This window comes from Microbacterium sp. 1154 (assembly GCF_031455375.1).
Taxonomy (GTDB): domain Bacteria; phylum Actinomycetota; class Actinomycetes; order Actinomycetales; family Microbacteriaceae; genus Microbacterium.
Window position 1 is genome coordinate 57,672 of record NZ_JAVDSN010000001.1, and the last position, 57,671, is coordinate 115,342.

The 57,671-nt window shown below is 70.8% G+C and carries 48 protein-coding genes (2 of these 48 cut by a window edge); 29 read left to right on the top strand and 19 right to left on the bottom strand.

Annotated features, from left to right (window positions below; genetic code table 11):
* Positions 1-742: the 5' portion of a prephenate dehydratase gene (pheA, locus tag J2X55_RS00235; RefSeq protein ID WP_309821354.1), read on the bottom strand. Its footprint begins 221 nt before the window's first position; 742 of the gene's 963 nt are visible here — the first part of the coding sequence; it begins with the start codon at positions 740-742; its stop codon lies off the left edge, out of view.
* Between the two features lie 101 nt (positions 743-843).
* Between pheA and pgm the strand changes: the two genes are divergently transcribed.
* On the top strand, positions 844-2,490 hold the full coding sequence (gene pgm, locus J2X55_RS00240) for a phosphoglucomutase (alpha-D-glucose-1,6-bisphosphate-dependent) (protein ID WP_115917148.1): 1,647 nt from the start codon (positions 844-846) through the stop codon (positions 2,488-2,490).
* 481 nt (positions 2,491-2,971) lie between these two features.
* On the opposite strand, the gene J2X55_RS00245 is transcribed toward pgm, so the two are convergent.
* The 3 genes from J2X55_RS00245 to J2X55_RS00255 all read right to left on the bottom strand — a co-directional run bounded on the left by J2X55_RS00245 (position 2,972) and on the right by J2X55_RS00255 (position 9,276).
* Positions 2,972-4,018 carry an NAD(P)-dependent alcohol dehydrogenase gene (locus J2X55_RS00245; protein WP_115917146.1) on the bottom strand — a complete coding sequence of 349 codons (1,047 nt, stop codon included), beginning with the start codon at positions 4,016-4,018 and terminating at the stop codon, positions 2,972-2,974.
* Positions 4,019-4,199: 181 nt separating this feature from the next.
* Positions 4,200-8,051, bottom strand: coding sequence for an RICIN domain-containing protein (locus tag J2X55_RS00250; protein ID WP_309821358.1), 3,852 nt, complete (start codon positions 8,049-8,051; stop codon positions 4,200-4,202).
* Positions 8,052-8,229: 178 nt separating this feature from the next.
* Entirely contained in the window at positions 8,230-9,276 is a 1,047-nt protein-coding gene (locus J2X55_RS00255) for a LacI family DNA-binding transcriptional regulator (protein ID WP_309821360.1), read from the bottom strand.
* 110 nt (positions 9,277-9,386) lie between these two features.
* Here J2X55_RS00255 and J2X55_RS00260 point away from each other — a divergent pair, with 110 nt between their 5' ends.
* The 7 genes from J2X55_RS00260 (at position 9,387) to J2X55_RS00290 (ending at position 17,196) form a co-directional block, all read left to right on the top strand.
* Complete coding sequence (locus J2X55_RS00260) at positions 9,387-10,310, top strand: carbohydrate ABC transporter permease (protein WP_115917144.1); 924 nt, start codon at positions 9,387-9,389, stop codon at positions 10,308-10,310.
* Complete coding sequence (locus J2X55_RS00265) at positions 10,307-11,242, top strand: carbohydrate ABC transporter permease (RefSeq protein WP_220338148.1); 936 nt, start codon at positions 10,307-10,309, stop codon at positions 11,240-11,242. The genes J2X55_RS00260 and J2X55_RS00265 overlap by 4 nt, the downstream gene beginning before the upstream one ends.
* A 137-nt stretch (positions 11,243-11,379) precedes the next feature.
* The gene (locus J2X55_RS00270; RefSeq protein WP_309821362.1) at positions 11,380-12,729 is read left to right on the top strand and encodes a sugar ABC transporter substrate-binding protein; all 1,350 of its coding nucleotides are present in this window, start codon (positions 11,380-11,382) and stop codon (positions 12,727-12,729) included.
* Between the two features lie 72 nt (positions 12,730-12,801).
* Positions 12,802-14,322 carry an alpha-N-arabinofuranosidase gene (locus tag J2X55_RS00275; RefSeq protein WP_115917140.1) on the top strand — a complete coding sequence of 507 codons (1,521 nt, stop codon included), beginning with the start codon at positions 12,802-12,804 and terminating at the stop codon, positions 14,320-14,322.
* 13 nt (positions 14,323-14,335) lie between these two features.
* Positions 14,336-16,057 (top strand): beta-galactosidase, encoded by a 1,722-nt coding sequence (locus tag J2X55_RS00280; protein WP_309821365.1) that lies wholly within the window; start codon positions 14,336-14,338, stop codon positions 16,055-16,057.
* Between the two features lie 132 nt (positions 16,058-16,189).
* Complete coding sequence (locus tag J2X55_RS00285; protein ID WP_309821367.1) at positions 16,190-16,759, top strand: pyridoxamine 5'-phosphate oxidase family protein; 570 nt, start codon at positions 16,190-16,192, stop codon at positions 16,757-16,759.
* Positions 16,756-17,196, top strand: coding sequence for a cupin domain-containing protein (locus tag J2X55_RS00290; RefSeq protein WP_115917134.1), 441 nt, complete (start codon positions 16,756-16,758; stop codon positions 17,194-17,196). The genes J2X55_RS00285 and J2X55_RS00290 overlap by 4 nt, the downstream gene beginning before the upstream one ends.
* Positions 17,197-17,264: 68 nt before the next feature.
* Here the strand turns inward: J2X55_RS00290 and J2X55_RS00295 are convergent, their stop codons facing one another.
* Positions 17,265-18,206, bottom strand: a complete 942-nt coding sequence (locus tag J2X55_RS00295) for a LysR family transcriptional regulator (protein ID WP_115917132.1) — start codon at positions 18,204-18,206, stop codon at positions 17,265-17,267.
* Between the two features lie 111 nt (positions 18,207-18,317).
* Between J2X55_RS00295 and J2X55_RS00300 the strand changes: the two genes are divergently transcribed.
* Genes J2X55_RS00300 through J2X55_RS00335 form a run of 8 tightly spaced genes read left to right on the top strand, consistent with a single transcriptional unit; the run spans position 18,318 to position 24,894 of the window.
* Complete coding sequence (locus tag J2X55_RS00300) at positions 18,318-19,034, top strand: SDR family oxidoreductase (protein ID WP_309821370.1); 717 nt, start codon at positions 18,318-18,320, stop codon at positions 19,032-19,034.
* On the top strand, positions 19,031-19,750 hold the full coding sequence (locus J2X55_RS00305) for an SDR family oxidoreductase (protein WP_309821371.1): 720 nt from the start codon (positions 19,031-19,033) through the stop codon (positions 19,748-19,750). The genes J2X55_RS00300 and J2X55_RS00305 overlap by 4 nt, the downstream gene beginning before the upstream one ends.
* 43 nt (positions 19,751-19,793) lie before the next feature.
* Entirely contained in the window at positions 19,794-20,666 is an 873-nt protein-coding gene (locus tag J2X55_RS00310) for a transporter substrate-binding domain-containing protein (protein ID WP_309821373.1), read from the top strand.
* Between the two features lie 54 nt (positions 20,667-20,720).
* Complete coding sequence (locus J2X55_RS00315) at positions 20,721-21,503, top strand: amino acid ABC transporter ATP-binding protein (protein WP_309821375.1); 783 nt, start codon at positions 20,721-20,723, stop codon at positions 21,501-21,503.
* Position 21,504: 1 nt separating this feature from the next.
* Entirely contained in the window at positions 21,505-22,143 is a 639-nt protein-coding gene (locus J2X55_RS00320) for an amino acid ABC transporter permease (protein WP_309821376.1), read from the top strand.
* On the top strand, positions 22,143-22,787 hold the full coding sequence (locus J2X55_RS00325) for an amino acid ABC transporter permease (RefSeq protein ID WP_309821379.1): 645 nt from the start codon (positions 22,143-22,145) through the stop codon (positions 22,785-22,787). Before J2X55_RS00320 ends, J2X55_RS00325 begins: the two co-directional genes overlap by 1 nt.
* Complete coding sequence (locus tag J2X55_RS00330) at positions 22,784-23,602, top strand: aspartate/glutamate racemase family protein (RefSeq protein ID WP_309821381.1); 819 nt, start codon at positions 22,784-22,786, stop codon at positions 23,600-23,602. Before J2X55_RS00325 ends, J2X55_RS00330 begins: the two co-directional genes overlap by 4 nt.
* Complete coding sequence (locus tag J2X55_RS00335; protein ID WP_309821383.1) at positions 23,599-24,894, top strand: NAD(P)/FAD-dependent oxidoreductase; 1,296 nt, start codon at positions 23,599-23,601, stop codon at positions 24,892-24,894. Before J2X55_RS00330 ends, J2X55_RS00335 begins: the two co-directional genes overlap by 4 nt.
* Before the next feature lie 31 nt (positions 24,895-24,925).
* On the opposite strand, the gene J2X55_RS00340 is transcribed toward J2X55_RS00335, so the two are convergent.
* Positions 24,926-25,498, bottom strand: coding sequence for a CGNR zinc finger domain-containing protein (locus J2X55_RS00340; protein ID WP_309821385.1), 573 nt, complete (start codon positions 25,496-25,498; stop codon positions 24,926-24,928).
* A gap of 64 nt (positions 25,499-25,562) precedes the next feature.
* Between J2X55_RS00340 and J2X55_RS00345 the strand changes: the two genes are divergently transcribed.
* Entirely contained in the window at positions 25,563-26,819 is a 1,257-nt protein-coding gene (locus J2X55_RS00345; RefSeq protein ID WP_309821386.1) for an MFS transporter, read from the top strand.
* 14 nt (positions 26,820-26,833) lie between these two features.
* On the opposite strand, the gene J2X55_RS00350 is transcribed toward J2X55_RS00345, so the two are convergent.
* Complete coding sequence (locus J2X55_RS00350) at positions 26,834-28,057, bottom strand: MFS transporter (RefSeq protein WP_309821388.1); 1,224 nt, start codon at positions 28,055-28,057, stop codon at positions 26,834-26,836.
* 115 nt (positions 28,058-28,172) lie between these two features.
* Here J2X55_RS00350 and J2X55_RS00355 point away from each other — a divergent pair, with 115 nt between their 5' ends.
* A complete protein-coding gene (locus J2X55_RS00355) occupies positions 28,173-28,757 on the top strand; it encodes a TetR family transcriptional regulator (protein ID WP_309821390.1) in 585 nt (194 codons plus the stop codon).
* A 107-nt stretch (positions 28,758-28,864) separates the two neighbouring features.
* Here the strand turns inward: J2X55_RS00355 and J2X55_RS00360 are convergent, their stop codons facing one another.
* The 3 genes from J2X55_RS00360 to J2X55_RS00370 are packed head-to-tail and all read right to left on the bottom strand — an operon-like array spanning position 28,865 to position 30,521.
* Positions 28,865-29,248, bottom strand: a complete 384-nt coding sequence (locus tag J2X55_RS00360) for a PIN domain-containing protein (protein WP_309821391.1) — start codon at positions 29,246-29,248, stop codon at positions 28,865-28,867.
* Positions 29,245-29,508: a hypothetical protein gene (locus tag J2X55_RS00365; protein WP_309821393.1), complete on the bottom strand. Its 264-nt coding sequence runs from the start codon at positions 29,506-29,508 to the stop codon at positions 29,245-29,247. The genes J2X55_RS00360 and J2X55_RS00365 overlap by 4 nt, the downstream gene beginning before the upstream one ends.
* A gap of 47 nt (positions 29,509-29,555) precedes the next feature.
* A complete protein-coding gene (locus J2X55_RS00370) occupies positions 29,556-30,521 on the bottom strand; it encodes a LacI family DNA-binding transcriptional regulator (RefSeq protein WP_309821395.1) in 966 nt (321 codons plus the stop codon).
* Between the two features lie 49 nt (positions 30,522-30,570).
* On the opposite strand from J2X55_RS00370, the gene galT reads away from it, so the two are divergent.
* The 3 genes from galT to J2X55_RS00385 all read left to right on the top strand — a co-directional run bounded on the left by galT (position 30,571) and on the right by J2X55_RS00385 (position 34,621).
* Positions 30,571-31,746 (top strand): galactose-1-phosphate uridylyltransferase, encoded by a 1,176-nt coding sequence (gene galT, locus J2X55_RS00375; RefSeq protein ID WP_396653231.1) that lies wholly within the window; start codon positions 30,571-30,573, stop codon positions 31,744-31,746.
* Positions 31,743-32,906: a galactokinase gene (gene galK, locus J2X55_RS00380; RefSeq protein WP_309821399.1), complete on the top strand. Its 1,164-nt coding sequence runs from the start codon at positions 31,743-31,745 to the stop codon at positions 32,904-32,906. Before galT ends, galK begins: the two co-directional genes overlap by 4 nt.
* Before the next feature lie 254 nt (positions 32,907-33,160).
* Positions 33,161-34,621, top strand: a complete 1,461-nt coding sequence (locus J2X55_RS00385) for a carboxylesterase family protein (RefSeq protein WP_309821400.1) — start codon at positions 33,161-33,163, stop codon at positions 34,619-34,621.
* A 449-nt stretch (positions 34,622-35,070) separates the two neighbouring features.
* On the opposite strand, the gene J2X55_RS00390 is transcribed toward J2X55_RS00385, so the two are convergent.
* The 5 genes from J2X55_RS00390 to J2X55_RS00410 all read right to left on the bottom strand — a co-directional run bounded on the left by J2X55_RS00390 (position 35,071) and on the right by J2X55_RS00410 (position 43,899).
* Entirely contained in the window at positions 35,071-36,054 is a 984-nt protein-coding gene (locus J2X55_RS00390) for an LLM class F420-dependent oxidoreductase (protein ID WP_309821402.1), read from the bottom strand.
* A 176-nt stretch (positions 36,055-36,230) separates the two neighbouring features.
* A complete protein-coding gene (locus tag J2X55_RS00395; RefSeq protein ID WP_309821404.1) occupies positions 36,231-37,184 on the bottom strand; it encodes a site-specific DNA-methyltransferase in 954 nt (317 codons plus the stop codon).
* Complete coding sequence (locus tag J2X55_RS00400; RefSeq protein WP_115917092.1) at positions 37,181-38,230, bottom strand: biotin/lipoate A/B protein ligase family protein; 1,050 nt, start codon at positions 38,228-38,230, stop codon at positions 37,181-37,183. The genes J2X55_RS00395 and J2X55_RS00400 overlap by 4 nt, the downstream gene beginning before the upstream one ends.
* A gap of 95 nt (positions 38,231-38,325) precedes the next feature.
* Positions 38,326-40,479, bottom strand: coding sequence for an MMPL family transporter (locus J2X55_RS00405; protein ID WP_309821407.1), 2,154 nt, complete (start codon positions 40,477-40,479; stop codon positions 38,326-38,328).
* Positions 40,480-40,551: 72 nt separating this feature from the next.
* A complete protein-coding gene (locus J2X55_RS00410) occupies positions 40,552-43,899 on the bottom strand; it encodes a family 16 glycoside hydrolase (protein WP_115917555.1) in 3,348 nt (1,115 codons plus the stop codon).
* Positions 43,900-44,361: 462 nt separating this feature from the next.
* On the opposite strand from J2X55_RS00410, the gene J2X55_RS00415 reads away from it, so the two are divergent.
* Genes J2X55_RS00415 through J2X55_RS00425 form a run of 3 tightly spaced genes read left to right on the top strand, consistent with a single transcriptional unit; the run spans position 44,362 to position 46,246 of the window.
* On the top strand, positions 44,362-44,970 hold the full coding sequence (locus J2X55_RS00415; protein ID WP_309821409.1) for a hypothetical protein: 609 nt from the start codon (positions 44,362-44,364) through the stop codon (positions 44,968-44,970).
* Between the two features lie 8 nt (positions 44,971-44,978).
* Positions 44,979-45,989 (top strand): WxL protein peptidoglycan domain-containing protein, encoded by a 1,011-nt coding sequence (locus J2X55_RS00420; protein ID WP_115917551.1) that lies wholly within the window; start codon positions 44,979-44,981, stop codon positions 45,987-45,989.
* Positions 45,986-46,246, top strand: coding sequence for a hypothetical protein (locus J2X55_RS00425; RefSeq protein WP_309821412.1), 261 nt, complete (start codon positions 45,986-45,988; stop codon positions 46,244-46,246). The genes J2X55_RS00420 and J2X55_RS00425 overlap by 4 nt, the downstream gene beginning before the upstream one ends.
* On the opposite strand, the gene J2X55_RS00430 is transcribed toward J2X55_RS00425, so the two are convergent.
* The gene (locus J2X55_RS00430) at positions 46,194-47,171 is read right to left on the bottom strand and encodes a DMT family transporter (protein WP_309821414.1); all 978 of its coding nucleotides are present in this window, start codon (positions 47,169-47,171) and stop codon (positions 46,194-46,196) included. The two genes, J2X55_RS00425 and J2X55_RS00430, sit on opposite strands and share 53 nt — an antisense overlap.
* Positions 47,172-47,242: 71 nt before the next feature.
* Here J2X55_RS00430 and J2X55_RS00435 point away from each other — a divergent pair, with 71 nt between their 5' ends.
* Entirely contained in the window at positions 47,243-48,166 is a 924-nt protein-coding gene (locus J2X55_RS00435) for a LysR family transcriptional regulator (RefSeq protein ID WP_309821416.1), read from the top strand.
* A 46-nt stretch (positions 48,167-48,212) separates the two neighbouring features.
* Here J2X55_RS00435 and J2X55_RS00440 read toward each other — a convergent pair whose 3' ends face one another.
* The gene (locus J2X55_RS00440) at positions 48,213-48,452 is read right to left on the bottom strand and encodes a Sec-independent protein translocase subunit TatA (protein ID WP_115917083.1); all 240 of its coding nucleotides are present in this window, start codon (positions 48,450-48,452) and stop codon (positions 48,213-48,215) included.
* A gap of 415 nt (positions 48,453-48,867) precedes the next feature.
* Here J2X55_RS00440 and J2X55_RS00445 point away from each other — a divergent pair, with 415 nt between their 5' ends.
* From J2X55_RS00445 to J2X55_RS00460, 4 genes are all read left to right on the top strand, one after another.
* Positions 48,868-52,401 carry a PQQ-dependent sugar dehydrogenase gene (locus tag J2X55_RS00445; protein ID WP_309821418.1) on the top strand — a complete coding sequence of 1,178 codons (3,534 nt, stop codon included), beginning with the start codon at positions 48,868-48,870 and terminating at the stop codon, positions 52,399-52,401.
* Positions 52,402-52,535: 134 nt separating this feature from the next.
* Positions 52,536-53,516 (top strand): sugar phosphate isomerase/epimerase, encoded by a 981-nt coding sequence (locus J2X55_RS00450; RefSeq protein ID WP_116239702.1) that lies wholly within the window; start codon positions 52,536-52,538, stop codon positions 53,514-53,516.
* Between the two features lie 17 nt (positions 53,517-53,533).
* A complete protein-coding gene (locus J2X55_RS00455) occupies positions 53,534-54,805 on the top strand; it encodes a hypothetical protein (protein WP_309821421.1) in 1,272 nt (423 codons plus the stop codon).
* Between the two features lie 75 nt (positions 54,806-54,880).
* Positions 54,881-56,080 (top strand): NEW3 domain-containing protein, encoded by a 1,200-nt coding sequence (locus tag J2X55_RS00460; RefSeq protein ID WP_309821423.1) that lies wholly within the window; start codon positions 54,881-54,883, stop codon positions 56,078-56,080.
* Between the two features lie 233 nt (positions 56,081-56,313).
* Here the strand turns inward: J2X55_RS00460 and J2X55_RS00465 are convergent, their stop codons facing one another.
* Positions 56,314-57,495: an ROK family transcriptional regulator gene (locus J2X55_RS00465; protein WP_115917547.1), complete on the bottom strand. Its 1,182-nt coding sequence runs from the start codon at positions 57,493-57,495 to the stop codon at positions 56,314-56,316.
* 100 nt (positions 57,496-57,595) lie between these two features.
* Positions 57,596-57,671: the final stretch of an ABC transporter permease gene (locus tag J2X55_RS00470; protein ID WP_115917073.1), read on the bottom strand. Its footprint extends 974 nt past the window's final position; the window shows 76 of its 1,050 coding nt (coding positions 975-1,050); its start codon lies beyond the right edge, outside the window — the gene reads right to left on this strand; the stop codon is at positions 57,596-57,598.

Consider the following 57,671-nt stretch of genomic DNA (forward strand, 5'->3'; position numbering starts at 1 on the left):
GGCCGAGGGCATCGCCGATGGGGCGGGATGCCAACAGGCTCAGGTTGATCCCGCGCGTCGCGAACTGCTCGAGCAGCTCCAGCAGGGCACCCGGGTGATCCTCGGGCAGCTCGACGATGAGCGAGGTCTTGTCGGCGCCGGTGGGAGGCGCGGGAGCGACCGTGCGGCTGACGAGGACGAAGCGGGTCACCGCGTTGGGGTTGTCGCCGATGCTCTCGGCGAGCACCGTCACGTCGTGATGGGCGACGATGCCGGGGGCGGCGATCGCCGCATCGGCGGTGCTCGAACCGTCGAGGACGCCGAGGGCGCTCGCGACATTGCTCTCGGCCGGCAGGTGGGCGTGCGCGGGGACGTTCTCGCTCAGCCACTTGAGGCACTGCCCGTACGCCACGGGGTGCGCGGCGATCAGCGACACGTCCGCGAGGGTCGCACCGGGGCGTGCGACGAGCACGAAGTTCACGGGGACGAGGTACTCGCCCACGATGCGCAGCCCCGGCACGGTGGCCAGGGCGTCCTGCGCGGTGGAGACGCCGCCGTCGACGGAGTTCTCGATGGCGATCATCGCGGCATCCGATCGCCCCTCGACCACGTCGGCGAGCGCCTCGCCGACGTTGCGGACCGGACGCCAGATCTGATCGCGCGCCTCGGGGACCTGGGCGAGCGCGGCCTCGGTGAAGGTTCCCGCCGGCCCCAGGTAGCTGTAGGTACGGCGGGCGGGCGCGGAGTCTGTGTCGGGCAGCACCGGCTCAGCCTAGTCGCGTCACCGAGGCCGCCCATCGACGGATTCGCTCAGAATGCGTCACGACGTGTGCGCATGTCAGAGGGAGCGGGCAGACTGGACGCATGAGCAGTCGCGCAGGGCAGCCCGCAGAGGCATCCGATCTCATCGACATCGACGAACTGATCGCGGCGTACTACGACCGCAAACCGGATGCCACGGTGCCCGAGCAGCGCGTCGCCTTCGGCACCAGCGGCCACCGCGGTTCGTCGCTGAGCACCAGCTTTAACGAGGACCACATCCTCGCAACGACCCAGGCGATCGTCGACTACCGCGCCGCACAGGGGATCACCGGGCCGCTCTTCCTCGGTCGTGACACCCACGGGCTGTCGCTGCCGGCCGAGCGCAGCGCCATCGAGGTGCTCGTCGCGAACGGTGTCGACGTGCGCGTCGACGCCCGCGACGCCTGGGTGCCGACCCCGGCGCTCAGCCACGCCATCCTCACCTACAACCGCGACCGGGCGACCGACGACCCGGGTCGCGCCGACGGCATCGTCGTGACGCCCTCGCACAACCCCCCGCGCGACGGCGGCTTCAAGTACAACCCGCCGCACGGCGGCCCCGCCGACACCGATGCCACGGGCTGGATCGCCGACCGCGCCAACGAGCTGATCGCGGCGGGCCTCGAGGGCGTGCACCGCACCCGCCACGCCGACATCGACCTCGACGGCCTGGGCCAGTACGACTTCCGCGACGCGTACGTGCGGGATCTGGCATCCATCATCGATGTCGATGCCATCAAGAACGCGGGCGTCCGCATCGGCGCCGACCCGCTGGGCGGGGCGTCGGTCGAGTACTGGGCGCTCATCGCCGAGGTGTACGGGCTCGACCTCACCGTCGTGAACCCCGAGGTCGACCCGACGTGGAAGTTCATGACGCTCGACTGGGACGAGAAGATCCGCATGGATCCGTCGTCGCCGTCGGCGATGGCCTCGCTGGTCGCCGCCCGCGCCGACTACGACATCCTCACGGGCAACGACGCCGACGCCGACCGCCACGGCATCGTCACTCCCGATGCGGGGCTGATGAACCCCAACCACTACCTCGCCGTCGCGATCGACTACCTGTTCTCGCACCGTCCGAACTGGCCCGCCGACGCCGCCGTGGGCAAGACGCTCGTGTCGTCGATGATCATCGATCGCGTGGCGGCCTCGCTCGGCAAGACGCTGCTCGAGGTGCCCGTCGGCTTCAAGTGGTTCGTCCCGGGCCTGCTCGACGGCTCCGTCGCCTTCGGCGGCGAGGAATCGGCCGGAGCGTCGTTCCTGCGCAAGGACGGAACCGTCTGGACCACCGACAAGGACGGCATCCTGCTCTGCCTGCTCGCCGCCGAGATCCTCGCGGTGACGGGTAAGACGCCCTCGCAGCGCTACGCGGAGCTCGAGAGTGAGTTCGGCGCCTCGGCGTACCAGCGCGTCGATGCCCCGGCGACCCCCGCGCAGAAGTCCGCGCTGTCGAAGCTGTCTCCGGATGCCGTGACCGCCACCGAGCTCGCGGGCGAGCCGATCACCGCGAAGCTCTCACACGCCCCCGGCAACGGTGCGGCGATCGGCGGGCTTAAGGTGCAGACCGAGTCGGCGTGGTTCGCCGCTCGCCCCTCCGGCACCGAGGACGTCTACAAGCTGTACGGCGAGTCGCTCCGCGGCGAAGAGCACCTGCGCGCGGTGCAGGAAGAGGCGCGGGCCGTGGTCTCGGCCGCGCTCGGCCAGGCCTGAGTATTTCGCAGCCGGAAGCGGCGTCGCCCCGAGGGGTGGCGCCGCTTTCGCTTGAAGCTGGGCATGTGCAGGGGTGCACCGCGTGAGTGCAGGTCGGGGCGCGCCGGGCGGGTCCCGCACAAACGGCATCCGCACACAGAAACACGAGGAGCACGCGTTTATGCGCGCGGATCGCGTTTATGCGCGGGTTTTGCGACCGGAAGGGCGTGTACCCACGCGGACCAGGCCGACGCACCCGCCCATCCCGCGACGCCGTAACCCTTGGCGGCGCGCATAAACGGCATCCACACGCAGAAACACGAGGAGCACGCGTTTATGCGCGCGGATTGCGTTTATGCGTGGGGTTGGCGCGGGCGCCGCGCACTGCGGGGCAGGCGGGCGAGTCCATGAGGCGGCCCCCGGGCGGGCCCACGGCGGTAACACCGCGGCCCCGACGCTCGGAAGAACGTCGGGGCCGTGGCATCCGGGGCCGGAGCCGGGGTCAGGCGGGGGCGAAGGTCTTCGCGTCGATGACGAAGCGGTAGCGCACGTCGCTCTTCAGCACGCGCTCATAGGCCTCGTTGATCTTGTCGGCCGAGATGAGCTCGGTCTCGGGCGCGATACCGTGCTCGGCGCAGAAGTCCAGCATCTCCTGGGTCTCGCGGATGCCACCGATACCCGAACCGGCGAACGAACGGCGGTTCGCGAACAACGTGAACACCTCGATCGGCAGCGGCTCCGGCGGGGCGCCGACGTTGACCATCGTGCCGTTGCGGGCGAGCAGGCCCAGGTACTTCTTGAGCTCGAGCGGCGCGCTGACGGTGTTGACGATCAGGTCGAACGTGTTCTTCAGCGCCGAGAAGGTCTCTTCGTCCTTCGTGGCGTAGTAGTGGTCAGCGCCCATCTTCAGGCCGTCGTCCTTCTTGCTGAGCGTCTGCGAGAGCACCGTGACCTCGGCGCCCATGGCGTGCGCGATTTTGACGGCCATGTGGCCGAGGCCGCCGAGACCGACGACCGCGACCTTCTTGCCGGGGCCGGCGTTCCAGTGGTTCAGCGGCGAGTAGGTCGTGATGCCGGCGCACAGCAGCGGCGCCGCCTTCTCGTAGGGGATGGACTCGGGTACGCGCAGCACGAAGTCCTCGTCGACGACGATCTTCTCGCTGTAGCCGCCCTGGGTGATCGTGCCGTCGACGTCCTTGGCGCCGTACGTGCCGATGTTGCCCTTCAGGCAGTACTGCTCCTCGCCGGCGAGGCAGTTCTCGCACTCGCGGCACGAGTTGACCATGCAGCCGACGCCGACGCGGTCGCCCACCTTGTGGGTGGTCACCTCGGAACCGACCTCGGCGACCGTGCCGACGATCTCGTGGCCGACGGTCAGCGGGTAGGGGACGTCGCCCCACTCGCCGCGGATGGTGTGGATGTCGGAGTGGCAGATGCCGGCGTAGGCGATGTCGATGAGGACGTCCTTCGGGCCGACGTCACGACGCTCGATGGTCGTGGGCTCGAGGGGCGAGGTCGCGGACGACGCCGCGTAGGCGTTGACGTGCATGGGTCTCCTCAGAGGGGGTCGATGCGGATGCATCCATCTTCCCCCGGGTCGGAGCACAAGGGCCCGGGGTTGCACGGATGTGCGCGAAGGGGAAGGGATGCCGGCATCCCGGCCTCCTCGGCAATGCCGAAGGCCGTGCGGTCGCGGGGAGGCGACCGGCACGGCCTTCGGGTTCAGAGGGTCACGTGCGCGTGCGGCGACGCCGCAGCACGATCGCCCCGGCTCCGAGCAGGAGCAGGACGAGTGCGCCGAGGCTCAGGACGAGCACCCCTTCGGTGTTCTGGCCGGTGGTGGCCAGGTCGCGGCCGTCCGCCGCCGACGAGCCCGCTCCGGTGTTTGCGGAGCCCGCGGGCGAGCCGGTGCCCGGTGCACCCGAACCGGAGCCGGCGCCCGGGGTGCCCGAGCCGCCGCCCGTTCCGCCGCCCGTTCCCGGGTCGGTCACCGCCGCTGCCGGGACGACCGCCGCCGATCGGGCGGTGCCCGCCGTGAAGCCGGCGGCCGTCGCGGTCACCTCGACGGTGATCTGGCGCCCCTCATCGGCCGCCGTCAGCGCGTAGCTGTCGGCAGTGGCGCCGTCGATGGCGACGCCGTCGCGCATCCACACGTACGCCAGGGCCGCATCGGCCGGGTCGGTCACGGCCGCTGCCCGCAGGGTGGAGCCCACGCGGGGCTCGCCCGTCACCGTGACGCTCGTCACGCCGACGGCCCGGTTCACGGTGACCGAGTAGGTGCGCGAGGTGCCGTCGGGGGCCGTGACCTGCACGGTTCCCACGTTGCCGGCCGCGGCGAGCGCCGCCACCCGTGCCGTGTCGGCCGACGAGGACGCGCCGGGCTGGGTGATGACGACGGTCGCGTCCTCGTCAACGGCCAGCGCGTGCAGCTCGGGCCACGCCGCGCCCGTGGAGGTGACGGTGTAGTCCAGCGTGTCGGGGGTGAAACCCTCGACCGGCTGGTCGCCGACGGTGAGACGGGCGAGATCGGCGATGCCTGCGGGAGCCGGAGCCGCCGCGAAGATCTCGACCTCGGACACGATCATGTGCGTCTGCGAACGGGCGTTCATGACCACACGGACCTCGTCGGCAGCACCGGTGACCGGGACGTCGACCTTCGGCGCGCCGCTGGAGGGGGTGGGCACGGTCACCAGGTCGCCCTGGATCCAGTCTCCGCCGCTCACGCGACGGTCCACGCGCAGGGTCGCTGGCCAGCTCATCGTGTTGCCGTCGCGGTAGAACTGCACGGCGACGTGCGTGAGGGTCTCGCGCTGCTTCAGCGCGTAGCTCAGCGTGTCTTGCTCGTTCTTCGTGCCCGAGCGCCAGTTCGACCAGCCCTTGTCGGTCGAGCTGCCGTTGATGGTGTTCGCAACCCCGTACTGCGCGCTCTCGGTGAAGGTCGCCGATGGTTGACTCTGCGGGGCGACGTTGCGCTCCGACGCCGCGGTGACGATCACCGTCAGGCGCGCGTCGAGCTTCTCTCCGCTGGGCCCGGTGGCCACGCCCGTCACCCCGACGATCCCCGTCTGGGCGAAGGACGCGTCGGTGAGTCCGTCCCAGCTCCACTGGACCGGCACCCAGAAGCCCGAGCCGGAGGGGCTGAGTTCCGCCTGCACGCTGCCGTCGGCCTGGCTCCGCACCACATCGAGCGCGCTCCCGGCGGGAACGGTGATGGATGCCGACCGCGTGGCGGTGTACGGGCCCACCTCGACCGTGGCCGTGGCCTCGAAGGCGTTGCCGAACAGGTCGGTGCCGGTCCCACGCACCTGAACCGTTCCCACGCGCGAGACGTCCACACCGTCGAGCTGCCAGCTCACCGCCGCACTACGGAGGGTCCGACCGGCGTAACGGAGGTCGACGGTGCTCGGGAGCGTCGGGCTCACGCCCACGGCGGTCGCCACCGTCACGGGCTCGGCCCCGACGACCGAGGTCCCGGAGATGCGCCACTGCTGGTTGCCTCCGCCGTTCGAAGTCCACAGACCCACGGACGCGCCGGGGGTGGTGCTCGCGCCGTTGACGTCGAGGACGCGCTCGGCCGCGACATTCAGCAGCGAGTAGTACGTGCCGTCGGTCGTCGACGCCATCCACTGCAGCGCGGGGTTCGACGCGGCCGTGGCCGGGTCGGCATCCACGAGGGTCGTAGCTGTTCCGCTCGAGGCCAGGAAGGTGCCATTGCCGTTCTGGAGGGTGAAGCGGTGGCGGTTGGTGCCCTCACCGTCGATCGTGCGGACGGTCCACGACTGGGTGCGGGCCGCGTCGGCGGTGGTGGCCGGGGTGCGCACGGCGAGCGTCGAGGCGCCGTCGAGGGCGAGGCCGCTCTGCAGGCCCGAGAGCTGCACGGTCTGACCGTCGCGGAACGCGGCGGCATCGGGAGAGACCCCCGAGACGCCGTCGATCTCGAACGTCACGACCGACTTCGCGGGGATCGTGAGAGTCGCGGTTCGGGATGCCGCGTCGACGGCGACCGGCTGACCCTTCTTCAGCGCGTTGACCGACGGCGCGTCGGCCGTCGACTGCGTCGTGACGATCGGGGTCACGGTCGCACCGGGGGCGACGGTGCCGAAGTCACGCAGGTCGATCTGCACGGTGCGCTCGGTCGCCTCGGCGTTGACGTGGACGATCGACGCGCCCTGACCGTCGGCGTCGATCGCGGCGGTCGACTGCGCGTTGTCGGTGGCCATGAGGTGGTCGCCGGGGGCGATGTAGTGCGTGAAGTTGCGCACGGTGTTGAACTTCTCGTTCGTCAGCACCTTGCAGGAGGGGTCGGCGTCGCCGTCCTTGAGGCGACGCTCGGACTGACCCTGTGCGTTGCAGTCGAAGTCGATGAAGACGCTGCCCCAGTTGAGCTTCTCGACCTTCTCCATGTTGTAAAGGTCTTCGACGGGCTGCCAGAACACCCAGGCGTCGGGCTCGAGCTCGCGCAGGTCGCCCACGATGTGCTGCGCCATGCCGAGACCGTTCTCGATGTCGTCGGTGACGAAGCCCTTGTTCTGAGCGGTCCAGTTGCCTTCGACCTCGCTCATCCACAGCGGCTTGTCGGCGGCTTTGGCGATGTCGCGCACGACCTGGCGACCGTCGGTCCCGTACGTGTGGACGTTCAACTGGTCGACCAGGCTCTTGGACTGGGCCGACCACGCGTTCCAGTTGGTCGCGAAGATGCCGGGGTTGGTCTCGTCCATCGCCGAGATGACCGCGTCGGTCGTCGTGCTCGGCTGCGCGAGCCGGGCGGCGAGCGCCTTGACCATGGCATCCTGCGCCTGGGGTCCGATGTGGGCGCCCTCCTGGCGTCCGCCGGTCGGCCAGGTGGCGCCGTTCGGGATCTGCGTCTGCCAGTAGTTGGTGTTCGGCTCGTTGAACGGATCGATCGTGTCGAAGCGGATGCCGTGCGCTTTCTCGAGCTCGTCGACGACGGTCGTGAGGTACCCGGCGAACTTGTCCATGTCTTCGGTCGCGAGCTGCTCGCTGGTCGCGTTGTTGATGCCGCCCGAGGCGTATCCGCTCTGCGTGAGGAAGTACGGCGGGGAGTTGCTGAAGGCCTCCCAGTGCGTGACCTTGCCCTTCAGGGCGTCGAGCCACCAGCGCTGGGCGGAATCCTTCGTGAAGTCGTAGGCGGCGGGGTAGTCGGGGTTCCAGGCCGCCTTGTAACGCGCGCGATCGGCGTAGTTCGAGGTGATCGCGCCGTTCGCGTCGGTCGCCTGCAGGTCGGGGTTCCAGAACCCGGGGACCGCACCACCGGGGCGGAGGTACGACGGGACGTCCGACGCATTCCCGCCGCCGATGTTGTACCGCGCGATGTTGAGGTTGAGCCCGTCGTCGCCGAAGACGGCGTCGAACAGCTTCTGGCGCACGTCGGCGGGGTAGTTGCCGGTCGCGTTGGCGAACCACACCAGGCTCGTGCCCCAGCCCTCGAACGGCTTCTCGGAGGCGGTGGCGGGGTTGGGGGTGATGCGCACGGGAGCGGCGGCGGCCGCCTCGGCGGGCGGCGGTGCCACGGCGGCCGTGGCGGTGATCGCGCCGGCGGCCAGCGCCACGGCACAGGTCATCGACAACAGTCGAGCTGACTTCATCGTCATTCCGATCCGGCCGCAGCGGCGCGACCTCAGGTGGGGGGTGTTGACGTCAACATGTTGACGTCAACACCGAGCCTAAGGGAGCGCTATGGATCACCGCAACGGTTGCCCTCAATGCGGCACGCAGTCCGCCGGGAGCGCAACGCGCCGGTCAGGAACGCGGACCCGAACTGGCGCGCACCACCAGCGAGGTGGGCACGAGGGTACGGGCGTGCTCTCCGCCGTCGCCCTCGATGTCGGCGATCAGAGCGCTCATCGCCTCTTCGCCGACGCGCTCGAACCGCTGACGCACCGTCGTCAGCGGCGGCCAGAAGTTCGCCGCCTCGGGCATGTCGTCGAAGCCGACCACGCTGACATCTCGCGGCACGACGCGTCCCGCCTCGTGCAGGGCGCGGATCACCCCGAGCGCCATCTGGTCGTTGGCGGCGAAGACGGCGCTGACGGCGGGGTCCTTCGCGAGCGCCTGTCCGATCCGGTGCCCCGAATCGGCCGTCCAGTCACCGATCTGCACCTCGGGCACGCGGCATCCGCGATCCGCGAGGGCCGAGCGCCACGCGTCACGGCGACGTTCCGCGGCGAACGACTCGGGCGGCCCCGACACGTGCCACACGGTCTCGTGCCCGAGGTCGAGCAGGTGCTCGGTCGCCAGTCGGGCACCCTGGGCCTGATCATTGTCGACGACGGCGTAGGGATAGTCGGCGCTCGAGTCGACGACGACGACCGGCAGGCCCGTCGGCAGGGAGAGCTCGTTCTCGCCGAGCCGGTGGGTCTCGATGAGGATCACGATGCCGTCGACCGCGTGCTCGTGCAGGCGCAGGAAGGCTCCCGACACATCCGACTGCGAGGCCGACTGCACGGTGATGAGGGTGATGGAGTAGCCGGATGCCGCGGCCATCGACGCCAACGCATCGAGGGTGCGCGTGTTGCCGTAGGAGCTCAGCGAGAACATGATCACGCCGATGCTGCGGAAGCGTCCCGACCGCAGCGCGCGGGCCGCGCTGTTCGGGCGGTACCCCAGGGTAGACATGGCATCGAGCACGCGCTGGCGCGTCTCGGGATCGACGTTCGTGCGACCATTGGCGACGCGAGACACGGTCTGGCCCGACACCCCCGCGGCCGCGGCCACGTCGGCCATCGACACCTCGCGTCGCCGCTCTCGCGTCGGGATCGCGGTCGACGTCGTCGTCGTCTCGCTCATGCGTGCCCCCTCGGAATGTTGACGTTGACACACTAGCGGGGCCGAGTTATGTTTACGTCAACATCTCGGCCACCCGACCGAAATGCGCACCAACGAAGAGGCACTGGACGATGACGACCACCGCGGCACCCCCGCCCGCCCTGCGCACCCCGCGGCGCAAACGGCGCACCCGAATCGATGACCGCGGCTGGCTGTTCGTCCTGCCGTTCGCCCTGGTCTTCGCGCTCGTCTTCCTCGCACCGCTGGCGTACTCGGTGTACCTCAGCCTGTTCCGCGACCAGCTCATCGGCGGCAACGCCTTCGTCGGACTCGACAATTACGTCGCCGCGTTCGGCGACGCGAAGTTCTGGGACGGCTTCGGTCGCGTCCTGCTCTTCCTCGTGGTGCAGGTGCCGATCATGCTGCTGCTGGCTCTCGGCGCGGCCCTCGCCATCGACAGCGCCCGCCTGCACGCCGCCGGTTTCTACCGCATGGTGATCTTTCTGCCCTACGCGGTGCCCGCCGTCGTGGCCGTGCTGATGTGGGGCTACATCTACGGCGACCAGTTCGGCCTCACCCGCAACCTGAACGACCTGCTCGGCGGACAGGTGGTTCAGCCGTTCCTGCCGGAGTGGATGCTGTTGTCGATCGGCAACATCGTCACGTGGCAGTTCGTCGGCTACAACATGCTGATCTTCTACTCGTCTCTGAAGACCATTCCGAACGAGCTGTACGAAGCGGCATCCATCGACGGAGCGGGTGCCTGGCGCACGATCTTCTCGATCAAGATCCCCGCCGTCCGTGGTGCCGTGGTGATCGCGACGATCTTCTCGATCATCGGCAGCTTCCAGCTCTTCAACGAGCCGAACATCCTCAAGCCCCTGGCACCCAACGTGATCTCGACGTTCTTCACGCCGAACATGTACGCCTACAACCTCTCGTTCGCCGGCCAGCAGTACAACTACGCGGCCACGATCGCCATCATCATGGGCGTCATCACCGCCGTCATCGCTTACGTCGTGCAGCTGCGCGGCTCCCGTCAGGAGGCGCGATGACCACCGCGACCGCACCCCGTACCGACACCGTCACCGTGACCGCTCCCCGTCAGGGCTCCCGCCGCCGCTTCGCGCACACCTCCCCCACGCGGAGCAAGAAGTCCGTGGTGCTGAGCATCGTCATGGCGCTGTACCTGCTGTACACGCTCGTGCCCCTGGCGTGGCTGGTCATCAACGCCACCAAGACGCAGCCCGATCTGTTCAGCACCTTCGGCCTCGGACCGGGCAACAGCTTCGCGCTGTTCGACAACATCGCGCAGACCCTCACCTACCGCGACGGGATCTTCCTGCGCTGGCTCGGCAACACGCTGCTCTACGTCGTCGTCGGCGCGGGCGGAGCGACGCTCCTCGCCACCCTCGCGGGCTACGGCCTGGCGAAGTACAACTTCCGCGGCCGCAAGGCGGTCTTCGCCGTCGTCCTGGGCGCGATCGCCGTCCCGGGTACCGCGCTGGCGGTGCCGACCTTCCTGCTGTTCAGCCAGCTCGGCATCACGAACACCCCGTGGGCGATCATCATCCCGTCGCTCATCAGCCCCTTCGGTCTCTACCTGATCTGGGTGTACGCGACGGATGCCATCCCCACCGAACTGCTCGAAGCCGCCCGTATGGACGGGGCGGGCGAGTTCCGCACCTTCTTCACCATCTCGATCCGGCTGCTGACGCCCGGCATCGTCACGGTGCTGCTGTTCGCCGTGGTGGCGACCTGGAACAACTACTTCCTCCCGCTCATCATGCTGAGCGATCCCGCCTGGTACCCGCTCACCGTGGGCCTGAACCAGTGGAACGCGCAGGCGACCGGCGTCGCCGCGCAGCCCATCTACAACCTCGTGATCACCGGATCGCTGCTCTCGATCATCCCGATCGTCGCCGCGTTCCTGCTGCTGCAGCGCTTCTGGCAGTCGGGCCTGACCGCCGGCAGCGTCAAGGAGTGATCCACCCCCGCTCCCCCTGACCGGGGCATCCCCCCGAATAACCCGCAACACCACACCACCGGAGCGTCCTGCCCCGGAACACACAACACCCCGGGGCCTCGCGGCCCCGACTCCACAACAACGAAGTGAAGGAACCGATGACATTCATTCGCAAGAGCACCGCCGCTCGGCGGGCCGTCTTCGCCGTCGCCGCCACCGCCCTGACGGTCGGCGCGCTGACCGCGTGCTCGGGCGGTAACGCCGGCGGCGCTGCCGGCGGATCGGCCGACGACATCGAGAAGGCCCTCGAGGCCGGCGGCGAGATCACGTACTGGTCCTGGACCCCCTCGGCCGAGGCGCAGGTCAAGGCCTTCGAGGCGAAGTACCCCAAGGTCAAGGTCAACTACGTCAACGCGGGTACGAACACCGAGGAGTACACCAAGCTCCAGAACGCCATCAAGGCGGGCTCGGGCGCTCCCGACGTCGTGCAGATCGAGTACTACGCCTTCCCGCAGTTCGCTCTCTCGGACTCGCTGCTCGACCTGTCGTCGTACGGCTTCGCCGACCTCAAGGACGACTATGCGACCGGCCCGTGGGGCTCGGTCAACTTCGACGGCAAGCTCTACGGTCTGCCGCAGGACTCGGGCCCCATGGCCCTCTTCTACAACAAGTCGGTCTTCGACCAGTACGGCATCGCCGTCCCCACCACGTGGGACGAGTACGTCGCCGCCGGCGAGAAGCTGCACGCCGCCGACCCGACGAAGTACATCACCGCCGACACCGGCGACTCCGGCTTCACCACCAGCATGATCTGGCAGGCCGGCGGCACGCCCTTCCAGACCTCGGGTACCGACGTCACCATCGACCTGCAGGACGAGGGTTCGAAGAAGTTCGCCGACAACTGGAACCGTCTCATCGAGGGGGGCCTGCTCTCGGACACCCCCAGCTGGAGCGACGAGTGGTTCAAGGGCCTCGGTGACGGCTCGATCGCCTCCCTCGTCATCGGTGCCTGGATGCCGGGCGTCCTGGAGTCCTCGGTGAAGGACGGCGCGGGCAAGTGGGCCGTGGCCCCCATCCCCACCTACGACGGCAAGGCCGTGACGGCCGAGAACGGCGGCGGCGGCCAGGCCGTGACGAAGCAGAGCAAGAACCCCGCCCTTGCGGCCGGCTTCCTCAAGTGGCTCAACAACGACGACGAGAGCCTGAAGATCTTCGCCGAGTCGGGTGGCTTCCCCTCGACCACCGCTCAGCTCAGCGACCCCGCCTTCGTCGACAAGGCGTCGGACTACTTCGGCGGCCAGAAGATCAACCAGGTGCTCACGCAGGCATCGAGCGAGGTCCGCGAGGGCTGGAGCTACCTGCCCTTCCAGGTGTACGCCAACAGCATCTACGGCGACACCGTGGGCCAGGCCTACTCGAAGAAGAGCGACCTGAACGCGGGCCTCACCGCGTGGCAGGACCAGCTCGTCCAGTACGGCAACGACCAGGGCTTCTCGGTCAACAAGTAAGCAGTTCCCCGGGGGCGGGTCCGCGTGCACGCATGCGGCCCGCCCCTTCCCTTCCCGCCAGGAGAGACCCGAATGACCTCCCCCACCCGCATCGTCGTCGACCGCACCGCCGTCGGAGCCGATGTCCCCCGCCGCCTGTTCGGCTCGTTCGTCGAGCACATGGGCCGTTGCGTCTACGACGGCATCCACTCCCCCGCGCACGACACCGCCGACGCCCAGGGCTTCCGCGCCGACGTTCTCGAGCTCGTGCGCGAGCTCGGCGCCACCGTCGTGCGCTACCCCGGCGGCAATTTCGTGTCGGGGTATCGCTGGGAGGACGGCGTGGGCCCGCGCGAGGAGCGCCCGGTGAGACTGGATGCCGCGTGGCACAGCACCGAGACCAATCAGGTGGGCCTGCACGAGTTCGCCGAGTGGGCGGATGCCGCGGGCCTCGAGGTCATGGAGGCGGTCAACCTCGGCACGCGCGGCGTGGCCGAGGCCGCCGACCTGCTCGAGTACGCCAACCACCCCTCGGGTACCGCCCTGAGCGACCGTCGTCGCAACAACGGCCGCGAGGACCCCTTCGGCATCCGCCTGTGGTGCCTGGGCAACGAGATGGACGGTCCCTGGCAGATCGGCCACAAGACCGCCGACGAATACGGCCGTCTCTCCGCCGAGACCGCGCGCATGATGCGCTTCATCGACCCGACGGTCGAGCTCGTCGCCGCGGGCAGCTCGAATCACGAGATGCCGACGTTCGGCGAGTGGGAGCGCACCGTGCTCCGCCACACCGCGGGTCTGATCGACCACATCTCGGTCCACGCGTACTACGAGGAAGACCCCTCCGACCCCGCCGGCTTCCTCGCCAGCGGCGTCGCCCTCGACCGCTACATCGGCGAAGTCGCCGACATCATCGACGAGGTCGGGGCCACGACCCCCGACGGCCGCCCGATCGGCATCAGCGTCGACGAGTGGAACGTCTGGAACCAGACCCGTTGGAACGAGGTCGACAAGCCGCGCGTCTTCACCGGCGACTGGCCGATCGCGCCGCGCCTGATCGAAGACGACTACACCGTCACCGACGCCGTCGTCGTCGGCTCGCTCCTCATCACGCTCATCCGCCGCTCCGACCGGGTGTCGATGGCGAACCTCGCGCAGCTCGTCAACGTCATCGCCCCCATCCGCACCGAGCCCGACGGCGGCGCCGCCTGGCGGCAGACCACCTTCCACCCCTTCGCCCTCACCGCGAAGGCGGCATCCGGCCGGGTGGTCGTCCCGCGCGTCGATGGCGCGACGATCGACACCCCGCGCCTCGGACCGGTCGACGCCGTCGACGCGGTCGCCACCGTCGACGGCGACACCGTCTCGGTATTCCTCGCGCACCGCGATCTCGACGCCCCGACCCCCGTCGAACTCGACCTGGGCTCCGTCGCCGACGTCGAGGCCGTGGTGATCACGATCCCCGAGGGTGGGGACCGCCACACCACCAACTCCGCCGACGGCGAGCCCGTCGCTCCCGTCGATCTGCCCGTAGAGGTCGGCGACGACGGCATCCTGCGCTTCCTCCTCCCCGCCCTCGCCTGGGTGCGCCTGACCGCGCGCCTCACCGACTGACCCGAAAGACACCGTGACGACTTTCTCCATCGGCGAGACCGACTTCCTGCTCGACGGGAAGCCCCATCAGGTCATCTCCGGAACGCTGCACTACTTCCGCATCCACCCCGATCACTGGGTGGATCGCATCCGCACCGCCAAGGCGATGGGGCTCAACACCATCGAGACCTACGTCGCGTGGAACGCGCACGAGCCGGTGCGCGGAGAGTGGGATGCCACGGGATGGAACGACCTCGGACGCTTCCTCGACCTGATCGCCGACGAGGGCCTGCACGCGATCGTGCGCCCGGGCCCGTACATCTGCGCGGAATGGCACAACGGCGGGCTGCCGGTGTGGCTGACCTCGACGCCGGGCATCGGCATCCGTCGTTCCGAACCGCAGTTCATCGACGCGGTGTCGGAGTACCTGCGCCGGGTCTACGAGATCGTGGCCCCGCGACAGATCGACCGCGGCGGCAACGTCGTCCTCGTGCAGATCGAGAACGAGTACGGCGCGTACGGCTCCGACAAGACCTACCTGCGCGAGCTCGTGCGCGTGACCGAGGACGCGGGCATCACGGTGCCGCTGACCACGGTCGACCAGCCCATGCCGTGGATGCTCGAAGCCGGAAGCCTGCCGGGGCTCCACCTCACCGGATCGTTCGGCTCGAGGTCCGAGGAGCGCCTCGCGACCCTTCGCGAGCACCAGCCCACCGGACCGCTCATGTGCAGCGAGTTCTGGGACGGCTGGTTCGACTGGTGGGGCAGCATCCACCACACGACCGACCCCGCGGCATCCGCCCACGACCTCGACGTGCTGCTCGCGGCCGGGGCCTCGGTGAACATCTACATGGTGCACGGCGGCACGAACTTCGGCACCACGAACGGGGCGAACGACAAGGGGCGCTTCGACCCCATCGTCACCTCGTACGACTACGACGCGCCGATCGACGAGTCGGGGCACCCGACGGCGAAGTTCCACGCGTTCCGCGAGGTCATCGCCAAGTACGCCCCCGTTCCCGATGCCGTGCCCGCACCCCGCCCAGAGGCCCCCGCCTTCGAGGTGGTCCTGTCGGGAGAGGGCGATTGGATGCCGGCCCTCAATCCCGTCGCGATCGCCGACGATCCGCCGAGCTTCGAGCAGATCGCGCACCTCGGCCCGCTCGTGCGGTACGACGTGGAGCTGCCCGCGTTCTCGGGTCCTGCGGCGCTCGTGTTCGCCGAGGTGCGGGATCTGGCGTGGGTGCACGTGGACGGCACACCCGTGGGTCGCCTGTCGCGGACACTGCACGAGCGCGCCCTGACCATTCCCGCGGGTGCTCGGCTCACGATCCTCGTCGAGGACCAGGGCCGCGTGAACTACGCCGATCGCCTCGGCGAGGCCAAGGGCCTGTTCGGACCCGTCACCCTGAACGGCGAGCCGCTCACCGGCTGGACCGCGACGCCCGTCGCCCTCGAGGCCGCGGAAGGAACGGGAGCCGGTTCGGTGGGCCGCGTGCTGCTGCGGGGTTCTTTCGACCTGGACGCGTCCGCCGATCTGTTCCTCGACACCACCTCATGGGGCAAGGGCTTCGCCTTCGTCAACGGGTTCTTCCTCGGCCGGTACTGGAACAACGTGCCGCAGAACACCCTGTACGTCCCGGGTCCCGCAACGCGCGCGGGTGCGAACGAGATCGTCGTGCTCGAGCTGGAGCACGCGGTCGAGGCCGTCGCCCGCTTCGTCGCCGAGCCGTCCCTGGGGCAGCTCGAGGAGTAGTCCGTCACGGGAACAGGTGCGTACGCCGAGAACAGGCCGATTCCTCGCGGATCGGCCTGTTCTCGTGGCATCCCCTGTTCTCGTGGCATCCCTCCCGCCCGGCGGCGCGCCCGGGAGGAGCAGGATGGGGGCATGACGATGGCTACGTGGCTCCGGTCGATCCCCTCGCTCACCGGGACTCCCCCGGAGAGGGATGCCGAGCCACTCCCCGACGCACCCGAGGCGCTGTTCGAGCGGTGGATCCGGCACGCCGTGGACGCCGGCGTCGTCGAAGCGCACGGCGCGACCCTCGCGACGGTCGATGCCGACGGCGTCCCCGATGCGCGCACGCTGATTCTCAAGGACCTCGGCCCGGAGGGGTGGGCCTTCGCCGGCCCGCGCGCTTCCGCCAAGAGTGCGCAGCTCGCGACCCAGCCCGCCGCGGCCCTGAACTTCTGGTGGCCGGCGGTCCTGCGGGCCGTGCGCGTGCGCGGGCGGGTGGTCGAAGCCTCGGCCGAGGAGAGCGCCGCCGACCTCGCCGCCCGGTCCGCCGCCGCCCGCGACGGGATCGAGCCGGGCGGGTGGGTGCTCTGGCGACTCGTCCCCGACCGGGTCGAGTTCTGGCAGGGGTCGCCCGACCGCCGTCACCTGCGCACGATCTACCGTCGCACCGCCGACGGCTGGCAGCAGACAGGCCCCGCGAACGAGAGCGAGAAGCGATGAGCGACTACGAGGTCACCGAGATCGGCGGGCTGGACGACTGGCGCGACCACTTCGGCGGTTTCGACCCGGCCCGCTCCCGCGACGGGCGACGCGTCGTCGACCACGAGCTGACCATGCAGTTCATCGGGATGACGGCGAACGCTCTGCGCCCCGGCGAGGAGGCGGGCTACTGGCACCGGCACACCCGGGTCGAGGAACTGTACGTCTTCCTCGAGGGTCAGGGTCAGATGGGCCTCGACGACGACGTGGTCGACGTCGGCCCCGGCAGCGTCGTGCGGGTCGGGCAGAACGTCTGGCGCACCTGGCGCGCGACCCCGGGCGGAGAGGGCGAGCTGCGGTGGCTCTGCATCCGCGCGGGCGGCGAGGCGCTCCCACCCCTGCCGGACGACAGCTCCCGCGACCCCGAGCGTCCGATGCCGTGGAGCGACGAGGCCTGACGGCGGTTCGGCGTCAGGTGCGGGATCTCGCGACAGATCGGGCACGCCGTCGCGCCCCCTGACCCGGCTCAGGACATCGGGGACGGCAGGACGGGGCTGTTCGAGGTGAGGCGAGCCAGCACCCGGTGCGCGAGCTTCATGAACTCCGTCGTCGCGGGTGACACCGCCCCGCCCCGACGCGTGACGAAGGCGTAGTGCTCGTTCACCGCGGGTGTCAGGGTCGTCCAGTGCAGTCCGCGCTCGGTGATGACGGAGCGCCCTACGTGGTACGACACGAGCGAATCGCCCACCCCCTGGGCGGCGAGTTCGAGCGCGTGCGTCTGGAACTCGACCTCGATGATCGGGTGCAGGGTCAGGCCCGCGGCCTGTGCGCGCTGCAGGATCGAGACACGCAAAGGATCATCCTGTGACCAACGAGCTTCCGAAAGGATGAGGGGGCGGGATGCCAGAGTCTCGATCGTGACGGGCTGGGCGGTGTGCGCGGCCGTACGCGAGACGTAGACCACCTGATCGGAGAAGACACTCTGCGAGACGACGAGGTCGCGGTCGTCGACGGGGAGCTGCACGAGACCCGCCTCGAGCTCGCCGGCGCGCACGGCGTCGGCGACTTCGGCCGAGTTCAGGCCCGTGACACGGATCCGCACGCCGGGGTGCTGATCGTGGAACTCGCGAATGAGGTCGGTCAACAGGTACAGGTGCGCGCTGTTGAAGGTGCCGAACGAGACGGTGCCCTCTTCGATTCCCTTCACGCGACGACCGAAGTCGGCCAGGGCCACCACGTCGTTGACGGCGCGCTCGGCCAGGGGAAGAAGCTGCCGCCCCGCGTCGGTGAGGGTCAGGCGCCGCGACGTGCGACTGAATAGCCGCAGCCCCAGGTTCTGCTCGAGCACGGCGATCTGCTCCGACAGGCTCGGCTGGGCGATGTGATGCTCGGCGGACGCCGCGGCGAACGTGCCGACGCGCGCGGCCGTGACGAAGTACTCGAGCTGTCTGACGGTGGGAAGCGGCATCCACGGACTCCAAGGTTTTACCTGTGGCCACCATAGCGAAACAAGTCTGGCTCTGATCCCGCCCCGCTGATGCACTGGAACCAGTCATCAGCGAGTCGGACGGAGACACACATGCACGGAACGGCGGGGGTCGCCCTCATCACGGGCGCCGCGAGCGGAATGGGCGCCAGCGCCGTCGCTCTCTTCCTCGAGCGGGGCTACCGCGTGCTGGGAGTCGACGTCGCCGCCACCTCCGCGCCCCGGGGCTTCGAAGAGACGTACGTCTCCGTCGTCGCCGACGTGCGATCCCGGGCCGCGCTCGAAAGCGCGATCGACGATGCCCTCGAGCTGGAGGATGCCATCGACGTCGTCGCGAACATCGCCGGCGTCTACCCGCCGACGACGCTCGACACCTACGACGACGACCTCTTCCGCCGCGTCTTCGACATCAATGTCCTCGGCATCCTGAATGTCATCGCCGCCGCCCGACCGCGCCTGGCGCGGGGCGCGTCGGTCGTCAACTTCGCCTCCGTCGACGCGTTCCAGGTCTCGCCCGGGCAGTTGCTGTACGGCGCCTCGAAGGCAGCGGTGGTCATGCTGACGAAGTCGCTCGCGCTCGAGCTCGCCCCGCACGGCATCCGCGTCAACGGCATCGCCCCCGGCTGGGTCGCCACCCCCGGGAACGCCGCGACGGGACGAATGGATGCCGCGGCGGCATCCATTCCGCTCGGGCGCGTTGCGCAGCCCGAGGAGATCGCCGCCTGGGTGTGGCTCGTCTCGCAACCCGACTACGGCGCGTTCCTCACGGGCGAAACCGTCGTCCTCTCCGGCGGGGACGTGATGCGGTGAGGGCTCCCATCGTGGTCGTCACGGGCGCGGCTCGCGGTCAGGGAGCGGCCCACGCGGAGCTCCTGGCCGAGCGCGGGTACGCCGTCATCGTCGCCGACATGCGCGACGACGAGGGCGAGCGCACGGCGCAGCGCCTGCGTGACCGGGGAGCGGACGCGAGCTACCGCCACCTCGACGTCTCGTCCGAGGACGAGTGGTCGACCCTCGCCGACGAGCTGCGCTCCGCGGACGCACCCCTCTGGGCGCTGGTCAACAACGCCGGCATCCTGCGGCACCGGGCCCTCGTCGACACGCCACTCGCCGAGTGGGAGGGCCAGTTCGCGGTGAACACGCGCAGCGCGTTCCTCGGCATCCGGGCGCTCGCTCCCGTCATGGTCGACGGTGGCTCCATCGTCAACGTCTCGTCGACGGCGGCCCTCGTCGGCGCGGCCGGCTACACGGCGTACTCCGCATCGAAGGCGGCGCTGCTCGGCCTGACCCGCGCGGCCGCGGTCGAACTCGCGCCGCGGCTGCGCGTCAACGTCATCTGCCCCGGGGGCGTCGACACCGCGATGAACGACGACGAGCCCGCGGGCGGATCGAGTTCGGCCGCGCCCCTCGGTCGCCGCGCCCAGGTGCACGAGATCTCCCCGCTCGTGGCGTACCTCGTCGGTGACGACGCGTCCTTCGTGACCGGTTCCGTCCTGACCATCGACGGCGGCTTGACCGCCGCGTGAGACCTGCACCACCCACCCGCACCCCACCCGAAGGAACAGCACCATGACCCGCATCACGCTCCGCCGCTCCTCCCGCGTCCTCGCCCTGCTCACGGCATCCGGTCTCGCCCTCGCCGGCTGTGCAAGCGCCGCTCCGACCTCCTCGGTCGCGTCGGACTGCGCGCCCGCCGACGAGGGGCTGACGACGTTCACGCCCGGCACGCTGACCGTCGGCGTTCCCGAGAACCCGCCGTACACCCAGACCGACGGCTCCGGCGGCGCCTCGGGCATCGAGATCGACGTCATCGAGAAGCTCGCCGCCGCCGAGTGCCTCGCCCTCAGCTACGTGCCGATCACCTACGCCAACGGCATCCCGATGATCACGGAGCAGAAGAAGACCGACATCATCACCGGCGGCTGGTACGTCACGCCCACGCGTGCCGAACAGGTCGGCTTCACCACCCCGACGATGTACGACACCATGGGCGTCGTCTCGAAGGACGGCATCGACACCGTCGACGCGCTCGAGAGCGTCGGCACCGTGGGCACCGGCACCGGCTTCTCGTGGAACGAAGAGCTCGCGCCCCTGCTGGGCAGCAAGCTGCAGCAGTACCCCGGCACGGTCGAGATGAAGCAGGACCTCGTCGCGGGTCGTATCCAGGCGGCGCTCGACGGCTACGCCGTCGCGGTGGCGGCCTACGCCGACACCGATTACAAGGTCGAGCCCATCCAGGCCGATCCCCGCGTCTCGATCACGCAGACCAAGCCCCTGATCGCCTTCCCCGTCTCGAAGGACAACACCGCACTGTCCGACGCCCTCAGCGCCCTCATCGACCAGTACCGCACCGACGGAACGCTCGCCGACCTGCTGAAGCAGTACGACCTGCCCTCCGATCTGCTGGTGCCCGCCGACGTCGCGGCCACCTCCATTCGATGACCGAACGGGGCGCCCGCCCTGCGCGGGCGCCCCGATTCCTCCGAGAGGCCCCCCATGCCCCAGCTGATCACCGAGGCCAACGAGCTCGCCACCGCGGGCGTCACGATCTCGCACCTGTCCAAGAGCTTCGGCACGAACCTCGTGCTCGATGACATCTCCATGACCGTCGCCGCCGGCAGCGTCACCGCGCTCATCGGACCGTCGGGCTCGGGCAAGAGCACGCTACTGCGCTGCGTCAACCTGCTCGAACAGCCCGATCGCGGCACCGTCACGGTGGGCACGACCACGATCGAGGCCGGTGCGAGAGTCTCGGACCGCTCGCTCCTGGCACTGCGCCGACAGGTCGGGATGGTGTTCCAGTCGTTCAACCTCTTCCCGCACATGACCGTCCTGCGCAACGTCGCCTACCCGCAGGAGAAGATCCTCGGCCGCTCCCGCGCCGAGGCGGAAGAGCGCGCCCTCACGCTCCTGGAGCGCGTGGGACTGCGCGACAAGGCGCAGCAGCACCCCGGCCGCTGCTCGGGCGGCCAACAGCAGCGCATCGCCATCGTGCGCGCGCTCGCACTGAACCCCCGCGCGATGCTGTTCGACGAGCCCACCAGCGCCCTCGACCCGGAGGTGGGGGTGGAGGTGCTCGCCGTGATGCGGGAGCTGGCCGAGAGCGGCATGACGATGATCGTCGTCACCCACGAGATGCAGTTCGCGCGCGACGTGTCCGACCATCTCGTCGTCATGGCCGACGGCCGCATCATCGAGGAGGGCGACCCTCGCGCCATCATGGCCGCGCCGACCGAGGAGCGCACCCGCCGGTTCCTCTCGGCCGTCCTGGAGCGCTGACGTGGAGGCTGTCGTCGCCGTCCTGCTCGGACTGCCCATGACCCTCCTCGTGGCCGCCGCCGCGTTCGCGATCGGCCTCGTGGGTGGCATCCCGCTGCTGCGGGGGCTGCGGTCCCGGCACCGCGCCGTGCGGGTGATCGTGCGCTTCGTCATCGACCTCATCCGCGGCGTCCCGCCCATCGTGTGGCTCTTCCTGCTGTTCTTCGGCGTCTCGTTCGGCGCGCTGCGCTTCAACGCCCTCGCCGCGGCGATCATCGGGCTCGGGGTCATCTCGGCGGCCTACCTGGCCGAGATCTACCGCGGAGGCTTCGCAACGCTCCCCGCCGGGCAGACGGAAGCCGCGCGAGCACTCGGCCTCGGTCGGCGGTCGACCTTCGTGCGGGTGCTGGCGCCGCAGGCGGTACGCACCGCGTTGCCCTCGATCGCCACGTTCCTTCTCGCGCTGGTGAAGGACTCATCGATCGCCTCCACGATCGGAGTCACCGACATGGTGTTCGCGGCGAACACGTTCGTCCGCCAGAACCCCATGACCGCCGGACTCACGCCGTTCTTCGTCGCCGCCGCCGTGTACGTCGTGATCAGCATCCCGCTGGCGATCGTGGCGCGCCGGCTCGACGCGCGCCTGAGAAGGAGTGCCTGATGGACCTCTCGATGTACCTCCCGCGCCTCCTCGACGGACTCGGGGTCAGCCTGCAGCTGACGGCGCTCTCGGTCGTCTTCGGCTACGCGATCGGACTCGTCTTCGCCCTCGGGGTGTCGTCCGTGCACCGGGGCCTGCGCTGGCCCGCCCTCGTCGTGGTCGAGGTCGGCCGCGGCATCCCGGCTCTCGTCGTGCTGTACATCGTGTACTACGGACTGCCGGCGGCCGGGGTGCTCTTCAGCAACTTCTGGTCGGCGGCCGCCGGCCTGACGTTCACGGTCGCGGCGTACTCGTCGGAGATGATCCGCGCCGGCATCCAGTCCGTTCCGCGCGGGCAGGGCGAAGCGGCGGCCGCTCTCGGCCTGTCGCGCCTGCCGACGTTCGCGCGGGTGATTCTGCCGCAGGGACTACGTTCGTCGATCCCCGCCCTGATGGGCCTGGCGATCCAGTCGTTCCAGGGCACGTCGCTGGCGTACTCGATCTCGGTCAACGAGCTGATGAGCCAGGCGTACCAGGTCAGCTCGCTCACCTTCGCGTACCTCACCGTGTACGCCGTCACCGGTCTCATCTACGCCGCGATCGCCGTGCCGGCCACCTGGGTGTCGGTCTGGGTGGAGCATCGTCTCGCGCGGGGGCACTCATGATGCGCCTCACGTGGATCGAGGCGACGGTGGGAGACCCCGCCCACGCCCCGTTGTGGGAACTTCTGCGCACGCACGTGAGACAGCTCGCGGCCGGGCAAGCCGAGGTGCGGGTGCGTCACGTCGACACCGACGCCGGTGGCATCCGGACCCCCGCCAACCGGCTGTTGAGCGATGCCGCCGTGCTGTCGACCGCCATCGACGCACTCCCCGCGAGCGACGCGATCGTCGTGGGCTGCTGGGGCGCCCCGACGGTGGCCGTGCGCGACGCCGTGCCGGTGCCCGTGTCCACCCTGACGGATGCCGTGGCCCGAGCGACGGGCTCGCTCGCCCGGCGCGCGGCCGTGGTCACCGTCGCGCCCGCTCTCGAGACGCTGTTCGCCGAAGACCTCCGCGCCCACGGCGCGAGCGGGTTCCTCCGGGGTCGGCCCGTGCGGGCGTACGCACCCGAATCGACCCTCGCCGATGTCACCCGGGCGGTCGCCGAACCCGACGACCTCCTCTCGCGCTTCGACGCCGCCGCTCGCGAGGCCGTCGACGAGGGCGCGGATGCCGTGATCGTCGGATGCGGGTACCTCGGCGCCCTCTTCGCCTCCCACGGCTACGCCTCGGTGGGCGGTGCCCCCGACGTACCGGTGTGGGATCCGAACCTGCTCGCGATGGAGCAGGTGCTCTCGCTGGTCCGTCTCGCCGACGCCGGCATCCGGCCGACCGACCGCGGCTACCCCCGACCCCACGGCGAACGGGCCATCGCGCTCGCCGCCGCCGCCCGACGCCTCTCCGACGGAGCTCCGTCACCCGAAAGGACACCCGCATGACCCGTTACTGCGTGATCGGAGCCGGCGCCGCCGGTATCTCGGCCCTCCAGCGCTTGCGCGCGGCCGGGTACGACGCCGACTGCTTCGAGAAGACCGACCGCGTCGGCGGCCACTGGCACACCGACTACGACGCGCTGCATCTCATCACCTCGCGCGACATGACCGGCTTCGAGGGCTTCCCGATGCCCGCGGACTACCCCCACTTCCCCCGGCGCGACCAGGTGCGCGCGTACCTCGAGTCGTACGCGCGCGAGCACGGCCTCTACGACGTGATCCGCTTCGAGACCGCGGTGGTCTCGGTCGTGCCGCGGGCGGGCGACGGACCCACGGGATCCGCCGGCTGGACGGTCACCCTCGACACCGGCGAGAGCATCGACTACGACGGCGTCTTCGTCGCGAACGGTCACTTGTGGGACCAGAAGCGTCCCGCCATCTCGGCGGATTTCACCGGGAAGCAGGTGCACTCCGGCTCGTACCGGAACACCGGCGACATCGAGGGAACGCGCGTGCTCGTCGTGGGGGCCGGGAACTCCGGATGCGACCTGGCCGCCGACGCCGCGCAGCATCGGCTCGACGTCGACATCGTCATCCGCGAGGGCATGTACTTCCAGCCGAAGAGCTACTTCGGCGTCCCCCGTCAGGAGATCCCGTGGATGGGGCAGTTCGCCCCCGACGAGCAAGACCTGATCGCGCGCGTGCTCGCGCGCGTGTCGATCGGCGAGGCGAAGGACTATCCCGGACTGCCCCAGCCGACGTATCGCACGCTCGCCGAGGGGCGGACGGTCGTCAACGAGCTGCTGCTGTACTGGCTTCAGCACGGCCGCATCGCCGTGCGACCCGGGATCGAGCGCATCGAGGGGCGCACCGTGCACTTCGCCGACGGCGAGGCCCGCGAGTACGACACGATCCTGTGGGCCACCGGCTTCCACGCCTCGCTGCCGTTCCTCGACGATGCCCTCGTACCGCGGCGGAACGGCGTGCCCCTGCGCCTCGCGGCCGGCATCGTGCCCGTCGGGCTCGACAAGCTGTACTACATCGGGCTGTCGGCGCCGCGCGGACCGCAGATTCCCGTCTACGGCGTGCAGACCGCGCTGGCTCTGCGCATGCTGGCGCTGCACGAGTCGGCACGCGCGGGGTATGTGCCCCTGGCGTCGTACCTGGCCGGTCTTCAAGATGCCGACGACCGCATCGACATCGTGCGCGCGGTGTGGACCGACCAGCTCGCCGATACCGAGCGCCTTCTGGACGCATTCGCGCTCGCCCAGGCGGAGCCGGTGTCCGGCGTCGTGTGACACGCGGAGGCGCGTCGACGCAGGTTCGACCTCAGGCGCGCGATCTCGCGTGATGCCGCTTGACGCGGTTGCGGTTGCCGCAGCCCGCGGCGGTGCACCAGATGCGGTTGTGTCGGGGAGAGGTGTCGAGGTAGACCCAGCCGCACGCGTCGTCGCCGCACTGGCGCGCCGCGCGAAGGTCCGAGGTCAGCAGGTCGTGGGCGAGGTGGGCGATCGCCGCGCGCGGACCGGTGAGGTCGGCGGGCGGATGCCAGTGCCACCGCTCGCCGTCTCGGTGCAGGCTCGAACGGCTCAGGGCGTCGATGTGCTCACGGGCGATGAGGGCGACGGCATCCGGTGACTCTTCGAAGACGGCCTCGTAGACGGCTTCGCGGAGCGCGATGATCGCGGTGTGCTCCGCCGCGGCCGTTTCGGGTGCGGCGGAGGCGAGAGCGCGGAGGGTGTCGGGATCGGCGATCAGATCGATCTCGGCGCACCAATCGAGCACCGCCTCGACGTCCGGCAGGGTGTCGATGGCGCGGGCGTCGTCGAGACGCCAGTGCACCGTGTCGACGAGGTCGAAGGCCGGGTGGCCTCCGACGCGGGGAAACGTCGTCGCGCCCATACCGGACATCCTAATGCGCGAAGAGGTCTTGACGCGTTACCCCCGGGACCGACAGGTTTAACGGATGAACACGGAAACACACATTAGGAAACGGTTGGGCGGCGACTTCCATCGGTTCTGGCTGGCGCAGACGACCTCGGCCGTGGGCAGCCAGGTCGGCGATCTCGCCGTCCCCCTGCTGGCCGTGGTGATCCTGCACGCGACGGCCGCGGAGGCCGGGCTCGTCGGGGTCGCCCGCTGGCTGCCGTTCCTTCTGCTCGCACTCCCCCTCGGCGTGCTGGTCGACCGGCGGCGGCGGCGCCCCGTCCTCGTCGCCGCCGACATCGCGCGCGCGGCCCTCATCGTCGTTCTCGTCGCCGTGGCCGTGACCGGGGCGCTGACCCTCCCCGTGCTGCTGGGGCTCATCTTCGTCATCGGGGCCTTCACCGTCGCATTCGAGGTGGCATACCAGTCGTTCCTGCCCACGGTCGCCGCGCGAGACGACCTCGAGCGGGCCAACGGCCGGTTGCAGGCCACCGCCTCCGCCGCGCAGGTCGGAGGACCGGGCCTGGGCGGCTGGCTCGTGCAGACTCTGACGGCCCCGTGGGCCCTCCTCTCGCAGGCCGTGACCTATGCCGTCTCGGCCGTCGCACTCCTCGGCATCCGTTCATCCGAGTCCGACCCCCTCCCGCAGCGCCGCGGCGCGCTCGCCGAGCTCCGGGAGGGACTGGGGTTCGTGCGACACGATCGCTATCTGGTCTCACTGGTGGGGTTCTCGGCGATCTACAACCTGTTCGCCCAGTGGATCACCGTTCTGCTGCTCGTCCACGCCGTGCGCGAGCTCGGCCTGACCGCGGGGCATCTCGGTCTCGTCTTCAGCCTCGGCGCGGTGGGAGCCGTGGTCGGCGCCGCGGCCGCCCCCGCGAGCGTGCGGCGCTTCGGCGTCGGACCGATGCTCATCGCCTGCGCCGGAGCCGAGAGCCTCGTTCTCGGCGTCATCCCGTTCGTGGATGCCGCGTGGTCGACGCCCGTGATCGTCGCCGCACTCGTGGGCGTCTTCGCCGTCAACGGCGCGGGCACGTCACTGTCGAGCGTGGTGGCTCTCACCCTCCGGCAGCTGCGGACGCCCGACCACCTGCTCGGACGGGTCAACGCGACCGTGCGGTGGATCTCGTACGGCGTCGTCGCGATAGGCGCGGGCCTCGGCGGCCTCGCGGGCGAAGCCCTGGGCACCCGGGCCGGGATCGCGGTGGGGTGCGTCGGGGTGGCGCTCACCGTCGTGTGGGTGGCGGCCTCCCCCCTTCGCACCATCGGCACCACCGCGAGCATCGCCCTGCGCTGACCCGCGGCAGCGCCTCACGGCGTGGCGATCACGGGCTCCGCGGCATCCGGAGTCTTCGTCCGCAGAGACGGGCTCGTGAAGCGCGTGCGGCCGATGACCACGGCGGCGGCGACCATGAGCGCGGCACCCAGCACGTAGGGCGCCGCGTGCGCGACATGGGCGTAGAGGAGCCCGGCGACCAGCGGCGCGACGGTGCCGACGGCGGCGTTGAGGGACTGCGCGGCCCCGGCGATCCAGCCCTGCTCGTCGTCTGCGACGGCGTTGGAGAGCAGGCCATCCATCGTGGCCTGAGCCGCGCCCTGGCCCGCCGCGAGTGTCAGCGCACCCACGACGAACAGCCACGGCTGAGCGATCAGCGACGCGACCACCGCGAGGGCGACCAGCCCGACCGCCTGGGTGACGATGCCGCTGACCACGACACCCCGCTCGCCGATGCGCGGCAGCAGGAAGCCGAGCAGCACGCCCTGGATGGCGATGTCGATGATGCCGACGCACGCGGTCAGCAGGCCGATCGCGGTGGGGCTCCACGAGATCGCATCGAGCGCGAGGACGCTGAAATTGTTCACGAAGAAGCCGAACGGCAGGCCCACCAGGATGAGGCCGATCATGAGGCCCCGCAGCTCGGGCCGCCGGAAGACGCCTCGGAAGACCGCGAAGGGATGAACCGCCCGCAGATCGAGCGAGGTGATGCGCTTGGCGGGCTCGAGGCTCTCGGGCAGCAGGAAGATGCTGAGGACGGCGACCGTCAGGGCGAGGGCCGCGGTGACGAAGACGGGCAGGTCGACGTCGATCGCAGCGAGGGTCCCACCGAGGGCGGGGCCGACCATCGTGCCGATTCCGGCGGTGGCGCCGAGCACGCCGAAGCGGCGAGCGCGCTTGTCGGGCGGGGTGATGTCGGCGAGGTAGGCGAAGAGGGCGGGGAGGTCGCCGGCGGTGAGGCCCTGCACTATGCGGCCGAGCAGCAGCACCCAGATCGCGCCACCGATTCCGAAGAGCAGGAAGCCGAGGGCGGCGCCGAACCCGGCGACGATGATCACCGGTCGACGGCCGAAGCGGTCGGAGATGCGGCCGAGGAACGGCGCGACCAGGAAGGCGCACAGCGCATTGATCGTCTCGAGGATGCCGACCCACACGGCCAGATCCGCGGGACTCGAGACGTAGCGAAGCACGACGAAGGGAAGGACGGGCAGGACGACGGTCATGCCGGCGGTGGTGAGCGTCGTGATGACGACGAGCATGACCCAGGCGCGACGGCCTTGGGTGAGGGGGGCTGAGGTGAAGTCATACCATAACTGTAGTTATACCAGTTTCGGTGTCAATACAGTTTTGGAGCGAGGCCACTAAGATGGACCCATGAGCACGGAACCCGGACGCCGCGAACGCAAGAAGGCCGCCACCCGTAAGGCCATCTCGGACGCCGCGACGATCCTCTTCGTCGAACGCGGCTTCGACGCGGTGAGCATCCGCGAGGTCGCCGAGGCCGCCGACGTGTCCCCCACGACCGTGTTCGCACATTTCCCACAGAAGGAGGCGCTCGTCTTCGACGAGGACGATGCCCAGCGCGACATGCTCGTGGATGCCGTGCGGGACCGCGCACCCGGCGTCTCGGTCTCCGACGCCCTGCGCGACCTCTACCGCCGCGAGCTCATCGGCCTCGCCTTCGACCCCTCGGGCGACCACCGCCGGCAGTTCATGAAACTCATCGACACCACGCCGCCGCTGCGCGAGTACGCCTCACGCATGTGGCTCCGCCACGAAGACGCCCTCGCTCAGGCGATCGCCGAGACCACGGGACGCGACGAGCCCGACGCCGAGGTGCGGGTCTACGCGCGCATGGTTCTCCAGCTGCAGATCCTCGCCTTCGAGCACAATGACGCCGAGGCGACCATCGAGGCCGGCTTCCGCATCCTCGACCGGGGGTGGCGCGAGGAGCACTGAGGGCGCGCGGGACCGCGCCGCGGGCGGTTGCCGCGCATCCACGGGCGACACCGCATCACGCCGAAACGCCGTCCGTACCGAGCGGGACGGGGAGGACCCGCGCCGGATCAGTCGACGGGGAACAAGAGCGACATCTCGTCAGCCACGGCGGCAAGTCGCGCATCGAAGGTGGCGACGGGGACGCGCAGGTGGACCGCCACCGCCAGGACGCACGTGTCGGGCATTTTCAGCGCGTACGTGGCACGCAGACGCGCCAGCAGCAGGGGCTCATCGGGCCCCATCACCGCCACCTCTCCCCCGAGGCTGCGCAGGGCGTCCCACAACTCCCCCTCGCGCCCGACACGCGCGGCGGCGACAAGGGTCTCCGCGACGGTCAGCGAGTGCAGAAGGAAAGGCCCCGACTGCCGGGAGAAGAGAGCCTTCGCCCGGTCATGGTGGGCATCGTCCGGGCTGAACAGGGCGATGACGACCCCGGCATCGAGAACGATCACTCGGGCCAGTCCCCGCGGAGCTCCTGGAGGTACCCGTCGGGATAGACCCCCGCCAGCCGCTGCACCGCCGCGTCCACGGCGGCGCGACGATCAATCGCCTTCAGCGACTCCTCATCCTGGATCGCCTGCCCGCCCCGCACGACCAGGTGCATGAGCAGAGCGCTGGGCGACTCGTCGGGCCATCGGGAACGCGCAATCTCGAGAGCCTGTTCGACCGCGCGCGTGTGCGTCACTTGCGTGCGCGGTCGAGTGGTCGGCATGCGGCGAGTGTACCACCGAGAGGAGGGGGTGTACCACCTCTGCTTCGCTACACACCTCCACTGCTCGCACGCACGACGAGCGCCGCGGGCACCGTCTCGACGACGGGGGCTCCCCCCTCGATCGCGGCGACGAGAGCGGCCACGGCGCGGCGGCCGAGGGCGTCGAAGTCCTGGCGGACGGTGCTGAGCGGCGGGCGGAACTCCGCGGCATCCACGATGTCGTCGAAACCCACCACCGCGATGTCGGAGGGGATGCTCCGGCCCGCGTCGGCCACCGCGCGGAGGACCCCCAGCGCCATCTGATCGTTGGCGACGAACACGGCGGTGGCGGCGTCGAGGGCCGCGGCCGCACGATGACCGGATGCCGAGGTCCAGTCCCCTCGCGCGGGTTCGACGATCGCAGCCCCCGCCTCGGCGAGAGCCTCGCGCCAGCCGCGCTCGCGCTCGGCGGCGGCGAAGGAGCGGGCGGGTCCGGCGACGTGGTGCACGCTCGCGTGGCCGAGAGAAAGAAGGTGCGCGGTGGCGGCGCGGGCCCCGCCTGCATGGTCGGTCTGCACGATCGAGAAGCGCTCGTCGGGCGGCGAGTCCACGACGACGAGGTGCAGGTCGGCGGGGGGTTCGGTGTCGCGCGCGAGCTCGGTCGCCTCGTTCAGCACGACGGCGCCATCGACGCCCTGAGAACGGAGTCGGGCGAAAGCCTCGTGGATGCCGCGTTCTCCGACCGTCACGACGGCCAGGGCGTAGTCGCGAGCGGCGGCGGCCTCGGAGATGGCCTGGAGCATGCGGGAGTTGCCGACCGAGGCGAGGGTCGATACGACGAGTCCGATGGTGGAGGTCTGGCCCGTGCGCAGAGCACGCGCGGCCCGGTGCATGCGGTAGCCGAGGTCGGCCATCGCCTTCTCCACCCGGGCCCGGGTGGCGGGGTCGACGCGGGGACTGCCGTTGGCCACGCGCGACACCGTCTGCGCCGAGACTCCGGCCTCGGCGGCCACGTCGGCCATGGATACGCGCATCACGCCCCCTCATGTTGACGATATCACGACCCAGTTGTAGCGTGTTATCGTGAACACGGACAGCCCCTCCGCGCAGCCCCTGGGCGCCGGCGTCGTCAAGCGCTCGACCCGCCTCGCCGACGGCCGCGAGCTGATGTACTTCGACGACCCGGGCACGACGCTCGGCGCCGAGCGCTCGGTCGACGCCCGCACCCTCGACCCGCGCCCCACCACCGCCACCATGCGGCAGGACGTGCTGACCGGTGACTGGATCACCGTGGCATCCAATCGGCAGAACCGCGCGTTCCTCCCGCCCGCCCACCTCGACCCGCTCTCGCCACAGACGCCGACGAACCCGTCCGAGATTCCCTCGCTCTACGACGTCGCCGTCTTCGAGAACAAGTCGCCCTCGTTCGGGCCCGCCCTCGACACCGCGATCGGCGACGCCCCCGCGGCCGTCGATCCGCCCCGAAGCGACGACGACCTCGAGCACCTCGGTCTCGGCCGCACCCGCACCTCGGTGGGCCGGTGCGAGGTCGTGTGCTTCAGCCCGCAGCACGAGGGGTCGTTCGGCTCGCTCTCGCGGACGCGCGCCCGCACCGTCATCGAGGCGTGGGCGGACCGGACCGCGGCGCTGTCGGCTCTGCCCGGCATCCGTCAGGTGTTCCCGTTCGAGAACCGCGGGCAGGAGATCGGGGTCACCCTCCCCCACCCGCACGGGCAGATCTACGCCTACCCCTACGTGACGCCGCGAACCCACCGCCTGCTCGACACGATCTCGCGCACCTCCGACGACCTGTTCGCCCGCATCCTCGCCTTCGAGCAGGGCGGCGAGCGCGTCGTGCTGCGCGGAGAGCACTGGACGGCGTACGTGCCCTTCGCCGCCCGCTGGCCCATCGAGGTGCACGTGCTGCCGCACCGCCACGTGGCCGATCTGGCCGAGACGACCGACGCCGAGCGCGACGAGCTCGCCCCCTTCTACCTGCGGCTGCTGCGCGGCATCGACGCGCTGTACGACACCCCCACGCCCTACATCGCGGCCTGGCACCAGGCGCCGGTCGGACGCGGACGCGAGGCCGTGCGCCTCAACCTGCAGATCACCTCGCCCCGGCGCGCCGCCGACAAGCTGAAGTACCTCGCCGGATCCGAGGCCGCCATGGGCGCCTGGATCGGCGACGTGACCCCCGAGTCGCAGGCCGAACGCCTGCGCGCCGCCATCGACACCGTTCCGGAGGTGACGGCATGACCGCCGTCGACGATGCCCGCTCCCTGCTCACCACGCTGACCGAGGCCCCGCTGGAGGGAGTGTGGTCGGCCCCGGGCCGCGCCAACCTCATCGGCGAGCACACCGATTACAACGAGGGCTTCGTCTTCCCCTTCGCGATCGCGCAGCGCACCGCGGCCGCCGTCGCCCTGCGCGACGACGACCTGATCCGGGTGCGCTCGACCTTCTCCCCCGACGCCGTGGAGGTCTCGCTCGCCGGGCTCGATGCGGCGATCGCCGCCGGCGGCCTCGACTGGGCGGGCTACCCGCTGGGCGTGGCGTGGGCGTTGCGTCGAGCGGCTCCGGATGCCGAGCCCCGGGGCGTCGACATCGCCCTGGCCTCGGATGTGCCCGTGGGGGCGGGCCTGTCGTCGTCGGCTGCGATCGAGGGCGCCGTGGCATCCGCCCTCAACGACGTGTGGAGCGCCGGTCTGGACAAGGTCGCCCTGGCCCGGGTCGGCCGCGTCGCCGAGAACGACGCCGTGGGCGCCCCGACCGGGATCATGGACCAGATGGCCTCGATGCTGGGCGTCGCGGATGCGGCCACCTTCCTCGACTGCCGCTCGCTCGACACGCGTGCGGTGCCCCTCGGCTTCGCCGACGCCGGCCTGTCGATCCTCGTTACCGACACGCTCGTCGAGCACGCGCACTCCACGGGCGGATACCGCGAACGCCGCGACGCGTGCGAGCGGGGTGCCGCGGCCTTCGGCGTCTCATCCCTGCGCGACCTCACCGTCGACGACCTTCCGCGCGCCGAGGAGATCCTCGATGACGTCACCTTCCGACGCGTGCGTCACGTGATCACCGAGAACCAGCGGGTGCTCGACACGGTCGCCGCCCTCGACGCCGACGGGCCCTCCGCGATCGGCGACCTGCTCGTCGCCTCGCACGCCTCGATGCGCGACGACTTCGAGATCTCGGTCCCCGAGCTCGATCTCGCCGTCGAGACGACTCTCGCCGCGGGCGCGCTCGGTGCGCGCATGACCGGCGGAGGCTTCGGTGGGGCGGCCATCGCGCTGATCCCCACCGGACTCGTCCCGTCGGCGACGGCCGCGCTGCGCGCCGCGTTCGCGGCATCCGGCTTCCGCGCTCCGAACCTCTTCACGGTCACCCCGTCGGAGGGGGCGCGGCGCGACGCCTGACGCTCCGGCGGTTTCGGCCGCGACGTCGGGAACCGCGCGCGACCCGCGACGGGCTTGCCCAGCTCGCCCCGCAACGGGCCCGCCCCGCTCGCTTCCCACGCATAAACGCGATCCACACGTATAAACGCGCTCTGCTCGCGTTTCCGCGCGCCGATCGCGTTTATGCGTGGGTCGAGGTGCCCGCCGGCCGCGACTTCGCGCGACGCGTGCCGCACGGGCGGGACATCGCCGCTTCGCGAGGGCAGGATGAGGGCATGGATGCCGCTCCGCTCGCGCACACGTCGAAGGGTGACGTCCGCGGGTTTCGGCGCGGCGCCACCGCCGTCTTCCTCGGCATCCCGTTCGCCCGGCCGCCCATCGGGGCGCTGCGCTTCGCCGCTCCGGTCCCGCTCGAGCCCTGGGGAGGCGAGCGAGACGCCACGGCCTACGGGCCGACCGCGCAACGGGGCGACACGGGCATCACGCTGATCCCCGAACCGAGCGTGCCGGGAGATGCGACCCTCAACGTCAACGTCTTCGCACCGTCGGATACGGATCCGGATGCCGCCCTCCCCGTGCTCGTGTGGATCCACGGCGGCGGCTTCACCTCGGGCTCTCCCGCGAGCCGCTGGTACGACGGAGACGCGTTCGCGCGCGACGGGGTCATCACCGTGGTGATCTCGTACCGGATCGGCTTCGACGGGTTCGGCCTCATCGACGGTGCCCCCACCAACAGGGGCCTGCGCGACCAGATCGCCGCCCTCGAGTGGGTGCGCGACGAGATCCGCGCGTTCGGCGGCGATCCGTCCCGGGTGACGGTGGCGGGGCAGTCGGCGGGCGGCGGGTCGGTGCTCGCGCTGATGACGAGCCCGATGGCATCCGGACTCTTCTCCGCGGCGATGGCCGTCTCTCCGGCGGTCGGTGCCGTCTCGCGGCAGGCCGCGGGGGCGTTCGCCGCTCGTGTCGCCGCCCGTGCGGGCGTCCGCGCCGACCGCGCGGGCTTCGCCTCGGTACCCGAGGAGGTCATCGCGGCAGCCCAGAGGCGTGCCCTGGCGCCGCACCTCGTCCGGGCGCTCTCGTCGCTCGCAACGCTGCTCGACGACGGTCTGCCGCTCGGACCGGTCGTCGACGGAGACGTGCTGCCGCGGCATCCGCTCGACGCCCTCTCGGACGGCGCCTCGTCCGACGTCCCGCTCGTGATCGGGTCGACCGACGACGAGTTCACGGCGCTCACCTCGCGTTACTCCGGCGCGCTCCGGGTGGTACCGGTTCCGCTGGCTCTGGCCGCGCTCGGGCTCCGTCGCTCGCGACGGCGGGCCTACCTCGACCGCACTCGTCGGCGCGGACCCGCGGCCGTCATCGGTGGCTTCTTCACCGACCGCGTCATCCGATCGACCGTGCTGAAGACGGCCCGGGCGCGCGGCGCGGCAGCGACCTGGCTGTACCGCTTCGCCTGGGCCTCGCCCGTGCGGTCCATCGGCGTCGCGTGCCACTGCCTCGACGTCCCGTTCTGGTTCGACCACCTCGACGCCGACGGGGTGGCCACGATCGCGGGCACCCCTCCGGTCGACCTGGCCACGCGGATGCACGCCGCCGCGGTCTCTTTCGCGCGGGACCGGGACCCGGGGTGGCCGACCTGGGATGCCACGACCCGGCGCGCGCGGGTGTTCGACGCCCCGGCATCCGTCCCCGTCGTCGAGACCGACGCGTACGCCGACGTCGCGCCGCTGGTCTGACCGCTCGGCGCGGCGCTGGTCTGCGCGCTCCGTCCGGGGAGCGGGGCGCACGAAAATCGGATACACGCAGCAGAATCGGATGCCACCTACCCGTGGATCCGATTTCGGTGCGGTGATCCGATTCCGGTGCGTCGACCCGCATCCGTCACTGCCCGCACGGCCCGCGGCGAGGGCCGGGCCCCGGCGCCTGGCGCGCGGCTCGGGCGCGGCCCACGGCCCGGGGACGCCCGGCGATCGCGCACCCGGTGCCGCCCAAGGGACAGCAGAAGACGCAGCCAACGCCGAGGTCGCGCCGCCGGTCTGGGCGCTCCGCGCGCGTCACTACGGTGCAGAATCGGACAACCGCACCGAAATCGGATGCCGAACACCCGGTGATCCGATTCCGGTGCGGTGATCCTATTTCGGTGCGTCGCCCCGATCCGTGACGACCCGCGCGGGACGCCCGGGGATCAGAGGTGCGGGATGACCTCGCGTTCGAAGAGCGAGATGCCGGAGGTGTCGTAGGCAGCCTCGGGGAAGTAGTGGATCGCGTAGCCGAGGCCGTGGGCGGCGCGTTCGCGCAGACGCTCGACGATCTGCTCGGGCGTGCCGAAGGCGTCGGACGAGCGGTAGTCGGCCTCGATGGCATCCGCCCGCTCATCGCCCACGTGCGGGCGCAGGCGCGCGACAACCGCGGCGAGACGGTCGGAAGCCTCGGCCTCGGTCTCGCCGACGATCGTGTTGAAGTTCGTCGAGCGGGTGATCTGCGACGCGTCGCGACCGAGGGTCTCGCAGTGCCCGCGCAGGACCTCGGATTTGTGGTCGAACTCCTCGAGCGAGCCGCCGAAGTTCGTGTACGAGGCGTACTTCGCCGCGATCTTGAGCGTGACCTTCTCGCCGCCGCCGGCGATCCAGAGCGGGATGCCGCCGGGCTGGAGCGGCTTCGGCTGCACGATCGCCCCGTCGACCTCGTAGTACTTCCCCGACAGGGTCGCCTCACCCGTGGTCCACGCCTGGTGCATGATCTCGACGCCCTCGCGCAGGCGCCCGAGACGCTCGGCGATGGGCGGGAAGCCGTACCCGTAGGCCTTCCACTCGTGCTCGTACCAACCGCCGCCGATGCCCATCTCGGCGCGACCGCCTGAGATCGCGTCGACCGTGGCCGCGACCTTCGCGAGGTACGCCGGGTTGCGGTAGCCCATGCAGGTGCACATCTGACCGAGGCGGACACGGTCGGTGGCGGCGGCGAAGGCGGCCATGAGCGTCCACGCCTCGTGGGTGGCCTCGGTGCTGGGAACCGGCGTGGTGTGGAAGTGGTCGTAGACCCAGAGCGAGGTCCAGGGACCGTCGTCGGCGCTCTGCGCGAGCGAGTTCATCACGCGCCAGTGCTCGGCGGGGTCGATGCCCACGAGGTCGAAGCGCCAGCCCTGCGGAACGAAGATGCCGAAGTCCATGGGCTCACCCTAGGCGGGGGTACCGACATCGCGGGCCGTTCGTCCGGAACCCGCCGGGCCGGGCCGTGTTCCGTCGCGCGGAACCACCGCCCGACACACCACCGACACCAAGCCACCGACGGCGTGCCGACCCCGGACTCCGCACGACGGTACGGCCCCGCGCGCCCAGCGACGGGTCAGCCGGTGAACGGCTCCAGGCGCCCCCGCATCACGGCCACGGCGTCGGCGTTGTCGTCGATGAGCACCGAGTGCCGGCCCAGGGGGGCGGCGACGGCGCCGAGGGTGCCGCTTCCGGCGAACATGTCGAGCACCCTGTCGCCGGGACGTGAAGACGCCTGCACCATCCGGCGCAGGACCCCCTCGGGCTTCTGCGTCGGGTAGCCCGTCTTCTCGCGGCCCGTGGTCGGCACGATCGTGTGCCACCACACGTCGGTGGGCATCTTGCCGCGCGCGGCCTTCTCGGCGGTGACGAGCCCCGGGGCCATGTACGGCTCTCGGTCCACGGCATCCGAGTCGAAGAAGTACTTCGCGGGGTTCTTGACGTACACCAGGATCGTCTCGTGCTTGGTGGGCCAGCGCCGCTTGGTCTTCGCGCCGTAGTCGTACGCCCAGATCAGCTCGTTGAGGAACTTGTCGCGCCCGAACAGCGCGTCGCACATGACCTTCGCGTAGTGGACCTCGCGGTAGTCCAGGTGCAGGTACAGGGTGCCGTCGTCGGCGAGCAGGCGCCACGCCTCGACGAGCCGCGGCTCGAGGAAGCCCCAGTAGTCGTCGAAACGGTCGTCGTAGGTGCGCAGATCCCCCCGCAGGCGCGCGTACTCGCGCCCGTGGAAGCCGCGCTGGACGACCGGGGGCGGGGGCGGCTCCTCTTCGGGGAAGTCGAGCATGTTCGGATCGTCGAGGGATGCCGCGGCCTCGGGGGCAGCGGCATCCGGGGCCTCGTCCACGGGCGCCTTTCGCGTCGCCGATTCCACGGCCTTGGAGCGGGTGCGTCCGGTGTTGAAGGGCGGATCGAGGTAGACGAGCGCGAACGACCCGTCGGGGTAGTTCGGGGTGACGCGGAGGTTGTCGGCGTGGTGGATCTCGACGCCGCCCGGTGCGGGCGCGTCGGCGGGGGTCGCGGCGCTCACGGGACGCGCTGCAGCCACGCGTCGGTGGCGAACTTCGAGTCGACGAGAGCCTGGGCCTCGGCGTACTCCTCGGCGCTGATGTGCCCGGGGGTCGCCCCGTACAGCGTCGTGAAGGTCTGGATGAAGCGCTCGATGACCTCTGCCCGCGGAAGACCGGTCTGGCTGCGCAGTGGGTCGACGCGCTTGGCGGCCGACACGGTGCCCTTGTCGCTGAGCTTCTCGCGGCCGATGCGCAGCACCTCGGTGAGCACCTGGCCGTCCATGTCGTAGCTGAGGGTCGCGTGGTGCAGCACGCCGCCGTTGGCGAGGCGCTTCTGGGCGGCGCCGCCGATCTTGCCGTGGGGGCCCGCGATGTCGTTGAGCGGCTGGTACACCGCGTCGATGCCGAGCGAACGCAGCGCCTGCAGCACCCAGTCGTCGAGGAACGCGTACGAGTCGGCGAAGGTCATGCCGGCGACAAGGGATGCCGGGACGTACAGCGAGTAGGTCACGATCGAGTTGGCGGCCATCATCATCGCGCCACCGCCCGAGATGCGGCGGACGATGTCGAAGCCGTGCTTCTCGGCACCGGCCGGGTCGACCTCGTTGCGCAGGGACTGGAACGAGCCGATGACCACGGCGCTCTCGTCCCACTCCCACAGGCGCAGCGTGGGCTTGCGCAGCCCCGCGCCCACGCGGGTGGTGAGCACCTCGTCGAGGGCGAGGTTCATGCGGGGCGAGACGGGCTCGTCGTGCACGACCTCCCACTCGAAGTCGGCCCAACCGGGAGCGGTCACCAGCGCGCGGCGGATCGCGGTCGCGACCGACTCGGGGGTGAACCCGAGCAGCTGCGCTCCCTCGGGGAGGGCCGCGCGGATCGCCGCGGCGATCGTGGGGACGTCGGACTCCACCGGCAGGCCGTTCACGGCGGCGTCGATGTCGTCGAGGGCGTCGTCGGGCTCGAGGAAGAAGTCGCCCGCGAGGTGGAAGCCGTGGATGCGGCCCTCGCGCTCTTCGAGGTCGACGACGACCAGTTTTCCCCCGGGGACCTTGTACTCGCCGTGCATGGCTCCAGCCTACGGCGGCGAGGCCGGGCGCGCGGCGGCGGGGAACGCGAGACAGCATCTCGCCGACGAGACGGTGTCAGGACGACACCGAGTTGTCAGCGAGATGCGGTCTCGAGGCTCCGAAGGGGCGCGGGCGACGCGAACGGAGCCGACCCCGCGCCCGGCCACCAGTTCGCGCGGCCGAGGAGCGTCATCAGGGCGGGAAGAAGCAGCCCGCGCACGACCGTGACGTCGAGGATCACGGCCACGACCATCCCCACCCCGATCTCTTTCATCGCCACGAGCTCGCCGAACGCGAAGCCGAGGAAGACGATGCAGATGGCCACGGCGGCCAGCGTCACGACCGGACCCGTGCGGGCGATGCCGTGGCGCACGGCCTCGGCGTTCGCGGAGCGCGGGTCGGCGAAGAGGTCGCGCGCGCGCCAGTGTTCGGTGATGCGGGCGAGCAGGAACACCTCGTAGTCCATGGTCAGGCCGAAGGCGAGGAGTCCGATGAGCAGCGGCGTGGTGACGTCGAGGGTGCCGGTCGGCTCGAACCCGAGCAGCGGCGCACCCCAGCCCCACCCGAAGACGGCGGTGAGCACACCGAGGGTCGAGGCCACGGTGAGACCGGCCAGCACGAGCGCCTTCACCGGCACGATGACGGAGCGCGTGAGGGCGAACAGCAGCGCGAAGCTCGCGGCGGCGACGATGGCGAGCGCCCCCGGTAGGCGCGAGGCCAGGTGCTCGCGCGTGTCGATGAGCGAGGCGGCGGGACCCGTGACCGCGAGCGGAACCGGGGAGTCCAGGCCGCGCACGGCGTGCACGAGGCTCTGCGCCGCGGCTCCCGTCGCACTGTCGCCGGTTGGTGTGAAGGCGACCGCGGTGATCTCGGGCGGCAGGCCCTGGACCACGTCGGCGTCGGCGACCTCGGGCAGGGCGGCGATCCGGTCGAGGACGCCGGTGACGGCGGCATCCTGGACCGATCCGTCGAGCACGACCGTGACGGGCTCGATCCCGAACCCGGTGAAGCCGGTCGTCGTCGCCTCGTACGCCCGTCGCTCCTCGGCCGCCGCGGGCAGGGAACGGATGTCGGAGTCGTCGAGGGCGAGGGATGCCGCGGGGGCGGCGAGCAGCAGCATCAGCGCCGCCGCGACGACGGCGACGACGCCCGGGCCCCGCTGAGCGATCCGCGTCGAGCGGGCGAGCACGCCCTCGCGCGCGACGCGACCGGCCCAGGGGCGCGCCCAGGTGCGCACGCCGGCGGAGGGGAGGGCGCGGTGCAGGAACGAGAGCGAGGCGGGAACGAGGGTGAGGCCCGCGAGGGTCGAGATGACGACGACCACGGCGCCGCCGAGCGCCATGCCCGACAACAGCGGGTCTCCGAGCACCAGGATGCCGACGAGGGCCACCGTCACGGCGAGACCCGACACGAGCACCGCACGACCCGCACCGGCGACGGTGCGGGCGATGAGCTCGTCGAGGGGGACGGTGGGGTCGGCGGTGCGCTCCTCGCGGAGGCGCAGCACCACCAGGAGGCTGTAGTCGACCGCGAGGCCGAGACCCAGGATCGTGACGACGTTGACCGCGAACTCGTTGACGTCGACGACGCGGGCGAGCAGGCCCAGGGCCGCCAGCGTCGGGGCGATCGCGGCGAGGGCGGTGACCACGGGGATCATCGCGATGCGCAGTGACCCGAGCGCGAGGGTGAGCAGGACGACGAGGACGAGGATCGCGACGCCCTCGCCGAGGGCGGCGTCGGTGGTGGCGCGCTCGACGAAAGCCTCTTCGGCCAGCAGGGGGCCGCCGACGAGCTCCTCGGGAGCGTCGATTCCGTGCAGCAGGTCGGAGACGGCGGATGCCGTGGCGACGGCCTCGTCGCCGCTGAGGCCCCGGGCGAGTTCGACGACGACTAGCGACGAGCGGCCGTCGTCGCCGATCGCTCCGCCGGAAGTGTAGGCATCGGAGACCTCGGCGACGCCCGGCAGGGCCCGGATGGACGACATCGCGGCGGTCGCGCTGTCGCGCAGCGTCGGGGAGAAGAAGTCCTCTCCGCGGAGGACGGCGGTGACGATCTCGCCCTCGGGGTCGAGGGCGTCGAGACGTTCGCTCGCGCGCAGCGACTCGCTCCCGGCGGGGGCGTCGGCGACCGAGACCGTGCGGTCGAAAACGTCGCCGGCGAGGGCACCGCCGCCGACGACCAGCACGGCCCACACGAGCAGGACGAATAGGCGGTGCCGGCTGACGCGGCGACCGAGGGAGTACAGCATGGGGAACCTCTGGGACATGAGGGAGCGCCCCCGGCGACGGACGCGAGTCCGCCGCCGAGGGCGCCAGGGGGATCAGCCGCAGCTCTTGGCCGCGTACGAGGCCGTGGCCTCGCCGGTGCGACCGTCGCCGGTCGCCGACACCGTCGCTTCGCCGGCGGGGACCGAGACGGCACGGGTGGTGAAGGTGTGGAACACCGTCGCCCCGGGCTGGACGGCGGGGATGACCCGCTCGCCCCACGCGGTCGTGAGGGTCACGTCGACGGGCACCGTGTCGGTGTTGGTCGCGCGGACGGTCAGCGTCGCCTTCTTCGCCATGCAACGGACCTCGGCGGAGGCCGTCACCGCGAGGGGTGCCGGTTCGTCGATGTCCTTGACCCGGACGTTGCGGTACGACACCGCTTCGCCCCCGCCGTGGTTCTGCAGGCCGATGAAGCCCTGCGAGAGGTCACGCGCCGGATCGGTGCTGGTGAAGTCGTTCACCAGCGTGCCGTTGAGGTAGATCTTTATGGTCTGCCCCTTCACGACGATCTCGTACGCGTTCCACGAACCGACGGGCTTCAGCGAAGCCTCGACCGCCGCGGCATCCGCACCCTGGAAGGTGTAGATCGCACCGGTGGTGCGGTCGGCGGCGTCGGTGGCGTCGATCTGGATCTCGTAGCCCTGGTTGACCGCGACCCACGGGTCGTTCTTCGGGTCGGGGAACCCGACGAAGACGCCACCGTTGTGATCGGCGATGAGCTTCCAGTCCAGCTTGAGGCTGTACTCGTTCAGCTCCTGCGCCTGGTGCCAGAGCAGACCCATGCCGCCCTCGCCGCGGATGCTGCAGTCGTTCTGACGACCGAAGCCCCCGGGCCCCGCCATACGCCACCCGGCGTTCAGGCTCTCGAGAGTGCCGTCGAACAGCGAGCGGTACCCGTCCTCGACCTGCGCCGGAGCGCAGATGTCGGCGGTGCCGATCGACAGGACGTCGACGTTGATGTTGCCCTTGTTGCCCGACTCGTACTTCAGCGCGATCGTGTTCGCCCCGGCGACCAGCGGCATGTCGCGAGTGATCGTGGCCCAGGTCTTCCAGTCACCGGTGGAGGGGAAGTCCCACTTACCGAGGTTCTGACCGTTGACGTACAGGTTCACGTCCTTCGTGCCGGGAGCGGGGTTCGGCCCGTTGGAGTAGCGCACGTTGACCGGGACGGTGCCCGCGGCCTCGGCGTTCACCGTGAACTCGAACGCGGAACCGGCCTGCCACAGGCCACCGGCGAAACCGGCACCCGAGTAGCCGCTGTGCTCGGCGTCGAACTTCGCACCGCCGATCAGGCGGGCCTCCTCGGCCTCGTACCAGCCCTGGTCGGCCGGCGAGACGTAGCCCGGCAGGGAGTTGAGCGTGTACCAGGCCTCGGTGCTCCACAGCGTGTCGCCACTGGCGGCGGCGAAGGGCTGCGGGGAGCGAAGGTGCACGACGCGGCCCTGCTTGAGACCGTCGAAGGTCACCGTGACCGTCTTGCGGTCGGCGGATGCCGTGGCGCTCGTCAGCGAGAGGATCTCTTCGTCGACCTTGGGACCGCCGTAGGTGGAGGTCGGCAGGTAGCGCCACTGCTCGGCGCGATAGGCCGTGGCGAGGTTCGCCACCGTCTCGTCGGACAGGGGCTGGGTGTACTCGATCTCGAAACCGCCCTCGACGACCTTCATCGAGGTCATGTCGAAGGTGTTCTGCGTGCTCTTCGGGACGAGCTTCTGCAGGCCGTAGGTAAGCTTGCCCGCCTCGCCCCAGTTGCCGCCCTCACCCGTGCCGCCGATGTAGAGCGACTTGTCGGGGCCCTCGATGACGCGGTTCACGCCGACCTCGAAGCCCGCGGAGTGGCGGAACACCGCCCCCTGGAACTCGCCGTCGACCTTCTCGAGGAAGGCACGCTGCAGGCCGCCGTAAGTGACGTCGCCGAACATCATCTGGCCGGCGAAGGGCCCGTCCTTCAGCAGGATGGGCGTGCTCGGCGAGTTGCCGATCTCGTTCTGCGGGATCCACACCACCGGCGGGGTCACCGGGTTGGCGTCGAAGGGCCCGGCGGGGTTCGTGTAGTGGTTGAAGAACCGGTCCTGCTTGATGTTGACGAGCTTGTTCGCCGGCAACCAGGCACCCTGGTTGTCCATCGCGAACAGTTCGTTCTCGGGGCCGAAGGCGACGCCGTTGGGCGTGCGCAGCCCCCCGGCCACGTAGCTGATCGCGCCGGTGGCGCGGTCGATCTTCACGGAGGTGCCGCGGTTCTTCGCGGGCTGCGGGTTGGTGGTGGCCCCGCCGTTGTCGATCGCGACCGAGAGGTTGACGTAGAAGTTGGCCTCGTCGTGGATCAGGCCGAAGGCGAACTCGTGGAAGTTGTTGCCCGAGGGGTACTCCGCGACCTTGCGCTTCGTCTCGTACGAGCCGTCGCCGTTCGTGTCGCTGAGCTCGGTGAGCTGGTAGCGCTCCGAGACGTAGATCTTGTCGTCGACGACGTCGATGCCCATGGGGTTGAGCAGACCGCCGGCCGCCTCGACGACGGTGACGTCCTCGGGGCCGTCGGCCGCCTGGGCGCCCTTCAGCACGAAGACCTTGCCGGGGGTGGAGGTGTCCCAGCCGCCGGAGTTGACCGAACCGGTGGTCAGCACGGCGAGGTCGCCGTTGCCGAGGAAGGCCAGACCCGAGACCTTCGGGTTGAAGCCCTCGGGGCGCAGGTTCACGAGCGTGTAGTTGGGGTTCACGGCATCCAGGCGTAGACCGTCTCCGGCGGAGTCGGTGCTGCCCTCGCAGTACTTCGTTCCGGGGGCGGTGACGCGCACGACGCCCGCCTCGGTGCTGAGGACGTCGTTCGGGATGACGGTGAAGCTCGACGAGCCCGGGGTCTTCCACTCCACGGTGAGCTGTTGGCCGTTGGTGGCCTCGAACATCTCGACGAAGAGGGAGTGGACGCCCACGTCGAGCGTGACCGTGCCTTCGACACCCTCGGGTCCGTGCAGGCCGTCGTTGTCGATCAGCTGCTTCTCGTCGAGGGTGAGGCGGGAGCCGTCGTCGCTCGTCACGCGGAAGACGTAGTCGCCCGGGGTGCTGATGGTGAGGTTGGCCAGGGCGTGCGTGATGAAGTTGTCGCCCGCCCCGAACTGCTCGTCGGTGCTCCAGTCGATCGTCGACATGAGCTTGTCGACATTGGGGGTCTGACCCGACTTGAGGGTGCAGAGCTCGGTGAGGGGCGGGGTGGAGTAGGTGCGAAGCGTCACACCCGGTTCTTGCTTGGGCAGGTCCGCCGGCGTATTGACGGCGGGGGCGACGGCGGCACCGGCGGGCAGGATCGCTCCTGTGGCCACGAGTGCTCCGCCCAGGAGACCGGCCGCGAGGGTTCTCGCGACGCGGGTGCTGCGCCGGCGGGGGCCGGACAAGACAGCGGGTACGGGCATCATTGCTCCTTCGGATCAGCGGCGGGGGCGGCGGCGACCGCTCGGACCGCGCAGGTCGCCCTCGACCGTGGTCACTGTAGGAGTCTTTTGTCGATTCGTCTACAAAACCTGACTAATTTGTGCGAAGAACTGCTGAGTCGCGAGGTTGCGCACGACCGTTCACGCACGTCGGCATCCGCGGGACACTTCAAATTGCCCGATGAGGCCCGTTTACGCGCACCAACACAGCCGTCCAGACACTGTGCAACTTTTGCTTGACGACCTGCGTAAGCCGCACTACTGTCACAACGAACCCGCAGAACCGACCCGTGACAGCGCCGCCACGAGGCTCCCCGGAGTCCGCCGCACCCCGCTCGAAACGACGGCCCCCTCGTTCACCGATCGGCCGCACGCCGGTCGTCCCGACCACCCGCCGGCGCCCGCCGACGACTCCACCCCTCGCGGTGGAAGAACGGAGCACCCATGTCCCCCACTTCCCGTCGCGGCCTGTCGGCCCGCATCGGAGTCGCCGCCCTCGGCGTCGGCATCCTGGCCGCCGCGGGCGGCGGCAGCGCCTTCGCCGCCGACGAAGACACCGTCGACGTACAGGTCGAGATCGCCCCCGCGGCCGAGCCCGGGGTGCTCGCCCTCACCGTCGCCGGCGACTCCACCAAGCTCACCGAGGGAGAGGCATCCGGGACCGACCGCACCTTCACGGGCACCCTGCCGACGGTCACCGTCACGGACACCCGCCTGCCCGAGAACGTCGACCCCGAGGCGTACTGGTACGTCATGGGCGCCATCAGCGACTTCGCCGGTGACACCGGCCAGCCGGCCATCTCGTCGGCCGACAGCTTCGGCTGGTACCCCACCATCGTCGCGGGCGACAGCAGCCTCGTCGCGCCCGGCGACGACGTCGACCCGGGCATCGGCGGCTTCGTCGACGCCGAACTGCTCGCCAACGCCGACACCTCCGCCGCCGCCGCGGGCGGGTCGTACTCGGCCTCGGCGGGCCTGCTGCTGCAGACCCCCGCCACGGTCGCACCCGGCGCCTACTCGGCCACCATCACCCTGACCCTCCTCGAGGGGTGAGCGCGGCGATGAGGGCGACGGTCGCGCGGGGAGGGGCCGCCACCCTGGCGGTCCTCTTCGCCGCCGCGGCCGCGCTCGTCTCGGCGCCTCCCGCCGCGGCGGACGACGCCGCCGACTCGGCGGTCACATGGTCGGTGACCCCGGCCTCGGCCGAGGGGCCGGACGGCCGACGCGTCATGCAGATCGAACTCGATCCCGGCCAGCGAACGACCGAGCACCTCGCGGTGAAGAACTTCAGCGAGCGCGAGGCGACCTTCACCCTCAGCGCGGCGGACGGGTACTACACCGAGACCGGGCGCTTCACCATGCTCCCCGCCGACCGCACCTCCGTCGATGCGGGCACCTGGATCACGGTCGAACCGTCGGTCACCCTTGCCCCCAACGAGACGCGGGTCATCGCGTTCGAGATCGCCGTCCCACAGAACGCCACCCCGGGCGATCACGCGGCCGGGGTCTCGGCATCCGTTCGATCCACCTCCGCGGGGACGGATGGAACGAAGGTAGGCGTCGACAGCCGGGTCGGCTTCCGCGTCTCGACCCGCGTCACGGGCGAACTCGCGCCCGCCGTGGGCATCGGCGAGGTGCGCGCGGAGTACACGCCGTCGTGGAACCTCTTCGCCCCGGGTTCGATCGCGTACTCGTACACGGCGGAGAACACCGGCAACACCGCCCTCGCCGTCACCGACGCGATCGACGGAACCACCGGTGAGCGCGGCGTGCTGCTTCCCGGCGAGTCGCGTCGCGTGCAGACCGAGGCGCAGCCCGCGTGGCCGACCTTCGTGGTGAGCAGAGACGTGACGGTGGATGCCGCGGTGCCCGACTCGACGCTCGCCGCCACGCCCGTGACGCAGAGCATCACCGTCTGGGCCGTGCCGTGGCTGCACCTCGCGGCGGCGATCGGGCTCGCGCTCATCGTCGCGGCCGTCGCCTCGGGTCGTCGTCGCTCGCGTCGCCGGCTCGACGACCTCGTGGCACGCGCGCGCGAAGAGGGTCGGCGCGAGGCGGTGACGCTCTCGTGAACGACGTCGTGTTCCTGAGCGCGGCGGTCGCCGACGACGGCGTCGGCGTGACCGTCGAGATCACCCCTCTGCCGACGGCCACCTGCACCGTGGACTGCTCCCCTCCGCCCGGCGCGGGCCCGGGATCCCCGGGCGGCGGGCTCGCCATGACCGGCGGCGATGTCGCCTCGATCCTGCTCGGCGCAGCGCTCGTGGCCGCGGGCATCACGGCGACGGTATGGGCGCGGTGGCGTCGACCGAGGCCCGACCGGAGCTGACCGACTCCCCGCTGACACCGCCGTTCACTGCTTCACGCGAACGGCGGTGTCGGCGTTCGATCGCCTGACCCGCGTACGACGCGGCGATGATGAGCGCGGCGCCGATCAGCCCGGGGGCGCCGACCGCCTCGCCGCCGATGGCGACGCCCACGGCGAGCGCCCACACGGGTTCGGTGCCCATGAGGATGCTCGCGCGGGTCGCCGAGGTGCGCCGCACCGCCCACAACTGCACCACGAAGGCGAAGACCGAGCACAGCAGCCCGAGGAAGAGCACGTCGATCCATCCGGATGCCGAGAGCCCGGCGGCCGCACGCGGCAGGTCGGCGCCGGCCACGGCCGACGAGGCGAGGGCGCACACGAGCAGCTGGACGAAGACGACGGCGAGGGTGCTGTCGTGTCGGCCGCGGGTGAGGTGCCCGCTCGCGGTGACGTGCACGGCGCGGACGACCGCTGCGGCGATGACGAGAGCGTCGCCCAGGTTGGGGGCACGGAGGCCGCCGTCCGAGACGAGCAGCGCGACGCCGACCACCGCGGCCACGGCCGCGACGAAGTACGACCGCGGGAGCCACGAGCGCGCGGCGAGGCTCTCGAGCACCGGGGTGAAGACGAGGGCGAGACTGATGAGCAGACCCGCGTTCGTCGCCGAGGTCAGGTGCACGCCCGCGGTCTCGAGCCCGATGATCGCCGCCTGCGAGCAGCCGAGCAGAGCGGCGATCGCGAGGCCCCGGCCACGCGGCATCCGTTCCCGCCTCAGCAGACACAGGATGCCGAGGGCGATCGCGGCCACGAGGAAGCGCAGGGCCACGCCGGAGGCGACGCCGGTCTCGGCCACCAGCTCCTTCGCGGCGAGGAAGCTGGCACCCCAGACCGCGGCGACCGCGACGAGGAGGAGGTCGACGACGATTTCGGGGGTGCGGCGGGCCATACCCCTACCGTCGCCCGCTCCAGACGGAAGATCAACGGGCACCTTCTTCACCGTGACGTAAGTTCTTCCTTATGGATGTCACCCACCTGCGCCTGCTGCGCGAACTCCGCGACCGCGGGAGCGTGGCGGCCGTGGCGGCGTCGCTGCACGTCTCGGCGTCGGCGGTGTCGCAGCAGCTGTCCGCGCTCCAGGCGCACGTGCCCGTTCCGCTGACCACCCGGCGCGGGCGCACCCTCGCCCTCACGCCCGCCGGAGAGGCTCTCGCGGCGGCCGGGGCGCGGGTCGACGAGGCTTTGGTCTCGGCGCGAGAGGCCGTGGGGGCCTTCCTCGACACGAGCGACCGCCCGGTGCGCGTCTCGGCCTTCCACAGCGCCGCGCTCGCGCTCTTCGGCCCCCTCCTGCGCGAACTCGACGGCACGCCGCCGCTGCACCTCGCCGACGCCGACGTGGCTCACCGCGACTTTCCGGGACTGACCGCCGACCACGACATCGTCGTGGCACACCGCCTCGCGCACGACGAACCGTGGCCCGCGGACCGCGTGGTCACGGTGCCGCTGCTCGAGGAGCCGCTCGACATCGCCCTGCCGGCCGAGCACCCGCTCGCCCGACGCGACGAACTGCGTGCGGCCGACCTCGTCGACGAGAGGTGGGTGTCGGTGCACCCCGGATTCCCCCTCGCCGGGGTGCTCGACCACCTCGCCGCGCACGTGGGGCGTCCCCTCGACGTCGCCCACCGCATCAACGAGTTCTCGGTGACGGCCGAGGTCGTGCGCGCCGGCGCGGCGATCGCCGTCATGCCGCGCACCACGACGACACCCCTCGCCGTCGACGGGCTGGTGCTGCGACCGCTCGTCGACCTCACCCTCGTGCGCCACGTGGACGCGCTGGCGCGGCCCGACGCGCTCGCCTACGCCGCGGTGCGGCGCGTGCTGTCGGCGCTGCGCACCGTGTCGACGCGGGCGTCGGCGCGCATCTCGGGCGTCGACACCGTCTAATCCGTGGAGCGCGGTGCGGCGGGTGGCCCCGGTCGACGCGAGCTGCTCAGCGTGTCGGCGGCGGATCCGCGACGACCGCCGTGGACCGGGGCTCGGGGTGCACCGGCGCGACCGCGTGGTCGAGCGGCACCGCGTCGTCGTCCTTCATCGCCTTCAGCTCGCCCTTGAACAGCCGGGCCGATTTCCCGACGCTCTGAGCGAGGGCCGGCAGCTTGGCCGCGCCGAACAAGAGGACGATCACCGCGAGAACGATCAGCAGATGCCATCCGGTCAGTCCATGGAGCATGGGGCCTCCTCGGCCGTGCCGGCCTCTTCGCCGACGGGTGGGGGTCGGCGCGAGAGGCGCCGTACGGCGATGCTAGCCCGCGACGGAAGCGAACCACAAGACTCGCGTTGAGCGCCCTTTTGTTGTGTGCATGTTGCGCATCTTTTGATTGACCTATGGAAAAACATCCGTCAAGATGACGACGAGCGACGTCCCGCACCGCAGGACGCCTCATCCCCCCGAGGCTCGCCGCACGACCGCCCTGAGAGGCGGTGATCGGCGACCCCTCCCACTCGACGAAGAGTAAGGAGCATGCACCGCGTGTGGCCGACCGCCACCGCACGAAGAGCCCGGGCCGCCACGATCAGTCGTTGAGACCGACTGTGTGGCGACCCGGTGAAAACAACTCGAACGCATTCACAGGAGCTGTTTCACGATGAACTCTACTTCTCGGCATCCGGTCGTCCGGTCCCGGTTGACGGCGGTCCTCGCGGCCACCGCGCTGGGCCTGGGCGCCCTCGCCGCAGCGCCCGTCCCGGCCTTCGCGCACGACGGGCAGGACCACGGCACGACCGACCCCGGGGGCGACCACGGCGACCCCACCGACCCCGGCACCCCCGACCCCGGCGACACCGGCGAGAACGGCGGCGCTCTGGACTGGAGCAACTACGAGCGCGTGCTGCTCACCAAGGACGTGGGCGAACCCATCGACCTCGCGGTCCTGCCCGACAAACGCGTGCTGCACACCGCCCGCAACGGCGACGTCCGCCTCACCGACCCGGCGACCGGCGTCACGCGCGTCACCAACACGCTCGATGTCTACGCCAACTCCGAGGACGGCCTGCAGACGGTCGCCCTCGACCCGAACTTCGCCGAGAACAACTGGGTGTACCTCGTGTACTCCCCGCGCGACGCCGACGGCGACGGCGTGGCCGACACCCCGGCGGGCAACTCCCCCAACACGCTTCCCGCGGGCGCCGACGAGTCGTACTGGGACCAGTGGGTCGGCGTGAACCGTCTCGCCCGCTTCCAGTGGAACGGGGACGCCCTCGACCTCGCGAGCGAGCAGGTCGTCCTCGACGTCGAGGTCCAGCGCGGGCAGTGCTGCCACGTCGGTGCCGACATCGGCTTCGACGGCGACGGCAACCTCTACCTGAGCACGGGCGACAACACCCCGGCATCCACTCCGGGAGCCAACGGCTTCGCGCCCAACAACGACGCCCCCGGGTACAACCCCGGCTTCGACTCGCGCCGCGGTGCCGGCAACACCAACGACCTGCGCGGCAAGATCCTGCGCATCCACGTCGAAGACGACGGCTCGTACACGATCCCCGAGGGCAACCTCTTCGCCCCCGGGACCGAGCTCACCCGCCCCGAGATCTTCGTGATGGGCGTGCGAAACCCGTTCCGCATCGAGGTCGACATCGAGACCAACTCGCTGTCGTGGGGCGACTACGGCCCCGACGCGACGAAGGCCGTCGCCGAGACCGCGGGCCGCGGACCCATGGGCCTGGTGGAGTGGAACGCCATCAGCCTCGACGAGCCGCAGAACGCCGGGTGGCCCTACGTGCACGCCGACAACCAGGCCTACAACGACTGGGACTTCGCCACGGCCACGCCGGGAGCGTTCTTCGACCCGGACAACCTCAAGAACGAGTCGCGCTGGAACACCGGTCTCACCGACCTTCCCCCCGCGCAGCCCGCGACCCTCTGGTATGGCGACAACCCCGGCGACCAGCCGTGGGACGAGCTGGTGAACTTCGGAGCCGGCAACGGCCAGGGCCCCATGGGCGGACCCGTCTACCACTACGACGAGAACAACCCCTCGCCCACGAAGCTCCCCCAGCACTGGGACCGCAAGGCGTTCATGGGTGAGTTCTCGCAGGACTACATCGCCGCGTTCACGCTCGACTGGGACGCCTTCGAGGTCAGCGCGATCGAGGACTTCCTGCCCAACGCCGCGCTGAGCACCCTCGGCCAGCCGACGCACGACAACCCGATGGACATGGAGATCGGGCCCGACGGCTCGATGTACGTGCTCGACTACGGTGACGGCTTCTTCCGCGCGAACCCCGATGCAGGCCTGTACCGCATCGACTATGTGGCCGGGAACAAGTCGCCCCAGGCGCGCTTCACCGCGACCCCCACGTCGTCGTCGCAGGCTCCCCTGACCGTGGAGTTCGACGCGTCGACCTCGACCGACCCGGACGGTGACGCCCTCACCTACGAATGGGACTTCGACGGCGACGGCACCTACGACGCCACCGGCGTCACGGCGTCGTACACCTACACCGACATCGCCAACTACACCGCGCGTCTGCGGGTGTCCGACCCGGGTGGACGCTTCGGCCTGACCTCGCGCACCATCTCGGTCGGCAACCAGGCCCCCGAGGTGACCGTGGCCTTCCCCGGCAACGGCGCGTTCTTCGACTGGGGTCAGGCAATCCCCTTCCAGGTCACGACGACGGATGCCGAGGACGGCGACGCCACGGAATGCTCGCGCGTGACGTGGACCTACGGTCTCGGCCACGACGAGCACGCCCACCCCGAGGTCTCGGGCACGGGATGCACGGGCGTCTTCCGCACCGACCCGAACTCGCCCGAGCACGGCCCCGGCGCCCTGCTGTACGGCGCGGTCGTGGTCACCTACACCGACGCGGGCGCCAACGGACTGCCGGCGGCCACGGGTGAGGCGACCGTTCGCCTGAACCCCAAGCTGCAGCAGGCCGAGCACGCGATCCGGCGCGAGGGCGTCACGGTCTACGCCGACGCCGACGCCTCGGGCGGCAACGCCGTTCGCGGCCTCGGAGCGGGCGACTCCCTCGCCTTCGACCCGGTGAACTTCGCCGGGATCGACGGTGCCGTGGTCCGCGCGAGCGGCGCGGGCGAGGTGCAACTGCGCTGGGGAGCGGCCGACGCCGAGCCCTTCGCGACCGCCACCATCCCCGCGGGGAACGGCTGGCAGGACGTCGAGATCGCCTTCGAGGCCCCCGAGGGCACTGGAGCGCTCTACGTCACCTCGGCCGACGAGCTCGCCGTCGATGCGCTGACCATGGTCGGCGACGGCGTCGGAGACGTCACGCCCCCGACGGTCGCGCACACCCTGGCCCCCGCCACCCCGACGGGTGTCGGCGGCGTGTTCAACGAGCCGGTGCGTTTCTCGGTGCAGGCCGCCGACAACGGCACGCTCGCGAGCGTCGAGTACTCCCGCGACAACGGCGCGACCTGGGTGACCCTCGCGGCGAACCAGCAGTACGGCGTCACGTTCGACCAGGACGGCGTCTACGACATCCGCTACCGCGCCACCGATACCGGCGGCAACGTCTCGGAGCTCGGTTCGGTGTCGTTCACGATCGACCTCGACGCTCCCAACGAGCCGACCGTCGACACCCGCACGCTCGTCTCGCTCGGCTCCCCGCGCGTCACCTACGGCGCCCCCGGCGACGTGACGGTGTCGGTGCGCGGAGAAGGCGGCGCCCCCACGGGCGAGGTCGTGCTGACGGTCGGCGAGACCGAGCTCGGTCGCGCGACGCTGGACGCCGACGGCAACGCCGTCGTCGCCCTCCCGGCGGACCTCCCGGTCGGAACGCACACCCTGCGGGCCACCTACGGGGCCGACGAGACCTTCAAGGGATCGGCCGGCATCGGTCGCCTCACGGTCTCGCAGGCGAAGTCGACGACCTCGGTCGCCGTCTCGCCGACGCCGGTCAAGCCCGCCGTGGCCGCCACCGCCACGGTCCAGGTGGCCTCGTCGACGGGCATCGTCCCGACCGGTGACGCCACGGTGACGATCCGCCGCAACAACGCGGTCGTCACCACCCTCACCGGCACGCTCGGCACGGACGGCACGGTCCAGGTGACCCTGCCCAAGCTCAGCGCGGAGGGCGCCTACCAGGTGCAGGCCTCTTACACCGGTTCGACCGGGATCGCGAAGAGCAGCGGCAGCGCGACCCTGACCGTCAAGAAGTAACACCCCGGTGGGGGTCGCGCACCGCGGCCCCCACCACCCCCACGGTCGTCCCCGGCCCCGGGGCGGACCCACCTCGAAGGAGAGTCATGAGTCACCACCACGACCACGCGCACCCCACGGTGCCGGATCGGCCCATGAGCCGGCGCACCCTGCTCAAGGCCCTGGCGGCATCGTCCGTCGCCATCGGCATCGGCGCCGCCGCCATGCCCGCCGCCGCCTCGGCGTCCACCGCCCTCGGCGCCCGCGCCGCGGCGGCCGCTCCCCCCGTCAGCGCCGGCAAGCGCCTCGTCCCCGTCAACCGCATCGGCATCCAGCTCTACACCGTCCGCGACAAGGTCAGCTCGCTGGGCTTCCGCGCGGTGTTCGAGGAGCTGGCTCGCATCGGCTACTCGGAGATCGAGTTCGCGGGCTACACGCAGGGAGGCGTCGGCGCCATCACCCCGCAGGAGATCCGCCAGCTGCTCGACGACAACGGCCTGCGCGCAACCGGTGCCCACGTCAACCTCACCCCGGCCAACATCGACCAGCAGCTCGAGATCGCGCACGTGCTGGGCATGCCGCACCTGGGTCAGGGCGGGCCCATCGCCGGCGGGTACGGCGGACCCCTCGCCAAGGATGCCTGGATGCAGGCCATCGGCACGTGGAACCAGATGGGCGAGAAGGGTCGCGCAGCGGGAATCAAGCTCTACCTGCACAACCACGCCCAGGAGTGGGGTTTCACGACCGACACGAACGAGCGCATCTACGACCTGTACTGGGCCAACCTCAACCCCGAGACGGTGTTCTTCGAGATGGACGTCTACTGGGCGCACGTCGGAAAGCACCTGTACCCCGGGTTCGAGCCGATCGACTACATCAAGCGCGACCCCCGCCGCTTCCCGATCCTCCATCTGAAGGACGGCAAGCTCAACCCGAGCAGCGCCAACGGGTACGACATCGTCGAGTTCGGCGCCGGGAACATCGATTACACGGCGTTCCTGTCGCAGCTGCGCGACCGCGGCCAGCGCTTCGGCATGTTCGAACAGGACAACGCCTCCACGGTGCCGGTCAACCCCGGTGACTCGCTCGCCAACGCCGACCGCAGCTACGACAACATCGCAGCCCTGCGCGGCTGAGCGACGAGGAAGAACCGATGAACAGAATCACGAAACTCACCACCGTCGGACTCCTCGTCATCGGGGGCAGCGTCGTCGCCGTCCCCGCGTACGCGGCCGACCTCACCTGCACCGACGACCTGGGCGGCCAGACCGTCTCGGGAAACCTGATCGTCCCCGGCGGCGCGGACTGCGTGCTCGGCGGCGCGACCGTCGAGGGCGACATCGTCGTCGAGGCGGGCGGATGGCTGGATGCCACCTCGGTCACCGTCACGGGAGACGTCGTCGCCACCGACGCGTACGGCGTCTCGCTCGACGGCACGAGCGTCGTCGGCGACATCAGCGCGTACTCCGCCGACACCACCGTGGGCTTCCTCTACGTCAACGACCTGAAGGTCGGGGGCTCGGTGGAGGCCGGCGGTATCGACGTGGAGGTCGTCGACAGCACGATCTCGGGTTCGCTGCTCACCCAGCAGGCGAACTACGTCGACGTCGTGCGCTCCTCGGTCGGCGCCGACGTATCGGTCGACGGCTCGGGCTGGGGCGTGTCGATGACCGGCGCCGTCGTGAAGGGCGACGTCACCGTGAGCGGCAGCTCGCGCGACGTGCTCATCGGCGCGACCGCCGACGGCGGCTCCGACGCGTTCGCCAACTCGATCGGCGGGGGTCTCTCGCTCACCGGGAACACGGCGAACCTGCGCGTGGCGAACACCACGGTGTACGGCGCTCTCGCTCTCGACGGCAACTCCCCCGCCGCCGTGTTCGGTGCCGGCGTCCGCGCCGGCTCGACCACGGGGGACTACACGGGCGAGGCGCCGACCGCGCCTCCTGCCGGCGACCAGGCCATCGCGGTGACGGTCCCCGACCAGGGATCGGGCGAGCTCACGTGGTCGATCGAGGGCACCTCGCGCCTCGTCGACCTGGGGGTTGCGACCGAGAACCTCGACCACTACGCCGCGTCGGGTGAGATCGTGCCGATCCGCGTGCAGGACACCCGGGCCGGCAACCCCGGATGGTCGCTGACCGCTCAGGTGTCGAACTTCACCGCCGGGGGCCAGGAGGTGTCGAGCAAGTACCTCGGCTGGACGCCCGAGGTCCTCGAGACGCAGGGCGGTGCCGTCGCCGGCGCTCCCGTGCCCTCCGGCTTCGACAGCGGGCAGGGCCTGTCGGTCGCCCGCACCCTCGCGCAGGCGAACGACGGCCACGAGCGCGGCTCCTCGCTCGTGGGCGCCGACCTGGATCTCAAGCTCCCGCTCGAGACCCCCCGCGGCACCTACACCGCGACCGTGACGCTGACCGCCCTCAGCTGATCCCCCCTCCGTCGGGGCCGTGCTCTTCGCGGAGTGCGGCCCCGACGGAACCCCTTCCACACGAAAGCCACGCCCATGTCCCCGGCGAAGACCTCCCCCCGCCCGCTCCGACTGCTTCTGTCGCTCCTCGCCGGCCTCGCGCTGCTGCTGGGAACGCCCCTCGCCGCCTCCGCGGCCGCCGCTCCTTCCGCCGAGACCACGGTGACGTGGAGCGTCAAACCCGCCGACACCGCGCAGGGGCGGGACCGCCCCAATTACGCCTACGACCTGCTGCCCGGCGGCACCGTCGGCGACGCGCTGTACGTCGCCAACCGCAGCCCCCAGCCGATCACCCTGCGCGTCTACGCTGCCGACGGCTTCCTCACCGAAGACGGAGCCCTCGACATCCTCGCCGGCGGCGCGGAGTCCACCGACCTCGGCAGCTGGGTCTCGATCGCCTCCCCCGAGCTCACGCTCGACAGCGGGGCGAGCGCCGAGGTGCCCTTCACCGTCGCCGTCCCGGCCGATGCGGCCCCCGGCGACTACGCGGCCGGCATCGTGGCATCCATGCTCGTCACCGCCGACAACGGCACCGTCACCGAGCGTCGCCTGGGCTCGCGCGTGCACCTGCGGGTGCAGGGCGATCTCGCGCCCGCACTGGCCGTGGGCGACGTCGCCGTGGACTACCACGGCACGGCGAACCCCGCCGAGACCGGCTCCGCCACCGTCACCTACACCCTGACCAACACCGGCAACACCCGCCTCGACCCGAACGTCGAGGTCGCCCTGGGCGGCCCCTTCGGCTGGGCGCGCGCGACCGCGGCCGACGACGCGCCCGAGCTGCTCCCCGGCAGCTCGCTGCAGCGCACCGTCGAGGTCGCCGGAGTCGTGCCGCTCGTGCTGCTCTCGGCCGATGTGCGGGCGACCTCGCAGGTGGTCTCGCGGACGCTCGCCGGCGCCGAGCCCTCCACCCTCGACCCCCTCGTGTCGCAGGGCGCCGCCGCCACCGCCGCGGTGCCGTGGACCGCGCTCGCGATCCTCGCCGCGGTCGCCCTGCTCATCGCGTGGCGCATCGTCGCCGCCCGTCGCCGTCGGGCCGCTCACGCACGCGAGATCGCCGCCGCGGTGGCCGCCGCGCGGGCGGATGCCGACGGGACGGATGCCTCGACTCCGGATGCCACGGCATCCGCCGACGCCGAGCGCGAGCCGGTGCCCGCCGGTGCCGCCCTCGACCCCGGTTCGCCGGGCGCCACCGCCCCCGACACCGCGACCCGCGCCTCGCGCCGGTCGCCCTGAGACCCGCTTGCGGCGTGGAGAGGGACACTCCGCGCCGCAAGCGATCGACGACGCCCGTCGTGCTGCGGCACGGCGGGCGTTGTTCGTGCCGCGGGCCCGGTCGCCGCGAGCCCAACGGCGGAGAACATCACGACACACCGGGCACCCGGCATCCGGAACCGGCGCGTCGAGGACACACTCGGCCGCCCGGTACGGGGCACAGGCGGGTCGGCCGCGGCGCCCGCCCGCGCGGGTCAGGCGCGCAGGAAAGCGGCGTTGAGCGACTCGGGCGCGAGCGCGTGCTCGACGGCGAGCATGCTCGCACCGATCACGGCCGCCTTCTCGGCGGCGACCGACTGCACGATCGACAGGTACTCCGTCGCCAGGGGCGTGGACCGCGTGTAGACGACCTCGCGGACGCCCGCGATGAGGTGCTCGCCGACGCGGGCCATCGAGCCGCCGATGGCGATGACCGAGGGGTTCATGAGGCTCACGCAGGTGGTGAGAACCTCGCCGATGTCGCGACCGGCCTGACGCACGGCCTGGATCGCGTCGATGTTTCCGCGCTTGACGAGGTCGACCACGTCGGAGCCGGTGTGCGCCTCGATCCCCTGCGCCCGCAGGGCACGGGCGATGGCGGGGCCGGATGCCAGGGCCTCGAGGCATCCGCGATTGCCGCACTGGCACGGGATGTCGGCGCCGCGCGCGACCTGGACGTGACCGATGTCGCCGGCGATGCCCTGGGCTCCGCGCTGGAGGTGGCCGTCGGAGATGATGCCGGTGCCGATGCCGGTCGCGACCTTGACGAACATGAAGTGGTCGACCGCGGGCCAGGCGATGCTGCGCTCCCCCAGGGCCATGATGTTGACGTCGTTGTCGACGAGGACCGGGACGGGCATGTGCTGGTAGATCCAGCCGGGGATGTCGAAGCGGTCCCAGCCGGGCATGATCGGCGGGTTCACCGGCTGACCGGTGGAGTGCTCGACGGGGCCGGGAACGCCGATGCCCATGGCCGCGACGTCGGTGGTCGATCGACCGGACTCGGAGAGCAGCGCCATGGCGGTCTCGACGAGCCAGGTCAGCACGGGCTCGGGGCCCGTGGCGATGTCGATCTCGCCGGTGCGCTCGCTGAGCACCTTGCCGGTGAGATCGGCGATCGCGACCGTGGCGTGCGACGCACCGAGGTCGACGGCGACGACGACCTTGGCCGCGGGGTTGATCGCGAACTGCGACGGGGGGCGCCCACCGGTGGACACCGCGTCGGCGACGGGAGTGATGAGGCCCATTCGCATGAGCTCGTCGACGCGGACGGCGACCGTCGATCGGGCGAGGCCGGTCGACTTGGCCAGCTCTGCTCGCGTACGCGGCACGCCGTCTCGCAGCAGTTGGAACAACTGGCTCACGCCGCTGACCGACTGCACGGAATCTGTCGTCATCCTCTTCACGCCCTCAGTACACCATTAGTAGCAATGCATTCCATCCACATACCGACGGCGACTACGCGAATCACGCAGCCGCCGTCGGCATAAGGGGTCGTCAGCCCCGCCCCGGAGGACGGGAGAAGCGCTGCTGCAGGAGCACCGCGACCACGATGATGACACCTTTCGCCACC

Bases quoted from the DNA above. Each gene is read 5' to 3' on its own strand.
- J2X55_RS00335 (WP_309821383.1), top strand. From the start codon at position 23,599: ATGACCCGTTACTGCGTGATCGGAGCCGGCGCCGCCGGTATCTCGGCC.
- J2X55_RS00455 (WP_309821421.1), top strand. From the start codon at position 53,534: ATGAACAGAATCACGAAACTCACCACCGTCGGACTCCTCGTCATCGGG.
- J2X55_RS00370 (WP_309821395.1), bottom strand. From the start codon at position 30,521: ATGCGCGTATCCATGGCCGACGTGGCCGCCGAGGCCGGAGTCTCGGCG.
- J2X55_RS00275 (WP_115917140.1), top strand. From the start codon at position 12,802: ATGACCTCCCCCACCCGCATCGTCGTCGACCGCACCGCCGTCGGAGCC.
- J2X55_RS00295 (WP_115917132.1), bottom strand. From the start codon at position 18,206: ATGCCGCTTCCCACCGTCAGACAGCTCGAGTACTTCGTCACGGCCGCG.
- J2X55_RS00265 (WP_220338148.1), top strand. From the start codon at position 10,307: ATGACCACCGCGACCGCACCCCGTACCGACACCGTCACCGTGACCGCT.
- J2X55_RS00290 (WP_115917134.1), top strand. From the start codon at position 16,756: ATGAGCGACTACGAGGTCACCGAGATCGGCGGGCTGGACGACTGGCGC.
- J2X55_RS00345 (WP_309821386.1), top strand. From the start codon at position 25,563: ATGAACACGGAAACACACATTAGGAAACGGTTGGGCGGCGACTTCCAT.
- J2X55_RS00420 (WP_115917551.1), top strand. From the start codon at position 44,979: ATGAGGGCGACGGTCGCGCGGGGAGGGGCCGCCACCCTGGCGGTCCTC.
- J2X55_RS00435 (WP_309821416.1), top strand. From the start codon at position 47,243: ATGGATGTCACCCACCTGCGCCTGCTGCGCGAACTCCGCGACCGCGGG.
- J2X55_RS00310 (WP_309821373.1), top strand. From the start codon at position 19,794: ATGACCCGCATCACGCTCCGCCGCTCCTCCCGCGTCCTCGCCCTGCTC.
- J2X55_RS00325 (WP_309821379.1), top strand. From the start codon at position 22,143: ATGGACCTCTCGATGTACCTCCCGCGCCTCCTCGACGGACTCGGGGTC.
- J2X55_RS00330 (WP_309821381.1), top strand. From the start codon at position 22,784: ATGATGCGCCTCACGTGGATCGAGGCGACGGTGGGAGACCCCGCCCAC.
- J2X55_RS00355 (WP_309821390.1), top strand. From the start codon at position 28,173: ATGAGCACGGAACCCGGACGCCGCGAACGCAAGAAGGCCGCCACCCGT.
- J2X55_RS00260 (WP_115917144.1), top strand. From the start codon at position 9,387: ATGACGACCACCGCGGCACCCCCGCCCGCCCTGCGCACCCCGCGGCGC.
- pgm (WP_115917148.1), top strand. From the start codon at position 844: ATGAGCAGTCGCGCAGGGCAGCCCGCAGAGGCATCCGATCTCATCGAC.
- J2X55_RS00340 (WP_309821385.1), bottom strand. From the start codon at position 25,498: ATGGGCGCGACGACGTTTCCCCGCGTCGGAGGCCACCCGGCCTTCGAC.
- J2X55_RS00385 (WP_309821400.1), top strand. From the start codon at position 33,161: ATGGATGCCGCTCCGCTCGCGCACACGTCGAAGGGTGACGTCCGCGGG.
- J2X55_RS00450 (WP_116239702.1), top strand. From the start codon at position 52,536: ATGAGCCGGCGCACCCTGCTCAAGGCCCTGGCGGCATCGTCCGTCGCC.
- J2X55_RS00245 (WP_115917146.1), bottom strand. From the start codon at position 4,018: ATGCACGTCAACGCCTACGCGGCGTCGTCCGCGACCTCGCCCCTCGAG.
- J2X55_RS00315 (WP_309821375.1), top strand. From the start codon at position 20,721: ATGCCCCAGCTGATCACCGAGGCCAACGAGCTCGCCACCGCGGGCGTC.
- J2X55_RS00405 (WP_309821407.1), bottom strand. From the start codon at position 40,479: ATGCTGTACTCCCTCGGTCGCCGCGTCAGCCGGCACCGCCTATTCGTC.
- J2X55_RS00365 (WP_309821393.1), bottom strand. From the start codon at position 29,508: ATGCCGACCACTCGACCGCGCACGCAAGTGACGCACACGCGCGCGGTC.
- J2X55_RS00440 (WP_115917083.1), bottom strand. From the start codon at position 48,452: ATGCTCCATGGACTGACCGGATGGCATCTGCTGATCGTTCTCGCGGTG.
- J2X55_RS00255 (WP_309821360.1), bottom strand. From the start codon at position 9,276: ATGAGCGAGACGACGACGACGTCGACCGCGATCCCGACGCGAGAGCGG.
- J2X55_RS00465 (WP_115917547.1), bottom strand. From the start codon at position 57,495: ATGACGACAGATTCCGTGCAGTCGGTCAGCGGCGTGAGCCAGTTGTTC.
- J2X55_RS00460 (WP_309821423.1), top strand. From the start codon at position 54,881: ATGTCCCCGGCGAAGACCTCCCCCCGCCCGCTCCGACTGCTTCTGTCG.
- J2X55_RS00445 (WP_309821418.1), top strand. From the start codon at position 48,868: ATGAACTCTACTTCTCGGCATCCGGTCGTCCGGTCCCGGTTGACGGCG.
- J2X55_RS00390 (WP_309821402.1), bottom strand. From the start codon at position 36,054: ATGGACTTCGGCATCTTCGTTCCGCAGGGCTGGCGCTTCGACCTCGTG.
- J2X55_RS00400 (WP_115917092.1), bottom strand. From the start codon at position 38,230: ATGCACGGCGAGTACAAGGTCCCCGGGGGAAAACTGGTCGTCGTCGAC.
- J2X55_RS00250 (WP_309821358.1), bottom strand. From the start codon at position 8,051: ATGACCTGTGCCGTGGCGCTGGCCGCCGGCGCGATCACCGCCACGGCC.
- J2X55_RS00270 (WP_309821362.1), top strand. From the start codon at position 11,380: ATGACATTCATTCGCAAGAGCACCGCCGCTCGGCGGGCCGTCTTCGCC.
- J2X55_RS00410 (WP_115917555.1), bottom strand. From the start codon at position 43,899: ATGCCCGTACCCGCTGTCTTGTCCGGCCCCCGCCGGCGCAGCACCCGC.
- J2X55_RS00430 (WP_309821414.1), bottom strand. From the start codon at position 47,171: ATGGCCCGCCGCACCCCCGAAATCGTCGTCGACCTCCTCCTCGTCGCG.
- J2X55_RS00350 (WP_309821388.1), bottom strand. From the start codon at position 28,057: ATGCTCGTCGTCATCACGACGCTCACCACCGCCGGCATGACCGTCGTC.
- J2X55_RS00300 (WP_309821370.1), top strand. From the start codon at position 18,318: ATGCACGGAACGGCGGGGGTCGCCCTCATCACGGGCGCCGCGAGCGGA.
- J2X55_RS00415 (WP_309821409.1), top strand. From the start codon at position 44,362: ATGTCCCCCACTTCCCGTCGCGGCCTGTCGGCCCGCATCGGAGTCGCC.
- J2X55_RS00285 (WP_309821367.1), top strand. From the start codon at position 16,190: ATGACGATGGCTACGTGGCTCCGGTCGATCCCCTCGCTCACCGGGACT.
- galK (WP_309821399.1), top strand. From the start codon at position 31,743: ATGACCGCCGTCGACGATGCCCGCTCCCTGCTCACCACGCTGACCGAG.